The sequence below is a fragment of the Streptomyces sp. NPDC097981 genome, from assembly GCF_040302565.1.
In the GTDB taxonomy this organism is placed as follows: domain Bacteria; phylum Actinomycetota; class Actinomycetes; order Streptomycetales; family Streptomycetaceae; genus Streptomyces.
Genome location: NZ_JBEORW010000003.1, coordinates 272558 through 327317 on the forward strand (window position 1 = coordinate 272558; position 54760 = coordinate 327317).

Annotated in this window: 55 protein-coding genes and 1 pseudogene; 18 read left to right on the top strand and 38 right to left on the bottom strand. The window is 72.8% G+C overall.

Annotation, left to right across the window (positions count from 1 at the left end; translation table 11 throughout):
- The 3 genes and pseudogenes from ABTY04_RS04565 to ABTY04_RS04575 form a co-directional block, all read right to left on the bottom strand.
- A pseudogene (locus ABTY04_RS04565) lies at window positions 1–774 on the bottom strand (hypothetical protein); the annotation flags it as partial.
- Window positions 775–1072: 298 nt separating this feature from the next.
- Complete coding sequence (locus ABTY04_RS04570) at window positions 1073–1357, bottom strand: SHOCT domain-containing protein (protein ID WP_352211811.1); 285 nt, start codon at window positions 1355–1357, stop codon at window positions 1073–1075.
- The gene (locus ABTY04_RS04575; RefSeq protein ID WP_352211812.1) at window positions 1357–1767 is read right to left on the bottom strand and encodes a DUF6325 family protein; all 411 of its coding nucleotides are present in this window, start codon (window positions 1765–1767) and stop codon (window positions 1357–1359) included. The genes ABTY04_RS04570 and ABTY04_RS04575 overlap by 1 nt, the downstream gene beginning before the upstream one ends.
- A gap of 93 nt (window positions 1768–1860) precedes the next feature.
- Here ABTY04_RS04575 and ABTY04_RS04580 point away from each other — a divergent pair, with 93 nt between their 5' ends.
- From ABTY04_RS04580 to ABTY04_RS04590, 3 genes are read left to right on the top strand one after another with little or no spacing between them, the layout of a single operon-like run.
- Window positions 1861–3234, top strand: coding sequence for an FtsW/RodA/SpoVE family cell cycle protein (locus ABTY04_RS04580; RefSeq protein WP_352211813.1), 1374 nt, complete (start codon window positions 1861–1863; stop codon window positions 3232–3234).
- A complete protein-coding gene (locus ABTY04_RS04585) occupies window positions 3231–4712 on the top strand; it encodes a penicillin-binding transpeptidase domain-containing protein (protein ID WP_352211814.1) in 1482 nt (493 codons plus the stop codon). Before ABTY04_RS04580 ends, ABTY04_RS04585 begins: the two co-directional genes overlap by 4 nt.
- A 43-nt stretch (window positions 4713–4755) precedes the next feature.
- On the top strand, window positions 4756–5217 hold the full coding sequence (locus ABTY04_RS04590) for a DUF3291 domain-containing protein (protein WP_352211815.1): 462 nt from the start codon (window positions 4756–4758) through the stop codon (window positions 5215–5217).
- Window positions 5218–5226: 9 nt separating this feature from the next.
- On the opposite strand, the gene ABTY04_RS04595 is transcribed toward ABTY04_RS04590, so the two are convergent.
- On the bottom strand, window positions 5227–6408 hold the full coding sequence (locus ABTY04_RS04595) for a ferritin-like domain-containing protein (RefSeq protein ID WP_352211816.1): 1182 nt from the start codon (window positions 6406–6408) through the stop codon (window positions 5227–5229).
- A gap of 148 nt (window positions 6409–6556) precedes the next feature.
- Here ABTY04_RS04595 and ABTY04_RS04600 point away from each other — a divergent pair, with 148 nt between their 5' ends.
- A complete protein-coding gene (locus ABTY04_RS04600; protein WP_352211817.1) occupies window positions 6557–7513 on the top strand; it encodes an AurF N-oxygenase family protein in 957 nt (318 codons plus the stop codon).
- A gap of 72 nt (window positions 7514–7585) precedes the next feature.
- On the opposite strand, the gene ABTY04_RS04605 is transcribed toward ABTY04_RS04600, so the two are convergent.
- Entirely contained in the window at window positions 7586–8746 is a 1161-nt protein-coding gene (locus ABTY04_RS04605) for an RNA-guided endonuclease InsQ/TnpB family protein (RefSeq protein WP_352211818.1), read from the bottom strand.
- Window positions 8747–9069: 323 nt separating this feature from the next.
- On the opposite strand from ABTY04_RS04605, the gene ABTY04_RS04610 reads away from it, so the two are divergent.
- Both ABTY04_RS04610 and ABTY04_RS04615 read left to right on the top strand, forming a co-directional pair.
- On the top strand, window positions 9070–9786 hold the full coding sequence (locus tag ABTY04_RS04610; protein WP_352211819.1) for a TetR/AcrR family transcriptional regulator: 717 nt from the start codon (window positions 9070–9072) through the stop codon (window positions 9784–9786).
- 10 nt (window positions 9787–9796) lie between these two features.
- A complete protein-coding gene (locus ABTY04_RS04615) occupies window positions 9797–10072 on the top strand; it encodes a DUF8847 domain-containing protein (RefSeq protein ID WP_352211820.1) in 276 nt (91 codons plus the stop codon).
- Between the two features lie 16 nt (window positions 10073–10088).
- Here the strand turns inward: ABTY04_RS04615 and ABTY04_RS04620 are convergent, their stop codons facing one another.
- From ABTY04_RS04620 to ABTY04_RS04630, 3 genes are all read right to left on the bottom strand, one after another.
- Window positions 10089–11354 (bottom strand): histidine kinase dimerization/phospho-acceptor domain-containing protein, encoded by a 1266-nt coding sequence (locus ABTY04_RS04620; RefSeq protein WP_352211821.1) that lies wholly within the window; start codon window positions 11352–11354, stop codon window positions 10089–10091.
- Between the two features lie 10 nt (window positions 11355–11364).
- Window positions 11365–12123 carry a hypothetical protein gene (locus ABTY04_RS04625; protein WP_352211822.1) on the bottom strand — a complete coding sequence of 253 codons (759 nt, stop codon included), beginning with the start codon at window positions 12121–12123 and terminating at the stop codon, window positions 11365–11367.
- Window positions 12124–12219: 96 nt separating this feature from the next.
- Entirely contained in the window at window positions 12220–12849 is a 630-nt protein-coding gene (locus ABTY04_RS04630) for a hypothetical protein (protein ID WP_352211823.1), read from the bottom strand.
- Window positions 12850–13031: 182 nt separating this feature from the next.
- On the opposite strand from ABTY04_RS04630, the gene ABTY04_RS04635 reads away from it, so the two are divergent.
- Entirely contained in the window at window positions 13032–13883 is an 852-nt protein-coding gene (locus ABTY04_RS04635) for a nuclease-related domain-containing protein (RefSeq protein ID WP_352211824.1), read from the top strand.
- Window positions 13884–14193: 310 nt separating this feature from the next.
- Here ABTY04_RS04635 and ku read toward each other — a convergent pair whose 3' ends face one another.
- Window positions 14194–15249, bottom strand: a complete 1056-nt coding sequence (gene ku, locus ABTY04_RS04640; RefSeq protein WP_352211825.1) for a non-homologous end joining protein Ku — start codon at window positions 15247–15249, stop codon at window positions 14194–14196.
- A gap of 31 nt (window positions 15250–15280) precedes the next feature.
- Here ku and ligD point away from each other — a divergent pair, with 31 nt between their 5' ends.
- Window positions 15281–16180: a non-homologous end-joining DNA ligase gene (gene ligD, locus ABTY04_RS04645; protein ID WP_352211826.1), complete on the top strand. Its 900-nt coding sequence runs from the start codon at window positions 15281–15283 to the stop codon at window positions 16178–16180.
- Window positions 16180–17079 carry an ATP-dependent DNA ligase gene (locus ABTY04_RS04650; protein ID WP_352211883.1) on the top strand — a complete coding sequence of 300 codons (900 nt, stop codon included), beginning with the start codon at window positions 16180–16182 and terminating at the stop codon, window positions 17077–17079. Before ligD ends, ABTY04_RS04650 begins: the two co-directional genes overlap by 1 nt.
- Before the next feature lie 72 nt (window positions 17080–17151).
- Here the strand turns inward: ABTY04_RS04650 and ABTY04_RS04655 are convergent, their stop codons facing one another.
- The gene (locus ABTY04_RS04655) at window positions 17152–17553 is read right to left on the bottom strand and encodes a DUF6479 family protein (RefSeq protein WP_352211827.1); all 402 of its coding nucleotides are present in this window, start codon (window positions 17551–17553) and stop codon (window positions 17152–17154) included.
- 120 nt (window positions 17554–17673) lie between these two features.
- Between ABTY04_RS04655 and ABTY04_RS04660 the strand changes: the two genes are divergently transcribed.
- Window positions 17674–17997 carry a plasmid stabilization protein gene (locus ABTY04_RS04660; RefSeq protein ID WP_352211828.1) on the top strand — a complete coding sequence of 108 codons (324 nt, stop codon included), beginning with the start codon at window positions 17674–17676 and terminating at the stop codon, window positions 17995–17997.
- 73 nt (window positions 17998–18070) lie between these two features.
- On the opposite strand, the gene ABTY04_RS04665 is transcribed toward ABTY04_RS04660, so the two are convergent.
- The gene (locus tag ABTY04_RS04665; protein WP_352211829.1) at window positions 18071–19051 is read right to left on the bottom strand and encodes an XdhC family protein; all 981 of its coding nucleotides are present in this window, start codon (window positions 19049–19051) and stop codon (window positions 18071–18073) included.
- 224 nt (window positions 19052–19275) lie between these two features.
- Here ABTY04_RS04665 and ABTY04_RS04670 point away from each other — a divergent pair, with 224 nt between their 5' ends.
- Complete coding sequence (locus tag ABTY04_RS04670; protein ID WP_352211830.1) at window positions 19276–20556, top strand: alpha/beta family hydrolase; 1281 nt, start codon at window positions 19276–19278, stop codon at window positions 20554–20556.
- Window positions 20557–20637: 81 nt separating this feature from the next.
- On the opposite strand, the gene ABTY04_RS04675 is transcribed toward ABTY04_RS04670, so the two are convergent.
- The 23 genes from ABTY04_RS04675 to ABTY04_RS04785 all read right to left on the bottom strand — a co-directional run bounded on the left by ABTY04_RS04675 (window position 20638) and on the right by ABTY04_RS04785 (window position 42650).
- Window positions 20638–21420: a tetratricopeptide repeat protein gene (locus tag ABTY04_RS04675; protein WP_352211831.1), complete on the bottom strand. Its 783-nt coding sequence runs from the start codon at window positions 21418–21420 to the stop codon at window positions 20638–20640.
- A gap of 68 nt (window positions 21421–21488) precedes the next feature.
- The gene (locus ABTY04_RS04680) at window positions 21489–22097 is read right to left on the bottom strand and encodes a response regulator transcription factor (RefSeq protein WP_352211832.1); all 609 of its coding nucleotides are present in this window, start codon (window positions 22095–22097) and stop codon (window positions 21489–21491) included.
- A gap of 97 nt (window positions 22098–22194) precedes the next feature.
- Entirely contained in the window at window positions 22195–23337 is a 1143-nt protein-coding gene (locus tag ABTY04_RS04685) for a sensor histidine kinase (protein ID WP_352211833.1), read from the bottom strand.
- Window positions 23338–23514: 177 nt separating this feature from the next.
- Window positions 23515–25884, bottom strand: coding sequence for a TOMM precursor leader peptide-binding protein (locus tag ABTY04_RS04690; RefSeq protein WP_352211834.1), 2370 nt, complete (start codon window positions 25882–25884; stop codon window positions 23515–23517).
- Window positions 25881–26078: a hypothetical protein gene (locus tag ABTY04_RS04695; RefSeq protein ID WP_352211835.1), complete on the bottom strand. Its 198-nt coding sequence runs from the start codon at window positions 26076–26078 to the stop codon at window positions 25881–25883. Before ABTY04_RS04695 ends, ABTY04_RS04690 begins: the two co-directional genes overlap by 4 nt.
- A gap of 210 nt (window positions 26079–26288) precedes the next feature.
- Window positions 26289–27497 (bottom strand): cytochrome P450 family protein, encoded by a 1209-nt coding sequence (locus tag ABTY04_RS04700; protein ID WP_352211836.1) that lies wholly within the window; start codon window positions 27495–27497, stop codon window positions 26289–26291.
- A gap of 65 nt (window positions 27498–27562) precedes the next feature.
- Window positions 27563–28477 carry a carboxymuconolactone decarboxylase family protein gene (locus ABTY04_RS04705; RefSeq protein ID WP_352211837.1) on the bottom strand — a complete coding sequence of 305 codons (915 nt, stop codon included), beginning with the start codon at window positions 28475–28477 and terminating at the stop codon, window positions 27563–27565.
- 6 nt (window positions 28478–28483) lie between these two features.
- Entirely contained in the window at window positions 28484–29362 is an 879-nt protein-coding gene (locus tag ABTY04_RS04710; RefSeq protein WP_352211838.1) for a class I SAM-dependent methyltransferase, read from the bottom strand.
- Window positions 29356–30213: an alpha/beta fold hydrolase gene (locus ABTY04_RS04715; protein WP_352211839.1), complete on the bottom strand. Its 858-nt coding sequence runs from the start codon at window positions 30211–30213 to the stop codon at window positions 29356–29358. Before ABTY04_RS04715 ends, ABTY04_RS04710 begins: the two co-directional genes overlap by 7 nt.
- Window positions 30210–30866 carry a LysR substrate-binding domain-containing protein gene (locus tag ABTY04_RS04720; protein WP_352211840.1) on the bottom strand — a complete coding sequence of 219 codons (657 nt, stop codon included), beginning with the start codon at window positions 30864–30866 and terminating at the stop codon, window positions 30210–30212. The genes ABTY04_RS04715 and ABTY04_RS04720 overlap by 4 nt, the downstream gene beginning before the upstream one ends.
- Before the next feature lies 1 nt (window position 30867).
- The gene (locus tag ABTY04_RS04725) at window positions 30868–31656 is read right to left on the bottom strand and encodes a DUF6182 family protein (protein ID WP_352211841.1); all 789 of its coding nucleotides are present in this window, start codon (window positions 31654–31656) and stop codon (window positions 30868–30870) included.
- The gene (locus ABTY04_RS04730) at window positions 31653–32810 is read right to left on the bottom strand and encodes a hypothetical protein (protein WP_352211842.1); all 1158 of its coding nucleotides are present in this window, start codon (window positions 32808–32810) and stop codon (window positions 31653–31655) included. The genes ABTY04_RS04725 and ABTY04_RS04730 overlap by 4 nt, the downstream gene beginning before the upstream one ends.
- Window positions 32807–34282 (bottom strand): FAD-dependent oxidoreductase, encoded by a 1476-nt coding sequence (locus tag ABTY04_RS04735; protein WP_352211843.1) that lies wholly within the window; start codon window positions 34280–34282, stop codon window positions 32807–32809. The genes ABTY04_RS04730 and ABTY04_RS04735 overlap by 4 nt, the downstream gene beginning before the upstream one ends.
- A gap of 2 nt (window positions 34283–34284) precedes the next feature.
- Window positions 34285–35139, bottom strand: coding sequence for a class I SAM-dependent methyltransferase (locus tag ABTY04_RS04740; protein ID WP_352211844.1), 855 nt, complete (start codon window positions 35137–35139; stop codon window positions 34285–34287).
- 106 nt (window positions 35140–35245) lie between these two features.
- A complete protein-coding gene (locus tag ABTY04_RS04745) occupies window positions 35246–36928 on the bottom strand; it encodes a GH3 family acyl-acid amido synthetase (RefSeq protein WP_352211845.1) in 1683 nt (560 codons plus the stop codon).
- Complete coding sequence (locus ABTY04_RS04750) at window positions 36925–37554, bottom strand: hypothetical protein (RefSeq protein WP_352211846.1); 630 nt, start codon at window positions 37552–37554, stop codon at window positions 36925–36927. The genes ABTY04_RS04745 and ABTY04_RS04750 overlap by 4 nt, the downstream gene beginning before the upstream one ends.
- A complete protein-coding gene (locus tag ABTY04_RS04755; protein ID WP_352211847.1) occupies window positions 37551–38252 on the bottom strand; it encodes an HAD family hydrolase in 702 nt (233 codons plus the stop codon). The genes ABTY04_RS04750 and ABTY04_RS04755 overlap by 4 nt, the downstream gene beginning before the upstream one ends.
- A complete protein-coding gene (locus ABTY04_RS04760) occupies window positions 38249–39082 on the bottom strand; it encodes an AfsA-related hotdog domain-containing protein (protein ID WP_352211848.1) in 834 nt (277 codons plus the stop codon). Before ABTY04_RS04760 ends, ABTY04_RS04755 begins: the two co-directional genes overlap by 4 nt.
- A 43-nt stretch (window positions 39083–39125) precedes the next feature.
- The gene (locus ABTY04_RS04765) at window positions 39126–39344 is read right to left on the bottom strand and encodes a tautomerase family protein (protein WP_352211849.1); all 219 of its coding nucleotides are present in this window, start codon (window positions 39342–39344) and stop codon (window positions 39126–39128) included.
- Window positions 39345–39439: 95 nt separating this feature from the next.
- Entirely contained in the window at window positions 39440–40348 is a 909-nt protein-coding gene (locus tag ABTY04_RS04770; RefSeq protein ID WP_352211850.1) for a hypothetical protein, read from the bottom strand.
- A complete protein-coding gene (locus ABTY04_RS04775) occupies window positions 40341–40961 on the bottom strand; it encodes a hypothetical protein (RefSeq protein WP_352211851.1) in 621 nt (206 codons plus the stop codon). Before ABTY04_RS04775 ends, ABTY04_RS04770 begins: the two co-directional genes overlap by 8 nt.
- A gap of 158 nt (window positions 40962–41119) precedes the next feature.
- Window positions 41120–41362, bottom strand: a complete 243-nt coding sequence (locus ABTY04_RS04780; RefSeq protein WP_352211852.1) for a phosphopantetheine-binding protein — start codon at window positions 41360–41362, stop codon at window positions 41120–41122.
- Window positions 41363–41552: 190 nt separating this feature from the next.
- On the bottom strand, window positions 41553–42650 hold the full coding sequence (locus tag ABTY04_RS04785; protein WP_352211853.1) for a helix-turn-helix transcriptional regulator: 1098 nt from the start codon (window positions 42648–42650) through the stop codon (window positions 41553–41555).
- On the opposite strand from ABTY04_RS04785, the gene ABTY04_RS04790 reads away from it, so the two are divergent.
- The 4 genes from ABTY04_RS04790 to ABTY04_RS04805 all read left to right on the top strand — a co-directional run bounded on the left by ABTY04_RS04790 (window position 42546) and on the right by ABTY04_RS04805 (window position 46331).
- On the top strand, window positions 42546–43340 hold the full coding sequence (locus ABTY04_RS04790) for a thioesterase II family protein (protein ID WP_352211854.1): 795 nt from the start codon (window positions 42546–42548) through the stop codon (window positions 43338–43340). The genes ABTY04_RS04785 and ABTY04_RS04790 overlap by 105 nt on opposite strands.
- A gap of 125 nt (window positions 43341–43465) precedes the next feature.
- Complete coding sequence (locus ABTY04_RS04795) at window positions 43466–44293, top strand: helix-turn-helix transcriptional regulator (protein ID WP_352211855.1); 828 nt, start codon at window positions 43466–43468, stop codon at window positions 44291–44293.
- A 246-nt stretch (window positions 44294–44539) separates the two neighbouring features.
- On the top strand, window positions 44540–45550 hold the full coding sequence (locus ABTY04_RS04800) for a beta-ketoacyl-ACP synthase III (protein ID WP_352211856.1): 1011 nt from the start codon (window positions 44540–44542) through the stop codon (window positions 45548–45550).
- Window positions 45551–45674: 124 nt separating this feature from the next.
- A complete protein-coding gene (locus tag ABTY04_RS04805; RefSeq protein WP_352211857.1) occupies window positions 45675–46331 on the top strand; it encodes an NADPH-dependent F420 reductase in 657 nt (218 codons plus the stop codon).
- 97 nt (window positions 46332–46428) lie between these two features.
- Here ABTY04_RS04805 and ABTY04_RS04810 read toward each other — a convergent pair whose 3' ends face one another.
- Entirely contained in the window at window positions 46429–47727 is a 1299-nt protein-coding gene (locus ABTY04_RS04810) for an acyltransferase family protein (protein ID WP_352211858.1), read from the bottom strand.
- A gap of 481 nt (window positions 47728–48208) precedes the next feature.
- Here ABTY04_RS04810 and ABTY04_RS04815 point away from each other — a divergent pair, with 481 nt between their 5' ends.
- The 3 genes from ABTY04_RS04815 to ABTY04_RS04825 all read left to right on the top strand — a co-directional run bounded on the left by ABTY04_RS04815 (window position 48209) and on the right by ABTY04_RS04825 (window position 51101).
- Window positions 48209–49546 (top strand): MFS transporter, encoded by a 1338-nt coding sequence (locus tag ABTY04_RS04815; RefSeq protein WP_352211859.1) that lies wholly within the window; start codon window positions 48209–48211, stop codon window positions 49544–49546.
- Between the two features lie 151 nt (window positions 49547–49697).
- Window positions 49698–50318 carry an NADH oxidase gene (locus ABTY04_RS04820; RefSeq protein ID WP_352211860.1) on the top strand — a complete coding sequence of 207 codons (621 nt, stop codon included), beginning with the start codon at window positions 49698–49700 and terminating at the stop codon, window positions 50316–50318.
- A gap of 282 nt (window positions 50319–50600) precedes the next feature.
- Entirely contained in the window at window positions 50601–51101 is a 501-nt protein-coding gene (locus ABTY04_RS04825) for a flavin reductase family protein (protein WP_352211884.1), read from the top strand.
- 267 nt (window positions 51102–51368) lie between these two features.
- On the opposite strand, the gene ABTY04_RS04830 is transcribed toward ABTY04_RS04825, so the two are convergent.
- The 3 genes from ABTY04_RS04830 to ABTY04_RS04840 form a co-directional block, all read right to left on the bottom strand.
- Window positions 51369–52178 carry an AfsR/SARP family transcriptional regulator gene (locus ABTY04_RS04830; protein WP_352211861.1) on the bottom strand — a complete coding sequence of 270 codons (810 nt, stop codon included), beginning with the start codon at window positions 52176–52178 and terminating at the stop codon, window positions 51369–51371.
- Between the two features lie 165 nt (window positions 52179–52343).
- Window positions 52344–53330: an aldo/keto reductase gene (locus ABTY04_RS04835; protein WP_352211862.1), complete on the bottom strand. Its 987-nt coding sequence runs from the start codon at window positions 53328–53330 to the stop codon at window positions 52344–52346.
- A gap of 94 nt (window positions 53331–53424) precedes the next feature.
- Window positions 53425–54561, bottom strand: a complete 1137-nt coding sequence (locus ABTY04_RS04840; RefSeq protein ID WP_352211863.1) for an acyl-CoA dehydrogenase family protein — start codon at window positions 54559–54561, stop codon at window positions 53425–53427.
- Window positions 54562–54760 lie beyond the last annotated feature (199 nt).

Sequence of the window (54760 nt, forward strand, 5' to 3'; positions counted from 1 at the left end):
GCCGGGGGTCTGCCGGCTGGCGGTGCGCCCGGGGCCGGGTCCTTGCGGGATGGCCTCCGCCCCGGGTTCCCGCCGGGTGGCGGTGCCCTTCGGGCTGGGGGTCTGCCGGCCGGCGGCGGCTTTCGGGCCGGGGCTCTGCCGGGTGGCGGTGCCTCCGGGGTCGGGTCCTTGCGGGATGGCCTCCGCCCCGGGCCCCCGCCGGGTGGCGGTGCCCTTTGGACGGGGGGTCTGCCGGGTGGCGGTGCCCCCGGAGTCGGGTCCCTGCGGGACGGCCCCCGACCCGGGCCCCCGCCGGGTGGCGGTGCCCTTCGGGCTGGGGGTCTGCCGGGTGGCGGCGGCCTTCGGGCCGGGGGTCTGTCGGGTGGTGGTGTCCCCCGACCCAGGCCCCCGCCGGGTGGTGGTGTCCCCGAGGCCGGGCTCCCGCCGGGTGGCGGTGTCCCCGGAGCCGGGTCCTTGCGGGACGGTCCCCGCCCCGGGTTCCCGCCGGGTGGCGGTGCCCTTCGGGCCGGGGTTCTGCCGGGTGGCGGTGCCCTTCGGGCCGGGGCTCTGGCGGGCGGTGGTGTCTGCGGGTCCGGCGGCCCGGCCGGCGGTGGTGTTCCCGGCTCCGGCGGGCCGGCGGGCGGTGGCTCCTGCGGTGCCGCGGGGCTGCGGGGCGGAGGCTCGGGCCGAGCCCGACGGGGGGCCGGGCACGGGCCCGGCGTGGGTGGCGGGGAGCGGCCCGGCCGTGACGAACACGGCGGCGATGCAGGCGGCACGGAGCAGGCGGCGTGACATGTGATCACCTCCAGGGCAGCCGATGCTGCCACGCCCGGTATGACAAATCCCCTAGCCAGTACGGCCAGTTCCGGACGCTCACCTGTCCGGCCCAGCCCCCGAGCCCCGTCTGGCGGTGGCACCCGAACCCGGCCCCGCCGGTGTTCGATGCGCGCGGGTCCGAGGGCCGGCCCCCTGCAGCCGCGCCCACCGGGGCCCCGCAACGCGCGGCGCCCGCAGGGGTCCGGGCGGAGCCCGGGGAACGGTGGAAGGGCGGGGCGGGGAGTCGGCTCCGCGCAGCGGGACCCGTGCCGCCGGGTCAGGGGTGCAGGAGGCGGGCCTTGGCCTCCGTGAACTCCTCCGGAGTCAGGAGCCCCTCCCGGGCCAGCTTCGCCAGCTCCGCCAGCTCGGCGGCCAGCCCGCCCGGCGGGGCCCCCGGCCCGGTGGCGGGCTCCTCCGGAACAACCGTCCCCGCCGCAGCCGTCTCCGCGGTCGCGGGAGGGGCGGTGGCGCCCGCCGCTCGGGAGAGGAGGCCGCGGAGCAGCGGCCGCCCTTCGGGCCGATCGGCCGGTTCGACCCTCACTCCGACGGGGCGGATGAACATCACGCCACCCCCGCCCGGCCGGGTCCCGCCGGCACCCGCTCCGGCGGGATCCGGACCGACCCGACGATCCGTCCGCCCGCCGCCCGTACGGCGATCGCCGCGTCCTCGGCCCACACGTGCTCCACCAGCAGCAACAGCGCACAGCTGCCCCGGTCCAGCAGCTCCGCCGCCTCCCGGACGTCCTCCGCCCCGATCAGCCGCGCGGCCTCGCGGTGCCGGAGCAGGCCCAGGAGCTCCATGAACTCGTCGAACTCCGCAGCGAGCACCTCACCCGCCGCCGTCTTCGTGACCACGAGCCCGTCGATCAGCCGCACCACGCCCGCCTTGCGCAGTCCCATGACGGCCTCGACCGCCGGCACCCGCAGCTGTTCCTCAGGGAAGGCGAGGACGATGAATTCCACTGGTCCCATTTCCGCGCTCCCACTCGTGACCGTTTCTGACGACTCTTCGGCACTCTATGACATAAGCGGACATACCATCCGTCTGCTTGCTACGTTTCCGACATGACCGCTCTGACGGCAGAGGTGGCGGAGCCCGCCCCGCCCCCGCCCACCGGCGCCACCGCGTCCCGGCGCAGAGGTCTTGAGCTGACGCTCCTCGCCGGAGCCGTCCTCATCTCCGTCCTCGGCCACCTCTACGTCGGCCTCGCCACCACCGGCCAGACCCCCCGGCCCGCCGGCCACTACGCCGCCGGCCTCACCGGCGCCGCCCTCGTCGCGCACCTCGCCGTCCGCTTCCGGGCCCCATACGCCGATCCGCTCGTCCTCCCCATCGCGGTCCTCCTCAACGGCCTCGGCCTGGTCCTCATCCAGCGCCTCGACGCGACCACTCCCGCCCACCTCACCGCCGACGCCCAACTGCGCTGGTCCGCCCTGGGCGTGGCCCTCTTCGTCCTCGTCGTCGTCCTCCTGCGCGACCACCGTGTCCTCCAGAGGTACGCGTACCTCTCCGTGGCCGCCGCCCTCGCGCTGATGCTCGTCCCCGTGTTCTTCCCGGCCGTCAACGGCGCCCACATCTGGATCCGGTTCGCCGGACTTTCCTTCCAGCCAGGGGAGTTCGCCAAGATCCTGCTCGCCGTCTTCTTCGCCGCCTACCTCGCCGCGAACCGGACCGCGCTCGCCCTCACCGGCCGCAGGCTCTTCTGGAAGCTGCGCCTGCTGCCCGGCCGCGTCCTCGGCCCGATCCTCGCGATCTGGCTGCTGAGCGTCGGCGTGCTCGTCCTGGAACGGGACCTCGGGACCTCGCTGCTCTTCTTCGGGCTCTTCGTCGTCATGCTGTTCACCGCCACCGGCCGGATCGGCTGGATCGCGACCGGGCTGCTGCTCGCCGCCCTGGGCGCGTACGCCGTCGGCACCCTGGAGCCGCACGTGCACAGCCGCGTCGAGGACTGGCTGAATCCCTTCGCCTCCATCGACCGCGGCGAGGGGCCCGGCCAGCTCGCCCAGTCCCTGTTCGCCTTCGGGGCCGGAGGGCTCCTCGGATCCGGACTCGGCCACGGCCAGTCCTTCCTCGTCGGCTTCGCCGCCAAGTCGGACTTCATCCTCGCCACCGCCGGCGAGGAGCTCGGCCTCGCCGGCCTCACCGCGATCCTGCTCCTCTACGGGCTCCTCGTGGACCGCGGGTTCCGCGCCGGGCTCGCGCTGCGCGACTCCTTCGGGCGTCTCCTCGCCACCGGGCTCGCCTCGATCGTCGCGCTCCAGGTCTTCGTCATCGCCGGGGGAGTCACCGGACTGATCCCGCTGACCGGCATGGCCATGCCCTTCCTCGCGCAGGGCGGCTCCTCCGTCGTCACCAACTGGATCATCGTCGCGCTGCTCGTCCGGCTCGGCGACAGCGCCCGCAGCCCCCACCCGGCCGGAGCGGAGGCAGCGCCGTGATCCGCTACATCCGCTGGTGCGCGTACTTCTGTGCGCTGCTGCTCGTCGCCCTGCTCGTCAACGTGGCCCGGGTGCAGGTCTGGGAGGCAGCCGCTTACGGGGCGAACCCGGCCAACAAGCGACCCGCGATCCAGCGGTACGCCGAGCCCCGCGGGGACATCCTGGTCGACGGGCGGCCCGTCACCGGATCCCGGGACAGCGGCCAACTGCTGCGCTACGAGCGGACGTACGCGAACGGGCCGCTGTACGCGCCGGTCACCGGGTTCTCCTCGCAGACGTACGGGACCAGCCTCCTGGAGCGGGCCGAGGACGCGGTCCTCTCGGGCACCGATCCGCGGCTCTCGGCGTTCCCGCTCTGGTACGACCTGTCCCGCGGGCGCCCGGCCGGCGGGAACGCCGCGACCACCGTCCGGGCCAGCGTGCAGCGGGCCGCGTACACCGGGCTGGCGGGCAAACGCGGCGCGGTGGTCGCGCTGGAGCCCGCCACAGGGAGGATCCTCGCGCTGGTCAGCAGCCCCTCGTACGACCCGGCGCTGCTCTCCGGTACCGGCGCGGGCGTCAAGGCGGCCTGGGCCCGGCTGAACGCGGACCCCGCCAGACCGATGCTGAACCGGGCGCTGCGCGAGACGTACCCGCCCGGCTCCACCTTCAAGATCGTGACGGCGGCCGCTGCCCTGGACGCGGGGGTGGTCACCGATGTGGACGCCCCCACGCAGACCCCCGACCCCTACCCGCTGCCGGGCACCAGCACCCTGCTGCCGAACGCGGGCACCGGCTGCCGGGACGCCTCGATGGCGGAGGCGGTGCAGTGGTCCTGCAACACGGTGATGGCGAAGATCGGAGTCCGGGTCGGGCTGCGCGCAATGGCGGACGCGGCGCGCCGGTTCGGGTTCAACGACGGGGCGCTGCGGGTGCCGGCCTGGGTGTCGCGGTCGAACTTCGACACCGACATGAGCCCGGACCAGCTGGCGCTGTCCTCGATCGGGCAGTTCAACACGACGGCGACGCCCCTCCAGATGGCGATGGTGGCGGCGGCGGTCGCCAACGGCGGCGAGCTCGCGTACCCCTACCTCGTCGACCGGACCACCCAGGACGACGGGGACCAGGTCCGGCGCGGGCAGCAGCGCAGCCTGGGCCGGGCGATGAACCCGGCGACTGCGCTGAGGCTGCAGGAGCTCATGGTGAAGGTGGTGGAGAACGGCACCGGGCCGGGCGCCGTGATCCAGGGCGCGGTGGTGGGCGGCAAGACCGGCACCGCCCAGCACGGCGTGGGGAACGCGGGCACCCCGTACGCCTGGTTCATCGGCTGGGCCAGGGCCGAGGGCGCGCCGCTGCCGGGGGTCGCGGTCGCGGTGGTGGTCGAGGACGCGGAGGCACACCGCGGGGACATCAGCGGCAACGGCGCGGCGGCGCCGATCGCCCGCGCGGTCATGGAGGCCGCGCTGTACGGGGCGCCGGCCCCCCTGTCCACCCCGTGAAACACCCTGCCGGAGAGCAGCCGCGGCTGATAGCCGTACAGGCATGACCAACACGACCCACGAACTGGCCCAGGTGAACATAGCCCGGCTCAAGTACCCGCTGGACTCGGCGGAATTGAAGGACTTCGTCGACGGGCTCGACCCCGTCAACGCCGTGGCCGACGCGGCCGACGGATTCGTCTGGCGGCTCCAGGGGGAGGAGGGGAACGCGACGGACGAGCGGGCCTTCGGCGACGAGTGGATCCTGGTGAACATGTCGGTGTGGCGGGACACCAACGCCCTGACCGCCTTCATGTACCAGGGCCGCCACCGCGAGCTGATGGCGCGCCGGCGGGAGTTCTTCGAGCACGTCACGGAGGCCATGGCGGTCATGTGGTGGGTTCCGGCGGGGGAGCGGCCCACGGTGGCGGACGCCGAGAAGCGGCTGCTCCACCTGCGTGAGCACGGCCCGACCCCGCACGCGTTCACCCTGCGCACATCGTTCCCGCCGGAGCCGTCGGCGTAGCGCCGGGCCCTACGGGGTGCCGGAGCCCGCGGAACCGCCCGAGCCCGCCGAGCCCGCCCGGCCGTCCGGACCTCTCGGGCCGTCCGGAGCTTCGGCGCCTTCGGCGATCGCGGCCCGCACCTCCGCCACCCGGTCCGCCTCCTCGGCCGCGAACCGTTCGCGGTCGAGGGCCTCGGCGATCTCCTCGTCCTGGCTCATCAGCAGGTCCAGGTTGGAATCGCCCATCTCGAAGACGCCCATGTCCAGGTACGCCTCCTGGAGCCGCTCGCCCCACAGCCCGATGTCCTTCACACAGGGCACGATGCGGCTGAACAGCAGCTTGCGGAACAGCTGCAGGAACTCCGACTGCTCCGTGAACTGCTCGGCCTCCTTGCGCGGGATGCCGAAGTTCTCCAGCACCTCCACCCCGCGCAGCCGGTCCCGCATCAGGTGGCAGCCCTCGATCACGAACTCCTCGCGCTCACGCAGCTCGGCGTCCGTCAGCTGCTTGTAGTAGTCGCGCAGCGCCATCCGGCCGAACGCCACGTGCCGGGCCTCGTCCTGCATCACGTACGCCAGGATCTGCTTCGGCAGCGGTTTGTCGGTCGTGTCGCGGATCACCCCGAAGGCGGCCAGCGCCAGTCCCTCGATGAGCACCTGCATGCCCAGGTACGGCATGTCCCAGCGGGAGTCGCGCAGGGTGTCGCCGAGCAGCCCCTGCAGGCTGTCGTTGATCGGGTACAGCATCCCGACCTTCTCGTGCAGGAAGCGGCCGAAGATCTCGGCGTGCCGGGCCTCGTCCATCGTCTGCGTGGCGGAGTAGAACTTCGCGTCGAGGTCCGGCACCGACTCCACGATCCGTGCCGCGCACACCATCGCACCCTGCTCGCCGTGCAGGAACTGGCTGAAGTTCCAGGCGGTGTAGTGCCGGCGCAGTTCGCCCTTGTCCTTCTCGGTGAGCCCGGACCAGTACCGGGTGCCGAAGAGGGTCATCGCCTCGTCGGGGGTGCCGAGCGGGTTGTGCGGGTCCACCTCCAGGTCCCAGTCGATGCGCTTGGCGCCGTCCCACTGCTTGTCCTTGCCCTTCTGGTACAGCGCGAGGAGCCGCTCCCGGCCCTCTGCGTACTCCCAGCTGAAGCGGGCCGCGCCGGAGGCCGGAACCTGCCAGACGCCCTCGCCCGGGTCCTTGGTGTAGAGCTCGTGCGTCGACACTGACGCCCCCTCGGCTCGTGTGTTTCCGTACGGGACTGGACGGTTGGCAGCGTCACACGTTGGTAGACGCGGGGTCAACAAGTCGTGCGCAGGGGATTGACGACCTTGCTGACAGGCAGTCTCATAACTACTGACCGCCGGTAACCCGATGAGCGAGGTATCCGAAGCCATGACGACCGTGACCGATCGGGGCGCGCTGCAGGACGCGCTCGGCCTCCTCAAGGACCGCGAGCAGATCGCCGCACGGCTGCTCGAATCCTCGGCCAAGCACTCCTTCGACCCCGACAAGGAACTCGACTGGGACGCCCCGGCGGTCGACGGCAAGTACTACTGGCCGCCCGAGCTGCTCTCCCTCTACGACACCCCGCTGTGGAAGAAGATGGGCGAGGAGCAGCGCATCGACCTCTCCCGCCACGAGGCGGCCGCACTCGGCTCCCTGGGCATCTGGTTCGAGATCATCCTGATGCAGCTGCTCGTCCGGCACATCTACGACAAGCCCCTGACCAGCAATCACGTCCGCTATGCGCTCACCGAGATAGCCGACGAGTGCCGGCACTCGATGATGTTCGCCCGCATGATCCAGAAGGCCGGAGCCCCCGCCTACCCCGTCTCCCGGGCCAACCACAACCTCGCCCGCATCCTCAAGACGGTCTCCACGACCCCGGGTTCCTTCGCCTGCACCCTGCTCGGCGAGGAGATCCTCGACTGGATGCAGCGCCTCACCTTCCCGGACGAGCGCATCCAGCCGCTGGTGCGCGGGGTCACCCGCATCCACGTCGTCGAGGAGGCCCGGCACGTCCGGTACGCCCGCGAGGAGCTGCGCCGCCAGATGCTGACCGCCCCGCGCTGGGAGCAGGAGCTGACCCGTGTCAGCTGCGGCGAGGCCGCCCGCGTCTTCTCCCTCGCCTTCGTGAACCCCCAGGTCTACGAGAACATCGGGCTCGACCGGCGCGAGGCCGTCGCCCAGGTCAAGGCGAGCGGCCACCGGCGCGAGGTCATGCAGGCCGGCGCCAAGCGGCTCACCGACTTCCTCGACGACATCGGCGTACTGCGCGGGGTGGGCCGCCGGCTCTGGAAGAGCTCGGGACTCCTCGCGTCAACTTGAGCCGGCCCCGCAGGGTCGGGCTTGGAGGCAGGGTGCAGCCAGCTGCCGCGTGGCCTCCTCCGTCTGAGCCACCTACGGGGTGGCCGGGACGCGTGACTCACGCCCCGCAGTCCACACGGTTTTGCCCTTGCGGGCGAGGTTGTGGGACGCGTTGTCGTCCGCGTGCATGACGGTCCCGCAGGACCGGCAGGCGAACGTTGCCTGGTCGACTCGGTTCCTCCGGTCGATGTATCCGCACTGGGAACATTGCCGGCTGGTGTACGCAGGATCGACGTACACCAGCGGCACCCCGGCCCGCTTGGCCTTGTACTCGATGAAACGGCCGAGCTGGTGGAAGCTCCACGAGTGCAGAGAGGTCCGCTGGTCCTTGCGGAGCCGTACCCGGCTGCTGACGCCCGTGAGGTCTTCCAGGGAGATACCGGAGCCGGTGCGTTCAGCGGTGGCGACGATGGTCTTGGCGATGACGTGGTTGACGTCGGCGGCGTGCCGGGCTTCCTTGCGGGAGCGCTTCTTGAGCAGGCGCTTGGCGGACTTAGTGCCCTTGGCCTGCAACTTCTTCCGCAGGTCAAGCTGACGGTTGCGGTGCCTGTTCAGGCCGCGCCCGGCAGCCCGGTAGCCGGTGGATGTGGTGGCGATGTTGACAATGCCGAGGTCCACACCGACGAAGGCGGCCGGGTCCTCGTTCAGCGGGGCCTCGGGTACCTCGCACACCGCGACCAAATAGAACACGCCGTCGCGCATCACCAGGTCGGACTCGCCCTTGCGGTACTTGAGGAGCGTATTGAGCGCTTCCGGAGAGCAGGAGAACCGGACGTCTTTCAACCGCCCGGCGATGGTCCAGATGCTGACGGTCCGCTGGTCGTACTGCCACGACAGACACCGGTCATCGTAGGGCTGGGCCGCCTCGGGCCGGAAGGCGATCGGCTTGGACTCTGCCTTGATCCGGCGCTTCGATCCCGGCTTCCCGAGGTTCCCGGCCCGGAGGTTGGCCCTCAACGTCGTATAGGCGTCTCGGGTCTTCTTGATCACGTGCTGGGCCGGCTGTGCGCCCAGGCCCCGGGACTTCAGCTCGGCGTAGGTGTGCCTGCGCAGCTCGTACTCGCGGGGAACGCCTCGCTCGAACGCCACCCCCGAAACCCAGTTCGCAGCATCGTTGACCGTGCGCAAGGTCGCCAACAGTGCGGCGGTCTGGCCGACCTCCGGCATCAGCTTCACCTGTGTCGCGATCTTCATGCAGATCACCGTACTGCCGCGAATCCAGGTCATCACGAAGGGAACCAAACCCCGGAATTGGTCGGCGCCGCACGGTAACCTGCGCCCTCCACGCTTACCCGTTCTTCACGCTGAGGTACCGGCGAGAAACGTTCGCGGGGGCCTTTTTCGACCGCTGCAACGAGATCACGCGGGTAGTCTGCGCCGGCTTCGAGACCGAGCCGGCATGGGCACTCTTGGTCCGCTTCGCGCCTTCGGCACCAGGAAGCGATTCCTGGGCGTGAACGCCCGGGGTTCCTCGCTAGACCAGCCTGAACCGGCGGTTTCGGGGCTACCCTGCGGGCATGACGACCGTACGCGCGTACCGCAGGCTGAGCGTCGAGGAGCGGCGGGCCCAGCTCCTCGACGCCGCCTTGTCGCTGTTCGCGCACGGGGCCCCGGAAGAGGTCTCGCTCGACGACGTCGCCGAGGCGGCGGGCGTCTCGCGGCCCCTGGTCTACCGCTACTTCCCGGGCGGCAAGCAGCAGCTGTACGAGGCGGCCCTGCGCTCGGCGGCCGAGCTCCTGGAGCAGTGCTTCGCCGAACCGCAGGCCGGCCCGCTGACCCAGCGCCTCTCCCGGGCCCTGGACCGCTACCTGGCCTTCGTCGACGAGCACGACGCGGGCTTCTCGGCCCTCCTCCAGGGCGGCAGCGTCGTCGAGACTTCCCGCACGACGGCGACGGTGGACGGCATCCGCCGGGCGGCGGCCCAGCAGATCCTCTACCACCTGGCCGTCCCGTCCCCCGGCCCGCGGCTGCGGATGATGGTCCGCACCTGGATCACGGCGGTCGAGGCGGCCTCCCTGATCTGGATCGACGAGGGCAAGCAGCCGGACGTCTCGGCCCTGCGCGACTGGCTGGTCGACCAGTTCATAGCCCTCCTGACGGCGACGGCGGCCACCGACCCGGAGACCGCGGCCGCCGCGCGGGCCGCGCTCGCCCTGGAGCCGGCGGACGGCCCGGTCGGGGTCCTGGCCCGGCGCGTGATCCCGGTGGTCTCCGAGGCCGCGCACCTGCTGTGACACTGGTGGGGTGAGAAGCGAACCCACCCCCTTCGAGGGCGGCCCCATGGACGGCCGGGTCCTCCCGATCCTCGTCGGCCCGACCGGCCACCCGCCGAAGTGGTACGAGATCCCGGTCCCGTCGGCCGACGGCGGCCCCGCGACGGTCCTGCTGTACGAGCGGGTCCCGGCCGGCTATTCGAAGCGGCTGCACCTCCAGAAGGGCTGGAAGTACACGTACGCCCCGACGGGGCAGAAACCCAGGATCCGCTGGCCCTGGACCAGACCGGCCCCGCCTCCGGCCTGATCCGGGAGGCTGCCCCCTACGGCTCCGGAGGCGCCGGCGGGGGCTCCGGGAGTGTCAGGACGGCGAGCGCCCCGCCGCCCTCCGCGCCGCGGAACACCAGCCGCGCGCCGATGACCTCCGCCTGCCCCACCGCGATCGTCAGCCCCAGCCCGTGCCCCTTGCCCGTCCCCGCACCCCCGGTCCGGAACCGCTGCGGGCCGTGCGCCATCAGGTACTCGGGAAACCCGTCCCCGTGGTCCCGTACCGTCACCATCGGCCCGTCCACCGTCAGGACCACCGGCGGACGCCCGTGCTTGTGCGCATTGGCCACCAGGTTCCCCAGCACCCGCTCCAGCCTGCGCCGGTCCGTCTCCACGTGCGCGTCCCGGACGACCACCACCTCCGTCTCCGTCCCGGACGCCCGCACCACCCGCCGTGCCAGCCGTCCCAGCTGGTGCAGGTCCGTCTCCACCACCTCGCGGCCCGAGTCCAGCCGCGAGATCTCCAGCAGGTCCTCCGTCAGCCCCCGCATCGTCCGCACCCGCTCCTGCACCAGCTGCGTCGCGCGCCCCTCCGGCAGCAGCTCCGACGCCGCCTGCAGGCCCGTCAGCGGCGTCCGCAGCTCGTGCGCCACGTCCGCCGTGAACCGCCGCTCGCTCAGCAGCTTCGCCTGGAGGGTTCCGGCCATGGTGTCGAGTGCCCCCGCCACGATCGCCACCTCGTCCTGGTGCCGGGAGGGGTCCTTGGTCCGCGGATCGTCCACGCGCGCGTCCAGATCGCCCTGCGTGATCCGCCGGGCCACCGTCGCCGTCTGGTGCAGCCGCCGCGTCACCCGTCTCACCGCGAACGCGCCCACCAGCAGCGTCCCGCCGATCGCCAGTACCGACGACCCGATGATCGCGTTGTCCAGGCCGGAGATCGTCCGCGCGCTCTGCGCGTAGTCCACGGCCGCGGCCAGGGCCTTCCCGTCCGCCGGGGCCGCCGCCCACATCGTCGGCCGGCCCTGGTACTCGGCCACCATCGTCCCGCGGTGCCCGGACACCGCCAGCGCGCGCAGCGCGGGGGGCAGCCCCGCCGGGTCGATCCCCGCGTCGGGCGGGAGGGCCTCGCCGGCCTCGTACTCCCGGGCGACGTCCCGCAGCTTCTCAAGGGCCTTGTCCCGCGCCGTCGCGACGGTCTGCCGGGTCACCTCCACGTGCACCAGCGCACCCAGCACGGCCGCCAGCGAACAGCACATCACGACGATGAAGCAGCCCGACTTCCACGTCAGCGAGGCCGTCCACGCGGGCAGCCGCCCCTTCACGGCGTCTCCTTCACGGGGTCTCCTCCGTGAACGGCTGCAGCTGCTGCGGCGCCGCCGGCGTGGGCGTCTGCCCCGGCCCCGGCAGCCTGACGATCTGCTCGCGCGCCGGCAGCATCGTCCGCTGCCTCTCGTCCCAGGACCATGCGGTGATCAGCTCGTAGCCCGGATGTCCGCTCGGCACCCGCAGGATCACGTCCCGCCCCGCCAGCTCGACGCCGACGACGGTCTGCGTGGTCGCCATGATCCGGTTGAGGCGCCCGTCCGGGTCCGCCGTGTACGCCCGTACGGACATCATCCGGTCCGGCATCTCGATGCCGACGACGAGTTCGTCCACCCCGTTGCCCGTCAGGTCCCGGTAGTACGGGGTCAGCACCGGGCACTTCCCGGGCGGCTGCCCCTCCTGCCCGCACGCCTTGATCGCGGCAGCGGTCTCCGGGGGCATCCCGTCGGCGCCGACATCGGCATCCGGGTGGGCGCGCAGCTCCGCCTGGACGAGGGCCACCGGGTCGACCGCGTGCACGTTCTGGTCCCGGACGGGCGGCATTCCCGGCACGTACTCCGGCGGTGCGCCTCCCGGTTCGGCGGGCGGCACGGAGGCCCCCTTGCGGTCCGGCCACAGGTGTACGGGGCCGCTCGCGGTCGGGGTCGCACCGGCGCCCACCAGGCCGCCGGTGTCGCCGCAGCCCGCGAGGAGGGGCAGCAGCAGCGGCAGGGCGAGGAGGGCGGCCCGGACACGGGAGGCGGCAGTCGCGAAGGGAAACGCATTCACAGCGCGCCGGGCCTCCTCTCCGCGGTACGACGGCGTTCCATCCTGGATGGCAACCTTATGCGGAGATATGCCGGTTTTCTCGGGGGCCTTGGCGGATCAGCCCTCGGTACGCCCGCGGCGCAGCAGGGCGAAGCCGAGCCCCGCGGCGCCCACGGCCGCGATACCGCCACCCGCGGCGAGCAGCAGCACGCCGTCACCCGGCCCTTCGGCCAGCGTGTCCAGGGTCCCGGAGGCGACCGTGCGGGCGTGCGGGGCCGCGGCCCGGACGACCCGGCCGTCCCGGACCCCGGTCTTGTACCCGTCGCCGACCGGAGTACGGCCGGGGCCGCCGGCCGCCCCGGCCGTGCCCGTGGCGCCCGTGGCGCCTGTGTCGCTGACCCAGGAGGAGAGCCGGCCGTCGGGCCGCAGGGCCGCGTGGAGCGGGCCGGAGCCGCCGAAGCCGGCGACGCCGTCACGGCTGGTCAGGGTGGCCGCCTTGGCGCCGTCGGCGGCCAGGATGTCGGCCTGGTAGCCGCCGCCGGCGACGCGGTAGACGTTCGCCCGGGACACGCCGTCCGCGAGGGCGAGGCTCTTGACCAGGGTCCGGGACGCACCCGCGGACTGCGCGGCCGACGCGGCGGGCACCCCTTCGGCGAGGGCGGCCGCGGCGGGCAGCGCAAGGAGGGTTCCGGCGCAGACGGTCACTGCGGCGGCTCGTACGAGAGTGCGGCGGCTGACGGTGCTCACGGGAAATCCTTCGGTCCGGTCCAAGAAGGACAAACCTAGGAGCCCGCCGTTGCAGTACAGCGATGACCTTGTAACAGGAACCCGGCAGAGTCCCGTAGAAGCCGTTACACGACCGAGAACTCCACGGGGGGATTGCCGCGAGGCGCCAGGGCTGCTCCCATGTACGGCGGGGGGTGAGGTCCATGCGCGGACTCAAGGTGCTGCCGAGCGGACGCCCCGGCCGCGGCCGGCTCTACGTCAACCTGCCCGACGGCCGGGCGGTGGCCTGGTACGACCGGCAGACCAACCGGATCAGCCTGCTCGCCGACCGGCACCGGGACGCCGTCCTGGCGGCGTTACGCCCCTACCTGGCCGGCACGTACACGGTCGGCCCGCCGCCGGTGCCCACGTCCGCGGAGCTGCGCAGACTCGCCATGCCACCGGACGAGGACCTGGCGCCGAACCGCCCCGGCGAAGCCCTGCTGGGCGAACTGGAACACGGCTCGGCGGGCACCCGGGCCCGCCACCGCCTCCGCCAGGACCTGACCGCCCAGCAGCGCATGGGCGACCTCCTCGACTCCCTGGAGCCGGACGGCTGGCGCGTGCTGCACTGCGTCCCGCTCCCGGGCCTGGGCAGCATCGACCACCTGCTCGTGGGGCCGGCGGGGATCTTCTGCGTCCGCACGCTCCCGGGACGACGGCAGCGCGCCGCCGTAGGCGACCTGCTGCTGACGGTGGGCCGCGCCGAGCCGCGCCCGGACCCGCGCTGGATCCGCCGGGCTGCCGCCGCGGCCACCCGGGCCCTGTCCGCCCCGGTCCTGCCGGCCCTGGCCCTGGTCGACGCCTCCCGCGTCGAGGTGGCCCCGACGGTCCGCGACATCCGGATCCTCGAACCGGCGACGACCCCGGCGCACCTCGTGTCGGCCCCGGCCACCCTCAAACCCCCGGACGTCGAAACCCTGTTCGCCCAGGCCCGCGACGCCCGCACCTGGCTCCCCCCGCACCCCCACCGCCCCTACCGGCCCCGCCCACGGGCCCGCGGAACCGGCACGTAGGCCGGCACTCGGCCCGGGGCCGGGCGAGCGGCCGGCGGAGCCCGGCCCGGACCCGCCCCGTGAGGCCGGAGCCGGCATCGACGCTGCCGGGACCGCGCCGCCGCACCTGTCCCGGCCCGCCGGGACGGGTGGCGACTTCGGCAGCACTGCGGACCGCCCCGCCGCACCCGCCTCGGCCCGTCGGGCCGTGGTCGGTTTCAGCCGTGCCGCGGGCCGTGCTGCCGCACGGGGCACGGCCCGTCGGGCTGTGCTCTGCTTCTGTGGGTGCCGCGGGTTGTGCTGCCGTGCCCGGCCGTCCCCGGCCGTGCCCTCAGGCCGAAGTCCGCTTCCGCGGTGTCGTCTTCTTGGCCGGCGTGCCGGCTGCAGTCGTCTTCTTCGCCGAAGCCGTCTTCGAAGTGGACTTGGACGCCGCCGACTTGTCGGACGCCCTCTTCTTCGTGCCCGCGGCCGGTGCGGCCTTCTTTGCAGCCGTCGCCGCGGTCGACTTCTTCCCGCCCACCGTCTTCGGCGCAGCCGTCGCCGACGCCGTCTTCCGGCCGCCGCCGCCCCGCCGGATCGGCGTGACCTCCGCCTCGTGCGTCTCCCCGTGGGAGGCCTTCGCCGCGCGCACGCTGTTCTCCAGCGCCGCCATCAGGTCGATCACCCTGCCCCCGCCCGGCTCGGCCCCCACCTCCGCCGGAGGCTCGAACGCGCCCTCCGACTTCGCCGTGATCATCGCTTCCACGGCCTCCCGGTACTCGTCCGTCAGCGAGGACATCTCCACTTCCCCCAGCGTCGCCATCAGCGCGTCCGCCAGGTCCAGTTCGGCCTCGCGCACCGACACCTTCCCCTCCGGAGCCACCCCCTCCGGCATCCGGATCTCGTCCGGCCACAACAGCCCGTGCATCGCGATCACATCGTCGACGACCCGCAGCATGCCCAGCCGCTCCCGCCCCCGCAGCGCGTACTTGGCGATCGCGACCCGCCGGCTCCGCTTCAGCGCCTCCCGCAGCAGCGTGTACGGCTTCGCCGCCGTCGCCCCGTTCGCCGCGAGGTAGTACGCCGCGTCCATCTGCAGCGGATCGATCTCGTCGGCCGGCACGAAGGAGACGATCTCGATCGTTTTCGCGGTGGCGATCGGCAGCTGCGCCAAGTCCTCGTCCGTGATCGGGATGATCGACCCGTCCGCCTCCTCGTACCCCTTGCCGATCTCGGCGGCCGGCACCTCCTCGCCGTCCAGCTCGCACACCTTGCGGTAGCGGATCCGTCCGCCGTCGTCCAGGTGGATCTGGCGAAAGGAGATCGAGTGGCTCTCGGTGGCGTTCACGAGCTTGATCGGAATGCTGACCAACCCGAAGGAGATCGCCCCGTTCCAGATGGATCGCACGGTTCCTCCCGTTTCATGGCAGTCTCATCGTATGACGCCGATCACCATGGTGGAGGGGCGTCGCATCCCGCTCAGCAATCTCCACAAGGTCCTGTACCCCGAGACCGGCTTCACCAAGGGCGAGGTGCTGCACTACTACGCCACCGTCGCGGGACCGCTGCTGGCCCACATCCACAACCGGCCGGTGTCGTTCCTGCGCTATCCCGACGGCCCGGACGGCCAGCTCTTCTTCACGAAGAATCCGCCGCCCGGCACACCCGCCTGGGTGAAAACCACCCCGGTGCCCCGCTCGGAGGACCTCTCCGCCGAGCAGGTCGTCGTCGCGGACCTGGCCTCCCTCATGTGGGCCGCCAACCTCGTCGTCGAGTTCCACACCCCCCAGTGGCCGGCGGGCAGCCCGGCCGTCGCCGACCGGCTGATCCTCGACCTCGACCCCGGCCCGCCCGCCACCGCCGTCGAATGCTGCGCCGTCGCACTGTGGCTGCGCGAGCGCCTCGCCGCCGACGGCCTCGACGCGTACGCCAAGACCTCCGGCTCCAAGGGCATGCACCTGGCCGTACCCCTGGAACCGACCCCGTCCGACCGGGTGTCCGCGTACGCCAAGGGCCTCGCCCAGCAGGCCGAGCGCGAGCTCCCCGACCTCGTCCTGCACCGCATGGCCAAGGCCCTGCGCCCCGGCAAGGTCTTCGTCGACCACAGCCAGAACGCCGCCGCCAAGACCACCGCAGCCCCCTACACGCTGCGGGCGCGGGCCCGGCCGACGGCCTCCGCCCCCGTGTCGTGGGAGGAGGTGGCGGCCTGCCGCACCCCCTCCGACCTGGTCTTCCTCGCCGACGACATCCCGCCCCGGCTGGCCCGCGACGGGGACCTCTTCGGCCCGCTGACCGACCCGGACCGCGCGCACCGGCTGCCGGGGAAGGCCCGGCCGTGATCCGCGTCGCCCTCGCCGCCGCCGTACGCACCCTCCCGCGCGGTGCGGGACTCGCGTACGAGCCGAAGTTCGACGGGCACCGCCTCGTCGTCGTGCGCACCGCCGAGGACGTTGCGCTGCAGGCGCGCTCCGGTCGCATCGTGACCGGCGCGTTCCCCGATCTGGCGGCCGCGGCCCGGCAGTTGCCCGCCGACACCGTCCTCGACGGCGAGGTGGTGGTCTGGCACGCCGGCCGCACCGACTTCGCCCTCGTCCAGCGGCGGGCGGCGGCCACCACCGCGCGGGCCGCCGTGCTCGCCCAGAGCCTGCCGGCCTCGTACGCGGCGTTCGACGTGCTGGAACTGGCCGGGCTGGACCTGCGCGGCCTCCCGTACGAGCGGCGCCGGGCGCTCCTGGTCGACCTGCTGCTGCCGCTGGGCCCGCCGTTGCAGCCGGTCCCGATGACGACCGACCCGGAACTGGCCGCCACCTGGTACGAGACCCTGCCCGCCAGCGGGATCGAGGGCCTCGTCGTCAAGCGGCTGGACCAGACCTATCCGGCGGGCCGGCGCGGCTGGCAGAAACTGCGGCACACGGAGGTGCGGGACGCGGCGGTGGTCGGCTACACCGGTACCCCCCGCCGCCCCCTCGCGCTGGTCCTGGTGCTGCCCGTCGGGGACGAGACCCCGCTGGTGTCGAGCCCCCTGACGGCCGCACTGCGGGCGGACGTGACGGCGGCGGTGGCCTCGCGCGAGGGCCCGGCCCGGGCCCCGGCGGGCGGGGGCGGGGCCACGGTCACGGCGATCGGGGTCGGCGAGGTCCCGTTCCGCCCGCTTGACCCGCCGCTGACGGCGGAGGTCCGGCACGCCTCGGCCCGGCACCCGCCGCCGGAGGTGCTCAGGCTGCGGACGGACCTCTGACCTGCGCCGTGGGGTGGGGCAGGTCAGGGGGGCCGGACAGGTCGGGCGGACCGGGCGCTGCGGGTGCCGGGGTCACGCGTGCCCGGTGGGTTTGTCCCGCGGCGGCTGGCCGTGGGGAGGCTGCTGCGGTCCAGGGTAGTGCGGCGGGTTCCGGTAGCCGGAATCCCGCTCGGACCGGACGTCGTCCGGGTGGCTGGAGGTGGTGGAGCCGAAGTTTCCGTAGCCCTGCATATCGTGCGGACGCAGCCCGCCCTCGGGGATCTCCACCGGGTCGCGTTCCTCCCGGACCTCGTAGACCGCGCCGCCGTTCGGCAGGTGGGGCTGGCTCTCGGCGGTCGGCGGCGGGGGTTCCTTCGCCCGGACCCGCTGGCCCAGCTTGAAGCCGGCGAGCAGGAAGCCGACCACAACAATCCCGACGACCAGGAACCACGCGATGTTGCTCGCCGTCTGGTCCAGACTCAGGGTCATGTCCATACGCGCCATTTTCCCGCATTAGTGACTGTTTCACCCGAAAGTGAGGAAGATCCCCTTATCCGACTACTGTCTCGAATCCGGGGCAGGTGTACGGACGACCGCCCCGAAGGGAGCCCGAAAATGCCCGGCGGATCTTCACCCGAACGAGAACGCCAGTACGAGCACATCAAGGAGAGCGCCCAGTTGCACGGTGTGTCCGAGCAGCGGGCGAAGGAGACCGAGGCCCGGACCGTCGACAAGGAACGGGCCCGGGCCGGCGAGCCCGAGACCGGGGGCGGGCAGCTGCTCGACGGCATCTCCTCCGCCCGGCGCGCCGACCTGCACTCCCGCCCGGGCGCGCAGGGGCCGACGTACGAACAGCTCTACGCGGAGGCCAGGCGCCGCAACATCCGCGGGCGCTCCGACATGAACAAGACGCAGCTCAAGCGCGCACTGGGAGCCTGAGAGCCGGGTCGTCTCCCTGCGGACCGACAGGTCCGCCGGGCCCGGCCGGTCCGGTTACGAAGGGACGGCCGTCCTAGCGCAGCGGCCCGTCGGAATCCCGCAGCGCCCGGACCTCGTGGCCGCCGAGCACGGCCAGGATCTCCGCACAGATGGCCAGGGCCGTCTCCGCAGGCGTACGGGCCCCCAGGTCCAGCCCGATCGGCCCGTGCACCCGCGCCAGCTCCGCCTCGCCCACCCCGGCGGCGATCAGCCCCTCGCGCCGCCGCGCGGTGGTCTTGCGGGAGCCGAGGGTGCCGACGTACGGGATCCCGAGCGCGAGCGCCGTGCGCACGGTCGGCACGTCGAACTCCGGATCGTGGCTCAGCATCACCAGGCACGCAGCGTCCCGGCGCGCGGCCAGCAGCTTCTCGGCCTCGGCGCCGGAGCCGACGAGCCCGGCCCCCCACCCCAGCAGCAGGGCCTGCGCCTCGATGATCCCGGCGAGCTCGCCGCCCCCGCCGATGACGACGTACGGCGCGGACGGGTACGCCTCCACGAACACCAGCCCGTGCTCCCCGTACAGCGCGTCCCGCCCGGCCCGGCGGGTGGCCAGCAGCTCCCCGGCCCGCCGCTCGGCATCGTTGGCGGGCACGTCCACGGCCCGGACCACCTCGCTCACCGCGTGCCCCGCCTGCTCGTCGAGCCGGGTCACGAGCGCCACTCCCACGCCCTCCGCGAGCAGGTCCCACCACTCGGCGGGCACGGCCGACAGCGGCTGGAGCAGGATCTCGGCCCGCCCGCCGCAGGTCAGCTTCGCCTCGGCGGCCTCGGCGGCCCCCACCGAGACCTCGCACACCCGCGCGGTGGCCCCGGCGGCCATGGCGCCGGCCTCCGCCACCAGCTCGGCGTCGAACACTCCCCGGTACAGGGCCCCGGCACACTCCCCGCGGGCATCGACCAGCAGGGCCCCGGCGGGATCCCGCGGCCCGAACCCCTGCTCGGCCACCGGCCGGGCCAGGAACCCCGCCCGCCCCTCGGCCACCCACTGCCGCGCCGTCTCCACCAGCTCACGCATCGCGCTGCCCCATCCTCGTCGTCAGAGCCCGCCCCCAAGCGCCAGGTCAGCGGCGCATCGCGGCCTCACCGCCAACCTATGCACGCGCTCCACCCCTACCCACCCCCCAAAACCCACAGACCCCGACCCACCTCCCTCGTACAGACCACCGGACCCCGACTTGCGCATGGGCGCCGGGAGGCGTTGTTTCGAAGTAGGGCGGCAAACGTTGGGGATGACCCGCAATGCTCTTCACAGACCGCGACGACGCGGGACGACGACTCGGCACGGCGCTCCGGAAATATGCGGCGGACGGCCCCGTCGTACTGGGCCTGCCCCGGGGCGGGGTCCCGGTGGCCTTCCACGTCGCACACGCCCTCGGTGCGCCGCTGGACGTGATCGTCGTCCGCAAGCTCGGGGTCCCGTACCAGCCCGAGTTGGCGTTCGGCGCCATCGGCGAGGGCGGCGTACGCGTGATCAGCGACGACATCGTCCGCCGCGGCCGGCTCTCCCCGCAGGACGTCGCCGGCGTCGAGCAGCGGGAGCAGTCGGAACTGACCCGCCGGGCCGCCCGCTACCGCGCGGGCCGACCGCAGCAGGACCTCCACGGCCGGACGGTGATCGTGGTGGACGACGGCATCGCGACCGGCGCCACCGCGGCGGCCGCCTGCCAGGTCGTACGGGCTCAGGGCGCGGCCCGGGTCGTCATGGCGGCCCCGGTCGCTCCGCCGGACGCGGTCGCCAGGGTGGGTGCGGTGGCCGACGAGGTGGTCTGCCTCTCCACGCCGGCGGCCTTCTCCGCGGTCGGGCAGTGGTACCGGGACTTCTCCCAGACCCCCGACGAGGAGGTCGTCGCCCTGCTCGCCCAGACCGTCCGGCAGCCGCCCACCACCACGGAGGAAGTCGCCGTAACGGCCGCGGGCCTCCGCCTGGCCGGGGACCTCACCCTCCCGCCGGCCGCCAGGAGCGTGGTCGTGTTCGCGCACGGCTCGGGCAGCAGCCGCCACAGCCCCCGCAACCGCCAGGTGGCCACGGCCCTGAACCGCGCCGGCCTGGGCACCCTGCTGTTCGACCTGCTCACCCCGGCCGAGGAGGCTGACCGGGCCAACGTCTTCGACATCGGGACCCTGACCGCCCGGCTCTCCGAGGCCACCACCTGGCTCGGAACCCGCACCGCGGCCCCGGTCGCCTACTTCGGCGCGAGCACGGGCGCCGCAGCCGCCCTCGCCGCGGCAGCGGCCCCGGAGTCACCGGTCTACGCGGTGGTCTCCCGCGGCGGACGTCCGGACCTGGCGGGCGCCCACCTGGCCTCGGTCCGCGCCCCCACCCTCCTCGTGGTCGGGTCGCAGGACTCCCTCGTCCTCGACCTCAACCGTGAGGCCCAGAGCCGGCTTCGCTGCGAGAACCGTCTGGAAATCATCGAGGGCGCCACCCACCTCTTCGAGGAACCCGGAGCCCTTCAGCAGGTGTCGGCCCTCGCCGAACACTGGTTCACCGCCCACCAGCCGGAATCTCCCGTGCGCTGAGGTATCGCAGGCGGCCGTGCGGAATTCACCGGAGGGCGGACACGGTGCCCCGCTCGGGTATCCGGGCTGTGGCGGCCGACGTCATCTGGTGCTCCCTGGCGGGGTCGTTGCCGGTGAAGGGCCGGCGAAGTCCCGGAACCGCTCCGGTACTTGGGAGGCGAGAGAGGGATCGGCCGCGACGGCGCTGCGGAACTCGGCCCCGGCCTCGTCGGCCCGGCCCTTGTCCGACAGGATCAGTCCGAGCCGCAGATGGGCCGTGGCGGCCTTCGGGTCGGCGGCGATGGCACGCTTCAGGAGTCCGACGGCCCGGTCGGGCTCGGCCGGCTCCACCAGGATCGCCTCGTTGAAGAGGGCCGGCGTGTACGAAGGATCGATCTTCAGCGCGTTGTCATAGGACGCAAGGGCCTCGGCCTGCTTGCCGTCCTGCTGCGCGATGACCCCCAGGTTGTACCAGGCGAGCTTGTTCTGCGGATCCAATTCCACCACGCGCCTGAATGTACGGGTCGCCCCTTCGGGGTCCTGCTGTTTCTCCTGGGCAAGGGCGCCCTGTAGCAATGCATTTGCCTCCTGGGACTTCAGAACGGCCGATGAGCCCTTGGTCACGGGGGCGCTTTCCGTACGGGACTGATTCGCCCAGACGGCCACCACGGTGGAAGCCGCTGCCATGCCGGCGATACCTGCCCACAATCGCCTACGTTTCACTCTGTCACATCTCGTGGAATCGTGAGGGGCGGAGATGTGGGTAACGGCCGCGGCGGCGCCGGAGGCCGAACCTCCATCATTTCCGCCGACGTTACGAGGTGGCCCGGGTGACGCCGCCGAATGGCAGGCAATGGGGGCGCAATACCACTCGAATGTACGCATCAAAGAGAGCGCTCAGGGAAAGCGGTACGGCGAATTTCGTTCAGGCGAAGGGGGGTTGTGACCGAGTCCTAGACCAGCCAGCCCGCGTCACGGGCAATGCGGATGGCGTCGACCCGGTTGCGCGCCTTCAGCTTCATCACGACGGTCGTCAGGTAGTTCCGCACGGTCCCCGTGGACAGGTGGAGCTCACCGGCGATCTCGGAGGCCTCCGACCCCTGGGCGGCCAGGCGCAGCACCTCGGTCTCCCGGTCGGTCAGGGGGCTCTCCAGGCCGTTCCACGCGGCCACGGCCAGTTTGGAGTCGATGACCCGCTGGCCGGCCACCACCCGGCGGATGGCGCTGGCCAGTTCCTTGGGGGAGTCGTCCTTGAGGAGGTAGCCGGAGACCTGGGCCGCCAGGGCCCTGCGCAGGGTGCCGGGACGGCCGAGGCTCGTGAGCATCAGCGTCCGGCACTCGGGAAGGTGCTCGTGGATCTGCACGGCGGCGCTCAGTCCGTCGAGCCCGGGGAGGTCTATGTCGATGACCGCGATGTCCGGCCGGACGTCGAGGGCGGCGGCCAGGATCTGGTCGCCGCGCTCCAGCTCGCTGACGACCTCCAGGTCGTCCTCCAGGTCGAGCAGGGCGACGAGCGCACCACGGACCATGTTCATGTCTTCGGCCAACAGGATCCTGATCACCGTGGCGAGCCCCCCGTCCGCGCGGTCGATCTTGGTGTTCCGATGATATCAACCTGCCCGGATCCGGCGGCCGGACGGCGTGGCGCGCCCACCGGAGTCAGGCGACGAGCCACGTTCGCTCACCCTCCGCCGATTCGTCGAGACCGGGGTCGACGTCCCCGTGGGCCGGAACCCGCGCGACCAGGCGGAACACATTGCCGGGACCCCTGTCGACCTCCAACTCCCCACCGACCGCCCGCACGCGCAGCCCCAGGTTTCCCAGGCCGCTGCCACTGTGCGGCGAGCTGTCGCGGTACCCCTCGGTGACGCCGTCGTTGGTGACCGACAGGGTCATCAGGCCGTCCTCCTCGACGGCGGTGATCTCGCAGTGCGCGGCCCGGCTGTGGCGGAGCACGTTGGTGACGGCCTCCCTCAGCACGGTGGCCAGCACCGTGTCCACCGGAGAACTGACCTCGCCCATGCGGATGTCGGTCACCGCCTCGACCTCGGCGGCGCCCAGGACCGACCGGGCCGAGGCGATCTCCTCCTCCAGCGACATGTCCCGGTATCCGCTCGCCACCCGCCGTACGTCGGCCAGCGACTGGCGGGAGATGGCCAGCACGTCTTCGATCTCGCCCATGGCCCTGGCCGGATGGGCCGGGATCAGGCGGTGGATGAGTTCGCCCTTCAGCTGGATCGCGGACAGGCTGTACCCCAGCAGGTCGTGCAAGTCGCGGGCGAAGCGGAGGCGTTCGCGGGTGACCGCGGCGCGGGTGAGTTCGCCGCGGCTCTCGTGCAGGACCCGGACCAGTTCCGACAGCCGTGTCAGCCCGAAGGTGACCAGCCCGGTCAGCAGGGTGGTCTGGACGAGGTAGATGCTGTCGAGCACGGGCCGCCCCTCCAGCAACGGGGGCACCAGCATGCTGATGCCCACGAAGCCGTACAGGATCCAGCCCAGGCGCGGGGGCAGGAGCAGCAGCAGGGAGCCGGCCAGGAAGCCCGCCATGGCGCCCCACTGCGATTTCAGCGCGACGAGCGGCAGGTAGGTGAACGCGGCCTGGGCCCCCAGGGTCAGCGCCCGGCGGCCGGCCGGGACGTGCTGCGTGCTCGTCCGGGAGTGCAGGAGCTGGAGGGCGAAGACGGCGCCCAGGCAGCCGAGGGCGGCCGCCAGGGCGGGGCCTTCGACCCCGGCGCTGAGGACGTTGAGGGCGGTGATGCCGACATAGCAGAGGAGCGCGGCGATCAGGATGACCTGGGCCATGCGGGGCGCGGGTAAGTCCCGGCTACGTCGCAGAATCCCCTCGACCAGGACCGCCTCCGACGGTCCATCCGAGGACTTGAGGCGGCCAGGCATGTCAATCCCCCTTTGGTGTTTCTGTGTTACATGCCAGGTGTGAGCATAGGCGAGGGGTGTGGGCGCAGGGCGTGATTCGATCGGTCACACGAACAGCGGAATGGGGTTGAGCTGGCCGTACGGCGTGGGTTCGGCCAGCCGTCCAAGACTCACGGGGACGTCGAAGAGCCGGCCGGGCCCGAACCTCGCCCAGAAGTGCCGCAGTCCCGGTACGACCACTTTCGTCACGGGAAGCTTGAGGTCAGGTCGGCTCTGGTCCAGGACCAGCAGGTCCATCCCCTTGGACCGGACCAACTCCGTGATCACGTGGACGTCGTCGAGCAGATCCGCGTTGCGGACCGCCGGCCAGTGGGAAGGGGTCCGGGGCGCCACTGCCGGATCGGCCGCCAGATATGGCTGGTTGGCGACGGTCGCCCCCTGCCACCAGGACAGGGGCTCCGGGTCGGTGATCCGATATCCCGTGCCGTCCGGCCGTACGTCGCCGACCGCGGGCAGCAGCTGACCCATCTCCGACAGCGCCCGGCACAGCGCCACCCGGGGGTCGAAGTGCGCGCCGAAGCCGAAGAGCACGTCCTCGGCGGGCTTGTCGGTGCGCCGGGACAGCGCCGCGAAGACCGGGATCCCCAGGTCCGAGGTGAGGTCGAGCGCCCACACCTGCCGGTTCATCCGCCGCAGTCCGTGGCGGACCCGCTCGGTCCAGGCGTCTTCGAAGGCCGCCAGGTCCACCCCGGGCTGACGGGTGCGGTTGTACCACCACAGGGCCACCGCGTCCCGCTCCACCAGCTCCAGGAAGCCCTGTACGACCGCGTCCTCGGGACTGCTGCCCGCCGCGTTGCCGTTGGAGTCGGCCCACGGGTCGTCCCACGCGGAACCCGCCGGAGCCCCGGGAGCTCCCGGAGCCGGCGCGCGGACTCCGGGCTGGGCGAAGTACAGCATCGAGGTGGGAAGCAGCCGCTGGACGCCCTCGGTGAGCGACCACACCGGGGTCCAGTCGGTGGGGCGGGTCTCGTCGAACGGCGCGCAGACGTGGTGGAACCGCGAGTGCCGGGCGTTCCAGTGCTCCCGCTCCGCATACTGGCGGAGGCTGTAGAGCTGGCAGTCGTTGGGGTGCACGGCGGCCTTGCCCAGCCCGCGCAGGGAGTCGCGGACCACCGGCTCGTCGCCGTGCCGCGTACCGCTGTAGCGCTCGACCGCCTCGCACAGCGCGCTGGTGCGCGCCTCCTCGTCGGTGCGGCCCTTTCCGCCGCTGAGGGCGCGCAGGCCGGAGCGGAGGCCGGCGAAGGACGCCGGCTCCATGGCCAGGTTGTGCCCGGAGGTGTAGGCGTGGACGAAGTCCGGGGCGCCGGACGCCTGCCGGATCTCCTTGACCACCCCGGTCACCGGATCCACCAGGTGCCCGTACGCCGACAGCATCTGCGCCGCGGTCAGGGCGCGGTCCCCGCCCCCGGTCGCCGCGGTCTTGGGCCGCGACACGGGGACGAAGGGGGCCCCGACCCGGCGGGCCACCAGACCGGGGTCCCCGCAGCCCGCGCACTGCGGGAGGCGGCTCACCGGGTGGCTGGCGGTGCGCAGCCGCAGCGTGTCGAAGGTGTGGATGTGCCCCTGTTCCGGACGGCGCAGCCCGGCCAGCCACTTCGCGGCCTCCAGGACGGCGAGGTTGACCGCGAGCGCCGTCCCGGCCGCCAGCCCGGCGGGCGGCCGCGGTACGGGGCCGTCCAGGCCGAGTGCCTGCCGCACCGGCACCTCGGAGTGGCGGTGTCCGCGCAGCCGCACGGCCAGGCAGTGCCAGCAGGGTCCGGAGCCGGGCTGGAAGAACGGGCCCACCCAGGGGTCCGTCCCGCACAGTTTGACCGGCAGCCACGGCCTGTCGGCGGCGCGGTGGGCGGTGTCCGCGGCGGCCAGTGCCGGGGAGAGGTAGTCGTCGCACAGGACGAGGACCAGGTCGGCCGCGGCGGGGTCCCCGGTGACCGGGACACCGGACGCCCGGCAGGCTTCGGCCACCGGCGCCGGGTCCAGGCCGGGGAGCGCCTCGATCGCGACGGAGGCCCGGGCCAGGGCGGCGGCGGCCCGGCCGCCGTCCAGCCCGGCCAGGTCCCAGTACGCCTCGGCCTCGGCGCCGTGGGGCGCCGGCGCCCCGTCGGCCGCGGGCCCGGCCGCCGGGGCGGCGGAGCGGATCAGCCCGGCGGCGGCCAGGGAGAGGAGCGCCGCGTCGGCGTCCTCGGCGCCCAGGACCCGCGCGGCCTCCTGCCGGACCGCCCCGGCGGTACGGGTCCCGTCGAGCAGCGGTACGAGGACCTCCGCCTCGCTTCCGCTCAGGGCGGTCACCCCCCGCCGGGACACCAGGTAGGCGGCGTCGCCGGGTACGACCGTCGGCCGCAGATGGGACTTGAAACGCACCAGTGCGTCCCCGGCCGCCGGCGGAGCCGACGGCCGGTCGTGCCGCGCAGCGCTCACGCTCCCGTCCGCCCGGCGACCGGCGTCGCCGGGCCGGTGACCTGCGTCAGGCTGCAGACGGTGAACAGGGCGTACGGGGTGTCGGGCAGGGCGTCGAGGTTCTCGATCACCAGGCCCGGCCGCGAGGGGCGGGCGGGCACCGGGGCGGATCCGGCGGCGGAGCTGATGCGGGTGGTGGCCGAATTTCTGGTCATGGCGGTGGGATTCCCTCTGCGTCGTCGTGGCGCGGGTTCGTTCCGTTCACTGACGATTCTGCGAGGATCCGGTGATCACAGGACAGTGCCCCTGTCACCACCGCGAGGTGAAGATTTCACATCGCGTGGTGCCGCGGGCACCGCCGGGGTCGGGCGTGCAGCCCGCTTCGCGAGGTCCGTGCCGGAAGGTTCGGACCTGGCCCGGAACCCTCAGGTCCGGGGAAGCCAGCGGACGGGGAGCTCCCGGGGGCCCCGGATGAGGAGGCCCGAGCGCCAGGCGAGAGCGGCGGGGCCGGCGTTCAGGGACAGTGCGGGACAGCGGTCCAGCAGCGCGGTGACGGCCGTACGGGCCTGGAGGCGGGCCAGAGGGGCGCCCAGGCAGTGGTGGATGCCGTGGCCGAACGCGATGTGGCCGCCCGCCGCGCGGCGGATGTCGAAGCGGTCCGGATCGGGGAAGCGCGCGGGGTCCCGGTCGGCGTCGGCGAGCGCGACCAGCACCAGCTCGCCGCCCCCGGGCACGGGCACACCGGCGATCTCGGCGGGTTCGGTGGTGAAGCGGTAGGTGGTGGTCTCGACGGGCCCCTCGTAGCGCAGCATCTCCTCCACGGCGTTGTCGATGAGCGAGGGGTCGGCGCGCAGTGCGGCGAGCTGGTCGGGGTGCCGCAGCAGCGCGAGGACTCCCCCGGCGATGAGATGGACGGTGGTTTCGAAGCCGGTGACGAGCAGCAGCCAGGCCATGCCGATGAGTTCGTCGGGGGAGAGCCGGCCGCCGTCCTCGTCGGTGGTGCGGATGAGGGCGCTCATCAGGTCGTCGCGGGGCCGGCTGCGCATGTCGTCCACCAGGCCGGCGAGGTAGTGCGTCATCGCGGCCGTGGCGGCGGTCCGGGTGTCACGGTCCGCGCTGCTCAGCGCCTGTTCGGCCCAGTCGCGGAAGGCGGCGCGGTCGAGGGAGGGCACGCCGAGGAGCTCACAGATGACGCCCATGGCCAGGGGGAACGCGAGGGCCTCGACGAGGTCGGCCTCCCCGGCGGGCCGGGCGAGCATGGCGTCGAGGAGTTCCCCGGTCAGGGCCCGTACGCGCGGGGCGAGCGCCTCGACGCGGCGCGCCGTGAACTCCCTGGCCACGAGCCCCCGCAGCCGCGTGTGGTCCGGCGGGTTCGAGCTCAGCAGGTTCTCGCCCGCGGAGAGCCTGGCCAGTGGCAGCGCAGGTGAGGCGTCCTTCCAGGACTTGGACAGGGTGGGGTCGGTGAGGGCGGCCCGGCAGGCGTCGTGGCCGACCACGAGCCAGGCCTCCGCGCCCTCGGGCACCCGGACCCGGTGCACCGGGCCCCGGGCGCGGAGTGCGGCGTAGACCGGGTACGGGTTCCTGGTGAACTCCTCGCCGAGCGCCCCGAGGTCTGCCGTGACGTACGGTCCCATGGTGACCGGATTCCTTTCGGTGGCGGGGTGGTGCACGCACGGACGCCGGGGCGGCGGGGTCCGTCCTACAGAACCGGCGTGTGCCGCGCCTCGAACACGTTCCGGGCCACCGCGACGGCATTGAGCACCCGCGGGAATCCGGCGTACGGCACCACGTGGATCAGCGTCTCCACGACCTGCGCCGGGGTCAGGCCGACGTTCAGCGCGGCGCCGATGTGGACCCGCAGCTGGGGAGCGGTGTCGCCGAAGGCGGTCAGCGCGGCGACGGTGACGAGCTGGCGCCGCCTCGGCGTCAGCCACGGGCGGTGGTAGACGTCGCCGAAGGTGAACTCGACGATGAACCGGCCGAGGTCCGGGGCGATGTCCTTGAGCGACTCGATGACCTCCAGGCCGTGGTGGCCGTCGATCTCCACGAGCCTCTCGGTCCCGCGTATGTAGCGGTCGCGCTGATCGTTCATGACGGGCGGTTCGAAGGTGACGCCCCGGTCGGCGAAGACGGTCCGGGCGACACCGACCGCGTTGAGCGCCCGGGGGAATCCCGTGAACGGGACGATGTGGATCAGGGCCTCGATGACCTCTTCGGGGCGCACTCCGACGTGCAGTGCCGCGTCGATGTGGAAGTTCAGCTGCGGTGCGGTGTCCCCCTGGGCGGCCAGCGCCGCGACCGTCGACAGTTCCCGCTCGCGCAGATCGAGCCCCGGCCGGGAGTAGACGTCGCCGTAGGCGAACTCGACGACGAAGCGGCCGAGGTCCGGGGCGATGTCCTTCAGCGAATCGACCACGGCCGCGCCGCGATCGCCCGAGGTCTCGTGCAGGACGGCCAGTCCCCGTTCGTAGCGGGCGTTCTCGCCGGCCGCAGCCGGAGCGGCCGCCACCGGTGTCGAGGCCAGCAACCCCTCGGCGAGGCCGATGCCGACGAGGGCGCCCCCGGTCAGCGTGGCGCGGCGGGTCATCTCGGCTGTCGTGCGTGATGTGTTCACGGTGTCTCAATCCATCGATTCGGAAGTAGGGGGGCAGGGGCCCGCGGGCACCGTGCCGATCGCGATGACGTTGCCCTCGCTGATGTATCCGTCCGGGTCGCGCAATGGGTTGGCCGGATCGTCGGGGTCGAGGAAGGGGGCCCAGTTCCCCGGGACGCCCTCGGCCACCGCCTGCCGGGCGAACCGCGCGCACGCGTGCGCGTAGAACCGCAGGGCGGGCGGGGGCAGGGGGGCGTGGTGCTCCATGAGGACCGTGCGCCGGCGTACCGCCGTCAGCCCCGCCGCACGCAGCAGGCGGTACAGGTCACGGCCCCTGAGCAGTTGGCGGGCGTAGCCGGGGGATTTGGCGCACTCGCGGAAGAAGTCGGTGATCAGGAAGGGGTCCGCCGGGCTGACGGTGCTCAGCGAACCGTCCACGTCCTTGACTGCGACGAGCCCGCCGGGCCTGGTGACCCGGCGCAGTTCCGCCAGGGCGCGTGCCAGTTCCCCGTCGTCGAGGTACTGCGTCGTGTTCGCGCACCAGACCGCGTCGAACGTGCCGTCCGCGTACGGCAGGTCGAGAATGCTGCCCCGGCGCACCTCCAGCCGCGCGCGTACGGGGTGGCCGTGCATCCGCTCCGCCGCGCGCTGCGCGTTCTCCCCGGCCAGGTCGAGGGCCGAGATCCGGCCCTCGGGGCCGACGAGTTCCGCGATCCGGGGCAGGAACGCACCGCTGCCGCAGCCCGCGTCCAGCACGTGCCACCCGGGCCGGATGCCGACGCCGTCCAAGGCGTCCAGGTAGTAAGCGGCGCAGGCCTCGAAGTGCGGATCCACGATCTCCTCGTGGGTGAAGGCCAGTCCGGTGGACGTCGTGTACCCCCACGCCGCGTGGTCCGCCGTCAGCATGCCGCCGTCCCGGCGGTCTGCGCGTGGGCGAGCAGGTCCGCGAGGATCTCCAGGGTCGCCTCCGGAGCCTCCAGCGGAGCGAGGTGGCCGACACCGGGAAGGGCGACGAGCCGGCCGCGCGGCAGCGCCGCGGCCGTCCGGCAGGCCTCGTCGAGGGAGACGAGCTCGTCCTCGACACCGATGACGACCACGGCGGGCACGTCGGCCGCACGCAGGACGGCCGTGGAGTCCGTACGCGCCGCGATGGCCCGCTGGGCCCAGGCGACGGACTGCGGCCGGGCCGCCAGCGCCAGGCCGCTCACCCGTTCCAGCAGGCGCGGCTGCCGGGCGCGGGCGGTTGCCCCCAGCAGGGACGGCGTGGTCGCCGCCACGATCCGGGCGCGCGCGGACTCGTCGAGGACGGCGTCCGCGAACCGCCTGCGCTGCCCGGCCGTCTCCGCGGTGTCGGCCGTGCCCCTGGCCGCCAGCAGGGCCAGCGCGCGGACGCGGTGCGGATGGCGGCGCAGGAACGCCATCGCCACGTAGCCGCCCATGGAGCAGCCTGCGAGCGCGACGGAGTCGATGCCCTGCCGGTCGAGTTCCCGGGCCAGGTCGTCGGCCACGAGATCGAGCGAGGGAGAGCGGTCCGCCGGCGGTGCGGCGGCCCCGAAACCCCTCTGGTCGGGGGTGAGGACGCGGTGGCCCAGGGCGCGCAGCCCCCGGGCCGTCCCGTCCCACATGGACGAGTCGAGGGGCAGGGCGTGGAGGAGGACGACGGGGAGGCGGTCCCCGCCCGGGTCCGCCCCGGGCTCCGCCCGCCCCGGCTCCGCGGGCCCCGGCCCGGCCGCCGCGTCGTGCCGTACGGCGCTCACCGCTGCGCCGCCCGTTCCGCGTCGGAGACCAACTGCCGTACGTGCGCGGGCGGTTCGGTGCCGCGCAGCCAGGCGAAGGCCACGGGCGACGGCGGTAGGTCGTGCACCGGTACGACCTTGATGTCCGGTGGAACCACCGCGTCCAGGGACTGGAAGGACAGGTGCATCGCGGAGGTGCTCCCGAGCAGGTCCGCCATCGCGGTGAGCGTCGTCATGGCGTGGACTCGGCGAATGGCACGGCCCCGGGGGGTCCGCGGGGGCACCACCAAGTCCCAGACCCGGGCCGGGAAGTCACCGGGGCACCGGAAGCCCTCGTACTCCGCGACCTCCTCGACCGACACCGTGGCGCGGCCGGCCAGGGGGTGGTGGGCTCCCACGAGCACGGCCCGCCCGTCGAAGCCGACGGGGCGGCTCACGGCGATGTCCGGCTCCAGCGGGTCGTACTTGACGACCATGATGTCCATGCGGCCGGCGCGCAGCGGCCCGAACGGCTCGGTGACCTCGTAGGGGACGTACTCCACCGACGCATGCGGGTGCCCGGCCGCGGCCACCAGGCAGGACGCCAGATGCGTGGAGCCGTGGACGCCCAGGCGGACGGGGCGCAGCGCGGTGCCCGCGGCGCCGCGGCTCGTACGGGTGTGGGGCGATGGCATTTCAGACCTCCGTGGTCAGTCCGGCGTATGCCTGGAGTTCGTCCGGGCGGTGGACATCGGTGTCGACGCGCAGCATGGCGAGCTGCGCGCCCAGGCCCGTCAGGCGCGGCACGAACCGCAGCGTCAAGCGGTCTCCGGGGCCGATCAGCCCGTCCAGGACGGCCTCGGCGAGAAGGTGGTTGACGTGTACGAGCGCGTCGGTGACGGTCACCTTGGCGGTGGCGATGTACAGGTCGCGGCGGACCGGGGGCCGGGCTCCCGCACGGCCGGGCACCGTCACGCAGGCCGGCGGCCGGGCGGTCAGCTCGTGCGAGGCCTCGAAGGCCTTGAGCAGCCGGCGCAGCGTGGCCGTCGCAGCGCCGGGCGCGGGCCCGGCCCAGGCGACCGAGTTGTCGCCGGCGACGTGGTCGAAGGCGAACCTCTCGCGGAGGTTGGCCGGGTTCCCGGCCAGGTAGACGGTACGGGTGAAGGCGCGCCGCCATGTGTCCCGCGCCCCGGGTGCCAGGGCGAGGGCGAAGGCGCACGTCTCGCGCACCCACCGGGGCAGGTCGAGCCGCCCGATGACGACCACGGCCAGCACCTCGTCGCCGTCGGCGTCGCGGAGACCGTGGAACCCGTCCCGGACGGCCCGCAGGGCCTGCGTGCTGGACAGGTCGAGACGTCCCGCCAGTTCCGGGCGGGCCGACCGCAGCCGGTCCGCAGCCGATTTGAGCAGGACCGCCGAGGACAGCGGGGAGGGCGCCGGCGGCGCGAGGGCCGCGGCCGGCACGGGGTGGAGGGAACCGGTCACAGGAACACCGCCTTCAGGAGTCCGGGATCAGGGGCGGGCCGGCCCTTGCCCAGGAGAGAGCAGGCCAGCCGGTAGGGATCGACGTACGCATGGCCCCGCCGGTGCCGGTCGAGCGCGTCGGCCAGATCGCCCGCACCGGTGGCCGTGCCGGTCGCGGCGGCGGCCCCGGAGCGGCTCAGGAGCCGGGCGGCCACCGTCAGGCAGTGCCGCAGCAGGTCATGGCGGAACGACTGCTGCTGCCCCGGGCCGAGGGTGGCGATGAAGTACAGGCGCATGCCGAGCCGGAGCGCCCCGGTGGCGTCGCCGTCGCCGTCGCACGCCTCGGCCGCGGCCCGTAGCAGCGCGCCGGCCGTGTGGCCGCGCCAGCCGCCGTGCCGGGCCGAGGTGATCTTGCCGTCGATGGGCACCCGGCCGATCGGCACCCGGCGCACGGTCGGCCCCAGCCTGGTCAGCACCCGGTTCAGCAGCTGGTAGTCCGCGTCGAGTTCGCGGTCGTACAGCAGGACGACCTCGTCGTACCAGGGTGCGAGCGGCAGCAGTTCACGCAGGGCGCAGGCGAGGTAGTTGGGACGGCCGTCCGCCGTGACGATCCGGCGCAGCGGCATTCCGTACCGGGTGAGGTCCAGGTAGACGGGGCCTCCGCAGTGCCGCTGGTCGAGCACCAGGCCGGACGCGGCGAGCCGGTCGAGCATCTCCTCCAGCCCGAGGCCCGGCGGCTGGTGTTCCCGCAGGCCCGGGTCGTGCATGCCCAGCCGCTCGTAGTGCCCGGCCCACAGCCGCAGCATCCGCTCGCTCGCGGGATGGACCCAGCCGCTGTGCTCGACGGCGTCCCGGTAGGGCCGCAGGACGTCGGCGCCCCGGGGCCGTTCCTCGGCCCGGTGGCGGACGTAGAGCTCTCCGATGTCCTCCTCGGAGAGCTGTGTGTAGTCGGTCTCGCCGTGGGTGCGGTCGAGGTACTCCCAGAAGCCGACCGTCTGCTCGGTGACGTGATAGGTGGTGTGGCTGTAGCGGTAGGTCACCGCGGCGAGCGGCGCGGTGGCCCGGAACATCACGTCGGTCCACAGCAGACCCTTGAGGTGGCTGGGGGTCAGCGGTTTGGTGGGGGTGACCGTGACCGGCGCCAGCAGGACGTTCTTGCGGGGCGGCACCTTCATCCCTCCTTCCGGGCGGCGATGGCGTGCCGGAGTTCGGCGGGGGTCGGCGGCCGGGGGCCGGACTGCCCGGGCTGCCCGGAGGCGACGGGCGCGGACCGTACGCGGGCCAGGAACCCCGCGTCGGCGAAGACCTCCGCAGGAGTGCTCAGGCTCGTCTGGATGCGGGTGATCCCCCGCCATACGGTGCGGTCGGTGGCCGCCGCGGCCAGCGCGGCCGCGCAGACGCTCCCGGGCACGGCCGGTTCGGGCGTGCCGCCGGGCCGGGGGGCCGGGGGCGCCCCCGTCTCGGCCCGCCACCGTTCGGCACGCGACCAGGAGTCGTGCACCCCCTGCTCGTACCAGGGGCGCAGCACGCGGTCGGCGAGGTCCGCGGCCGCCGGCCCCAACCGGTCGTCCGCCGCCGGGTGTTCCTCGATCAGGTCTGCGAGCAGGAAGGCGTGCGCGAGAGCCAGGGACATGCCGCGGCCGAACATCGGATCGGTGACGCAGGCGGCGTCCCCGGCCCGGAGGAGTCCGGCGACCGGGCGCCGCAGGTCCGTCGCGGCGCCGCCGCGCAGGATGTTCGGCGGCATGGCGACGGTCCGTACCGGGCCGAGCGGCTGCGCCGCGTCCTCGTCGACCCAGGCGCCCAGGAACGGCGAGACGCGGCAGGCGGCGGTGAACGCCCCGGACGTGCGCAGGGCCGCCGTCGTGCGGTCGCCGGGCAGCGCGCCGAGGGTGATGGCGAAGACGTCGTTGTCCGCAGGGTGCAGCACGGCCGAGTAGTGGCCCCAGATGCCCCCGGCCGCGTTGCCCCGGTTGAGCGGGCCCGGCGGCGGGCCGTCGGGGTCGCGCAGCCGGTAGAAGCGGCCGAAGGCGTGCAGCCGGCTCGGGCCGGTCAGGTCGTCCGGCACCGGAAGGCGTGCCGAGGCGAGCCAGGCCCGGGACGCGGACCTGCGGCCGGACGCGTCGACCACCACGTCGGCGGGAATCTTCTCGCCGCCGTCCGTGACGACTCCCGCCACCCGGTGTCCCGTCGGCCCGGACGGGGCCCGCAGCAGGCCCGCGACCGTCGTGCGGTGGCTGATGGTCACGCCCGGCAGGGCCAGCGCGGCCCGGTACAGCACGAGGTCCAGTACGGGACGGCGCACGAGCAGCGTGACGAGGTCGTCGTCGCCCGGATCCCGGGCGGCATCGGCGGCACGGGGTGCCGCGGCGGTGAGGTCGACGAGCCGGGCCCCTTCCGCCAGCACCGCGTCGAGGACGGCCGGAGCGCGGCGGCGCAGCATCCGTACGCCGAGTGCGTTCAGGATGTGGTCGTGGAGGGCCTGGGGAACCCCGGGCCGCTGCCACAGCTCCGCACAGGTGACGACCGGCCCGTCCGGCGGGGGCGCGCTCCTTTCCAGCACCCGCACCCGGTGGCCGCGCCCGCCGAGCGCCAGGGCCATGGCGAGGCCGGCGATGCCGCCCCCCGCGATCACGGTGCTCGTCATGGTCAGCGACGCCTGCCGTGGACGAAGAACACCCGCCGTACGTCCTTCACCCCGCGCGGCGGCACCGGGTCGGGCCACCGCCCGTAGTCGGCGTCGGGCTCGCCCGGCTGGACGGCGCGTACGTCGAACCCGTACCGCTCGAACAGGGCCTCCGGCTCGTCGGTGCCGAACACCCAGGGGCACCCCCAGCCCGCGAAGACGTCGAGCAGGCCCCGCATGTGCGGAAGGTCCAGGGCGGCCCGGTTGACGATGTCGGCGGCGATCCGGCTGCCGGGCGCGGAGAGGGCGGCGACCCGCTCCAGCATCCGGTGCGCGTCGGCCTCGGGTATGTAGTAGAGCAGCCCCTCCAGCAGCCACACCGAGGGGACGGCGGGGTCGTAGCCGGACGCGACGAGGCGGTCCTCCCAGTCGTCGGCGGTGAGGTCGACGGCGACGGTGCGGTGGTCGACCCGGGGGCGGGCGCCCCGCAGCCGCTCGGCCTTGAAGTCGAGCACGGCCGGCCGGTCGACCTCGAAGCAGCGGATGTGCCCGGGCCACCGGAGCCGGTAGGCGCGCGAGTCCATGCCCGCCGGGGCCAGCACGAGCTGGCTCGTCCCCGGATCCTGGGCCGCCTCCTGCAGCAGGTCGTCGAAGAACCGGGTGCGGATGGCGTTGTAGTCCGGAGTGCTGGGCAGGGTCCGCGGCCGGTCCGGCGGGAACGTGGCGGCCCGGATCTCGGCCAGCAGCTCCGGACCCGTCTCTGCGACCAGTCCGGCGGCGTACGGGTCCTCGTACAGCCGGTCCTCGCGGCGGGTCTCGGCGGCCCGCAGGGCCGCGGTGAGCAGGGCGGTCCGTTCGACGGGGTTGAGCACGGGCATGCAGGGCTCCTTGTCGCGGGGGGACGGGTGCGGGTGTCGGACGTCGGACGGCAGACGTGTGCCGGCGGGGCGGTCAGCGGCCCCGTGTCGCGGTCGGGCGCTGCGGTCAGGCGCGCTGCGGCGCGGTCAGGCGGTCCCAGAGAGCGGCGTCCTGCCGGAAGAGGCGGTCCTTGACCTGGGTCGGGCGGATGCCCGTGCCGACCGCCTCGTTCCAGTCCCGGGCGAACGCCTCCGCGTCCAGCAGGCGCACGGCCGGGCCCCCCAGCAGGCCGGCCGCCCGGGCCTTCGCGTACCCGGCGGACTCCGCCGCCAGGGAACAGTCCAGGGCGGCGGTGAAACGGGCGGTCTCCCGCTCGTGCCAGGAGGAGCGGGGAGCGATCGCGAAGACGTAGTGCGCGGTGTCGTCCGCCGCCGGCTCCACCCGGCACGCCACGTTGTGCAGCCCGAGTCCGCCGGCGCCCAGGGCCGTGTGCAGGGCCCTGACCACCTCCGCGTCACGCAGCCGCTCGCCCACCGCGTCGGAGCGGCCGCCGCGGCCCGCGTACTCCACCCGGGGCACCCCGCCGGCCGTGTCCACGACCCGGACCACGTCGCCGACCGCGTACCGGTACAGCCCGCCGACGTGGCTGAAGATCACGTGGTAGTCGTGGCCGGCTTCGAGCTCGTGCGGCAGCAGGGTGGCGCTGTCGGGGGCGAGATCCTGATCGGCGGGCACGAACTCGTACACCGAGGCCGAGGCGACGAGGCTGCCCGCCGAGGCGTGCCGGTCCAGCGCCACGCCGACCGGGCCCTCGGAGGCGGCCACCGGCGCCGGCAGCACGGTGACGCCGGAGCCGAACTCCTCCCGCAGCGCGGGCAGGTACAGCGACGCCACTCCGGTCGTCCAGCAGAACAGCGCCCGCATGCGGGGCCACACGTGCGCCGGGCGCACGGTGCCGAAGTACTCCGCGAGCTGTTCCAGTTCGGCGGCGCGCCCGGGGTCCGGGTCGCGGTGGGGCAGGCCGCCGAGGGTGCCGTCGCGCACCTCCTTCACGATCCGCGGCCACCACAGGTTCAGCTGGTACGGCACGGCGGCGATCATCGCCGGATTGATGCCGATCAGGCAGCGCACGTCGCTCTGCACGGCCAGCCGCAGCCGCAGGTACGCCCGTTCCAGGTGGTCACCCGGATCGGTGGGCACCGCGAGCGCGGCCCAGGGCGCACCCGTGCCGGGCTCCGCGGAGAGGGGTTCGCCGAACCGGGCGCCGAAGTCCACCTGGCTGGCGCCCACGTGCGGGCGGCCGTCGGCGGTGGTGGGCGGGGCGCCCAGCGGATCGTGCTTGAGGTTGAGGACGGCGTCGGGCCGGTCCAGCACGTCCGGGAAGTGCTCGATCAGGGGGGCCCACGCCGCGAAGTAGAACGGCATGAACGTCGTCTTCATGAAGCGCGGGGTGACGGGCACCTTCTTGTGCGCTCCCGTGCTGCCGCTGCTGGTGAAGTAGACGGCGGGGGCGTCGGCCGACAGCAGGTTCCGCTCCCCGGCGGCCGTCCGCTCGATGAGGGGGGCGTGGTCGGAGTAGTCGCGCACCGGGACGGCCGACCGGAAGTCGTCCATCGTGAGCGTGCGGCCGAAATCGTGCTTCCTGCCGAAAGTGGTCGAGGCGTTGAATCCCACCAGATCGGTCAGGACGCGCTGCTGCGCGTCGCGCAGGTCGGCGTGCTCGCCGGCCAGCCGCTCGCGTGCCGCGAACACGCGCCCGCGGTAGCGGCCGGTGTGGCCCGGGGTGTGCCAGACGGAAGAGGCGTTCACGCGGACAGCACCCCCCGTACGGCCTCGGCCGCCCGGTCGGCGTCGGCCTGCTCGCGCAGCATCGTCACCGGCAACTCCCGCACCTCCTCCAGCAGCAGCTTCCGCAGGTTCCTCTGGTAGCGCTCGAAGTCCGCCCGGTCGCCGGCGTCCCCGTCGTACTCCAGGGCGTTGAGCCGCGCCCCGTCGCCCCTGCGGCGCCAGGCGGCCACGGGCGAGACGTCGAGGTAGACCACCCCGCTGGGCTGCGGGAAGGAACGCCACCAGGAGTACATCCGGCTGTCCTGGACGCCGGCCATCCGGCACTTCGCCAGGATTTTGTAGTAGTAGGAGTCCACGAGCACCGGAACCCGCGGGTCCGCCTCGCGCACCTGGTCCCTGAGGTGGACCACGGCCGTCTGCAGCACGCTGGCCAGGAAGTCCACGGAGTACGCGGTGCCGAGGCCCGGCAGCAGATGGTCGTGCACGTCCTGCCGCAGCCGGGGGATCAGCGCGTGCTCGGGTGCGGTGAACGCGCTGTCCGCCGACACCATCCGCCACTCGGGCAGCCGCTGCACGAGCCGGCGCATGACCGAGGACTTCCCAGCGCCGTCGGGCCCCAGCAGTACGTGGAACCTGGGCCCGCTCATCGGGCGGACACCGACTCGGAGTGCCGCGCCAGGGCTGTGCGCAGCTCGTCGTCGTCGCCGACGACCACGGGGTGCCCCACGAGTTCCAGCATCGGCAGGTCGGACACGTGGTCTCCGTACGCGTGGCAGTCCCGCGGGTCGACATCGGGCCGGGAGGCGAGGTGGCCGAGCACCGCGGCGCGCTTGCCCTCGCCGATGACCGGGATGTCCACCGCGCCGGTGTACCGGCCGTTCGCGATCAGCGGGCGCGTGCAGAGCACCGTTTCGGCCCCCACCTCACGGGCCAGCGGCTCCAGGAGGGGCGGGAACGAGCCGGAGACCAGGACGAGGGAGGCGCCGGCCGCCCGGTGCCCGCGCAGGGCCCGACGGGTGGATTCGATCCAGAAGCCCCGCGTGGACGCGGTGTGTTCGGTGAACCAGTCGTCCGCCAGACGCGCGATCGTCTCCACCGGCTCGCCGGCGTAGTGGCCGTAGTAGAAGCGGTTGACGTCCTCGCGGGGCGCCCCGTCGGCGACGCGCCGGCGGATCACCGCCTTGATCCGCTCGTACTCCTCCTCGCCGGCCACGCCGTGGCGGCGCACCAGCTGGTAGTGGAGGAAGTCGAACATGCTCTTGACCGCGATCAGCGTCTCGTCGACATCACTGAAGACGATGGTGGGCCGGGCCGGCCGGTCCCCGCCCGACAGGTACTCGGTCATGACGTGCGGACCTCCGCCCGCGCCGGGTTCGCCGCCTCCGCGGCGGCCGCCGCCGTCGCCAGCGCCACACCGTCCTGCAGGGAACGCTGCGCCGCCTTCGTCTCCTTGGCGTGGGAGACCTGGGTGTCGAAGGCCGTGAACCGGACGTCCATGCCGGCGGTCTCCGACCCGTTCTGGCTCACGGAGAGCTCACAGTGGAACGTGGTGCGGGTGCGGTGCGGGGAGCGGTGGGCGAGCACGCGGCACCGCACCACCGCGGGGAGCGGGAAGAGGAAGTTGCGGTACCGGGTCGCGAAGGAGTCGATGACGAAGTAGCTGCTGCCGACCGCTTCGGGCGCCAGGTAGTACTGCTCGGCCACCGCGATGAACATCTGCCGCCCGGCCTCCGTGGCCAGCATGCCCTGCATGTGCTGGCCGGTGAGGTGGTCGGACATCACCTCGTTGTCGCCGTCCACCAGCAGGTCCGCTTCGTACCAGTCGTCGCCGACCGGACGCGGCTGGGAGATCAGCACGTTCTCCGGACGGTGTTTGTGCGCGATCTCCCGCCCGGCGCGGGTGTGCAGCGCCTGGTCGTCGATGACGACCAGGTCCGCGAGCCCGCGCCGGGCCAGGGTGTCGCGTACGAACTGGACGTCGAACAGGGAGACGCCCTGCCCCACGCTCACGCGGGCCTCGGCGCCGCCGTCCGGGAACGTGCCGTTCTTGATCAGACGGGCCAGCTGGGAGACGGTGAACACGCCTTCGTTGTGGGCGAACTCGGCGAACACATCGCCCACGAGGAACAGTGTGCCCGGCTTGGCATCGGCGGCCCGGGACGTTTCATGGGGCATGACTCTCGACCTTTCCTGTTCGGGTGGTGGTGTGGGTGTCACGTCATTCGGTCAGGCGCCGGCTCAGTTGCGGGAACTTCGGGTCGTCGCCCAGGGCTCCCCCCTCCGCCCAGCGGTTGCGCGGCACCTCCTGGATGTAGACCGTGATCTTGTCGAGGGGCGCTCCGGTGACGCGCCTGACGGTCCGGGTCAGCTCCTCCATGAGTTCCTGGCACTGGGCGTCGTCCTGGCCGTCCCAGGTGGTGACGGAGATGATGGGCATGGGACCTCTCCGGGTCTGTCTGGTCTTGCGTGTCTGGTCTTCCGGGGCGGCCCGGCGGCCCGCCCCGGTGGTTGCCGCGGGTGCGGCGGCCACCGTCAGGGCCGTGGGGCCCCGGCCCCGGTGGTCCGCAGGTCCTGGAAGGACGGGCCGCGCAGCTTGAGATGGGCGTGGATGTCACCGCCGAGGCCGAACTCCCCGATGGCGCCGCCGTAGCTGCGCTGGTAGCTCATCCACAGCACGACGACGTTGATGATCCGGTTGGCACCCGGAAGATCCGGGTCCGGGAACGGGTCCGGCATCGTGGCGTGGTAGCGGCCGGAGCCGTCCGCATCCGTGACGAACACGTTCGGCACACCGAGCGGGCCCGGCCGGGTCGGGCCCGCCGGATCCAGGTCACGGGCCCGCAGCGACATCACCGTGTAGACGCTGTCGGGCACGAGACGGGAGAACTCGAAGTCGAAGGTCCCGGACCGGCCGTCCGGGGTGACCCCGACCTCCAGGGTCCCGCTCGCCTGCATCCACCGGCCGAACGTCACCGGCTCGACGATCTTGGGCCCGTCCTCCGCGCGCAGGTCCGGGATGGGGACCTGGTGAAAGGCGTGACTCGGCCGCTGCACCCGGCCGGCGTCGGGCAGCTGCTCCGGCGCGAACACCATCGGGTAGTTGTTGCACGGCAGGGGCAGCGGCAGGGTGTGGAGAACGAGGTCCCGGTCCGCCCCGCCGGGGTCGGTGTCCAGTTCGCGCAGCACCGTGTACGGGGCGAGGCGGCCGAACTCGGGCACCGGGCTGTCCGGCGAGACCACGGCCGCGCCCCACTCGGGCGCGGCCGCTCCGGCCGGGGCGGGCCGGTTGATCACGCCCACCACCACGAAGTTGCCGTCGCCGTCCATGACCTCGCTCGGGGGGTAGAGCGGGCCCTGGGTCGTGAGGGCGAGTTCGTGGGTCTCTCTGGCGTTCGGGGTCGCGAGCCCGGCCGGGCGGGCCGCAGTGGCGTTCTCAGACATCGGCACGCTGGTAGATGCGCGTGTACAGGCCGCTCTCGCCGCCGACGATGTAGCGGTCGCCCGCCTGCTGGACGATGTCCTGGTACTCCGGCGAGGTGAACACGGCCTGGTACTCCGCCGGCTCGCACTCGAACCCGGACACGAACATCACGCCCGGCTCCGAGCTGAGCAGCGAGTGGTACGCGAGGAACGCCGTGACCTGGTCCGCGCGCCGGACGACGTCGAAGATGGTGTTCTCCCGCCACTCGCGGTACGCCGCGTACTCCCGGGGCTTCACCTCGATGTGGCGCAGCTGCACGTACGGGGTCCGGGGCACCGCGTCGGCCACGTCCTTGGGCGCCTCGACGAAGTCCAGGAGATGGCGGCGGAAGTCCGTGGCGAGGTCCTGCGAGACGCTCTCCCAGAGCTGCTTCCAGCCCGCGTTCAGCCCGGCCAGCTCGGAGAGGTCCTTGATCGGCGTGATCTCCAGGATGTTGCCGTCGTCCACGCTGCGGTACAGCGCGCGGCCGGCCACCGGCTCCTTCTGGTTCAGCCTGCTCCACTCGGCCAGGACGTGGTCCTCGCGGCCGGGGGCCACGGCGACTTCATTGAGGACGAGCAGGGTGGAGGACATGTGGGTATTCCTTTCGACGGAAACGTGGCGGACCGCACGATCGGCGGGATGCCGGCCGCGTGGTTCCGACAAGTGGGGATGAATGAAGCGGGGATGAATGAAGTGGGGGTGGGGGAGTGGCAGGGGTCCGGGGTCCGGGATCCGTGATCCGGAATGCGTCAGGCGACGACGACGTCCTTGGCCGCGATCACCGCGGCGGCCTCCGTGACGGTCTGCTCGGGGACGAGTTCACCCATCTCGATCTCGACGCCGAAGGTCTTCTGCAGCCGCAGCGCCAGTTCCTCCAGCAGCAGAGAGTCGATCTCCATCGCCTCGAACGTGGTGTCCGGCGTGACGTCCGCCGTTTCCACTTCCAGTTCGCCCAGGACCGTGATCACCCGGCTGACGACCGAAATATCCATGAGATTCCTCCGTGAATCGCTGAGAACGCCGACTTTCGCGTTGCGGGATCGGAGCTGGTGAATTCAGCGGATCACATTCCTCCGCGTCCCACGGATTCATCATGGGATCGGGGAACGGGCAGAGGAAGTGTCTCCTGATCGTGGTGGTGCGAACACCACCGGCACGGAGAACCGGATAACCAGGGTAAGGCTAGGCGGCCTCGGCGTGAGCGGCTATCAGTTCACGCGGCCGCTCGGCCGATTCCTTGGTGGGCCGGGCGACGTACAGGGTCAGCAGCGATTCGGGAGACTCCGGCACGCTCATCACCACACGGTCGAAGACCCGCACCCCGGCCTGCGGGAGCGCGATCTTGCGCCTGCTCTGATTCGGGCCGACGACCTCGTGACAATCCCACAGCGCGGCGAATCGCGGGCTGCGCTCGGAAAGCCGCTCCGCCATCCGGCCGAATTCCGGATCCTCCGGGAAACGGGCCGACTGCGCCCGGAACTGGGCGACCAGCCCGCGCCCCACCTCGTCGGCCTCCGGATACTTCTCGCGCGTGGACGGTTCGGTGAAGAACTTCAGTACGCAGTTGTCACCGCGGGCGTCGATGCGGAACAGGGAGCGGGCCGAACGGCTGGCCAGTTCGATACGCCCGTACCGGTCGGTGATGTAAGCGGGATTGCGCGACCACCCTTCGACGAGCGCATGCATCCGCGCGTACGCGCTGTCCCACCGGTGGCCCTCCACGGGCTGCGGTGGATTGTGGCCGGCCAGCCGGTAGAAATACGTGCGCTCGGACTCCCCGAGCCGCAGGGCGTTGCTGACGGCGTTCACGATCCCTTCGGAGACGTTGATGTCCCGCCCCTGCTCCAGCCAGGTGTACCAGGACACCCCGACCCCGGCGAGAGCCGCGACCTCCTCGCGACGCAGCCCGGGAGTGCGCCGTCTCTCCACGTTCACCAGCCCGACTTCCTCCGGTGTGATCTGCTCCCTGCGGGCCCGCAGGAAATGCCGCAGCCTCGTCCGCCGCAAGAGTCCGGATACCGGGGGGGATGCAGTCGTCTGCATGCATCGACCTCTTTCCTTCTGAAGATTGCTTCGGTGACCGGTGCGCCCGACGGGCAGGCCCACCGGAGGTGGTGGCACCACCCGGTTCGACAGACACTCCCTCCCGCCGGAATCCGGCGTCAGACTGACGGCATGTTCCACACAACGGCGAACATCCCGGCAGCCACGGCTGCGGGTACGGCGGAGAGCATCCCGGCCACGAACGAGGCCACCCGGCTGCGCCTGTTCTGCTTCCATCACGCGGGCGGCAGCGCCTGGTCCTTCTCGGGCTGGGGGCAGTGGCTCGGTCGCGGCGTGGAGGTCGTACCGGTGTCCATGCCCCCCAGGTCGGCGCCCGCAGCCGGCGTCCCCGGTGCCGTCAGCACGATGGACGACCTGGTGCGAGAGGTGACAAGGCAGCTGACCCCCTTCCTCGACGAGCCTTACGCCTTCTACGGCCACAGCATGGGAGCGCTGGTCGCGTACGGCGTGGCACAGCGGCACATCGCCGCGGGGCGGCGCCCGCCCGCCTGTTTCGTGGCCGGGGCCCACCGCGCGCCGCATGTCCAGGCTGCGCCCGACCTGACCGTAGGGCTATCGGATAGAGCGTCCCTAGAGCTGCTGTTGGGTCTGGGTGGAGCCGGACGCCTGCTGCGGGAGAACCCGGTCCGGATGAAGGCCGCCGTGCAGCGGCTCCGCGAGGACCTGCGCGTGTGCGCCACGTACCGGCATCCGGCAGCGGGCCACCGTCCGCTGCCCTGCCCGGTCCACGCCCTGCTGGGCCAAGGTGATCCGCTGGTCCGCGAGGCGGACGCGGCGGCGTGGCGGATGCATACCAGCGCCGGCTTCTCGTTCCGCTCCCTCCCGGGCGGCCACTTCTTCAACCGGGAGCACAAGGACCTGTTCTTCGCCGAGTTGGGCCGCGCACTCGGGATGGTCGAGCACTGAACGGGTGCGGGTGCGGGTACGGGCACTCCCGGTACCCCGTGTATCAGCCATCCGGGTCCCAAACCGTTCGCCGTGTGATCCCTGCCGCTGACACCCGGTGTTGCCGTGACCTACCTTCGGGCGGTATGGACGCCATGCCCTTAGGGACCGACGGTAAGAAGAAGAAGCGCAGCCAGCTGGCGCACTTCCTGCGGAGCCGCCGAGCAGGGCTCTCCCCCGAGGACGTCGGACTGGTGACGGCCGCCAGGCGCGCCCGGGTCGGGCTCCGCCGGGAAGAGGTCGCGGTCCTCGCCGGAGTGAGCGCCTCGTGGTACGCGTGGCTGGAACAGGGCCGCCCCATCAAGGTCTCGGACGGGATACTCGACGCGATCAGCCGGGCCCTGCGCCTCAGCGAACTCGAACGGGTGCACCTGTACCGGCTGGCGGACGCCAACCCCCCGCTGCCGCTGTCGGATCCCGATCTCCCGGACTCCGGACTGTTCCAACGGATGGTCGACACACAGCTGTCGGGGCCGGCGTGCGTGATCGACCGCCACTGGGAGGTCCTCGCGGTCAACGAACCGGCGGCCGAGGTGCTGCGGCTGGGCCGCGACGGCAACGACAACTTCCTGACCAGCCTGTTCACCGGCTCCCACGGTGAACGGTACGCGGACCGGCCGCTCGTGGCACGTCAGATGACCGCCCGGTTCCGGCTCCAGAGCTCGTACGGCGCCGATGACGCGCGCTACGAGCGGATCGCGGACCGACTCTCGCAGGCGGACCCTCTGTTCGCCGAGCTGTGGGCCCGCCACGAGGTCGAGGAGCCCGTGCCGACGTCCGTCGAAGTGGACCACCCCGAGGACGGGCGTCTGTCCTACGTGCTGTTCACCATGGACCTGGACGCCGCCGCCCGCACCCGGCTCCTGGTGTACCTGCCGCCGGGCATCGCCGGGCCCGTGTCGGCCTGGCAGTAGGACGGGCGGGAGGGTGGTGGTGCTGCCACCACCACCGGTACCCATAGCGCCGGCACGCACTGGAAGGGCTCCGTACACCGCCGCAGAATCATCGGGCGGCCTGCCCCGAGCGGAGTGCGGCCCTTTCCACCGTGCCCGGTAGCGGCGTCCCGCACCGGCGACTATGGAGGCCCCCTTGACCTATGTGTTGTCCCACGGACGTTTACCCTCCGCGCAGCGCGCCGGGCGAGCCGGCGAGGCGGTGGCATGAGCCGGGCAGCGGTCCTCACCGGCCTCGGGACGTTCGTCCCGCCCCGCGTCGTGACCAATGAGGAGCTGTCCCGGACCCTCGACACCTCGGACGAGTGGATCCGCACCAGGACCGGCATCACCCAGCGGCACTGGGCCGACCCCGGGACCGCCACGGGCGACCTCGCCGTGGCGGCGGGCGAGCGGGCGCTCAAGTCGGCCGGCTCCGGCGACGTCGACCTGGTGGTCCTCGCCACGACCACTCCGGACCACCCGTGCCCGGCGACGGCTCCCGACGTCGCCTCCCGGCTGGGCCTTCGGAACGTGGCGGCCTACGACATCGCGGCCGTGTGCAGCGGATTCGTCTACGGGCTGGCGTCCGCCGCGGGTGCCATCGCCGCCGGTATCGCCGAACGCGTGCTGGTGATCGGCGCGGAGACGTACTCCACCATCCTCAACCCGGAGGACCGCACCACGTCGGTCATCTTCGGTGACGGCGCCGGCGCCGTGGTGCTGAGGGCCGGCGACCCCGCCGAACCGGGCGCGCTGCTGGGGCACGACCTCGGCAGCGACGGCTCGTTGAAGGACCTCATCATCGTTCCCGGCGGGGGCTCGCGGGAGCGCTCCGCCGCGCCCGGCGGGCCCGGACCGCTCCCTGCCGACGCGTACTTCAGCATGCAGGGCAAGCCGGTGTTCCGGCACGCGGTCACCCGTATGGCGGCCTCCTCCCAGGCGATGCTCGACCGGGCCGGATGGGCCCCCGAGACGGTGGACCGGTTCGTGGGCCACCAGGCGAACGTACGGATCCTGCACGCCGTTGCCGACCAGCTCGGGATGGACAGGGAGCGCGTCGTCGTCAACCTCGACCGCGTCGGCAACACCTCCGCCGCCTCCATCCCGCTGGCGCTCTCCGACGCCGTCGCCGGCGGACAGGTCACACCGGGCGACCGCGTCCTGATGAGCGCCTTCGGAGGTGGCGTGACCTGGGGGTCGACCGCCCTGGTCTGGCCCGACGTCGTCGCGCACTGAGACCCACCCGCTGTTCTGTCGGCCGCCGGTCAACGTGACCGGCGGCCCACGGCCATGCCCGGACGTCCGCCCCCGGACCCGGCCCGGCCGACGACAACCCACCGAAGAATGCGAGGAGTTCCTGATGACCGGATATGCGATGTCCGCGATCCCCCTGACCATCGGCATCCTGGGTGCGGGAAACATCGGCCGCCCGCTCGGCCGGCACTGGCTGGCGGCCGGGCACCGCGTGACGTTCGGCTCACGGGACCCGGGCCGGCTCGCCTCCTTCGTCGAGCCGCTGGGCGACCGGGCGCGGGCCGCCACGTACGCCGACGCGGTCGAGGCGAGCGACGTCGTACTGCTGTCCGTCCCGCACCCGGCCCTCGACGGCCTGCTGGACCGGCTGGAGGGACGGCTGGCCGGAAAGACCGTCATCGACGCCACCAGCCCGATCGGAGTCTCGGAGAACGGCCTCTTCGTCTCGCTGCTCGGACCGGACACCACCCAGGGGAGCTGGGCCGCCGAGCGGCTGCCCGACAGCTCCGTCGCCCGCGCCTTCACCCACTTCCCGGACGAACTGCTCTGGTCGCGCGGCACGCAGCAGCCGCACTTCTGGGGCATGGGCATCGCGTCCGACGGCCAGGACGCCCGGCAGGTGACGGAGGCCCTGGTGCACGACGCCGGCTTCGTACCCGTCCATCTGGGCGGGCTCGCGGAATCGGCAGCCCTGGATCCCGGCGGCGCGCTCTTCGGCTACGTCTCCACGGCCGCGGGCCTGCGCGCCGCAGCCGGCCTCTGACGGAAGCGGAACGCGAAGCGAACGAAGGGGGTCCGCCTGCCCCACCCGGCCGGAGCCGGACGGGGCAGGCGGTCCCCCTTCGTTCGCGTGCGCGGGGTCATGCAGTGGGGGAGGAGCCGACGGGGGAAGGGCCGACGGGGGAGGCGACCCTGTCGCCCGGGTCCTGGGCGGCGACGGGCCGGGACCCGGCGGCCGCGGGCCGCTCGGCCGCCGGCTTCTTCCTCGGATTCGACCAGCGCCTGGTGATCGGCCTCTCGATCAGTGCGTACAGCGCCCACGAGGCCAGGATCGCGACGCCCATGCACAGCACCATCAGGCCGACGGCTCCCGGAACCGAGTACGACGTGCTGCCGAGCAGCTTCCACACGGCGACCATCACGGTGTAGTGCACCAGGTAGAAGGCGAACGAGACGTCGCCGAGCCAGACCATCACACGGTTGCGGAAGAGCGTGAACCTGCCCTCGTCGTCCGCGATGGCGCCGGCGGCGATGAGCAGGGCGGCGGGGATGACGCACACCGCCCGCGTCGAGTAGATGGGCGGCGTGAAGTAGCCCACCACGTAGCTGACGGCGAGCAGTACGCCGGACCAGACCATGCCGATGTTGCGCCAGCGCCCCGCCATGACCGAGCGGGCCACGAGGATGCCGAGGGCGAAGTCCAGCACCCGGGGCAGGGGCAGGATGTACGAGAAGAAGTACTGGTTGATCGACGTGTCGGGTTCCGTGGGCATCATCGCCCCGGCCGGGACCAGCAGCGTCGACAGCAGGGGTGTCGCGAAGATCCCGGCGACGACGCCCACGACCCAGAGGTTCAGCCGGTGCGCCGGGATCTTCTTGGTCCAGTGGAGCAGGACCGGGAAGAGGAGGTAGAAGACCGCCTCGACACCCAGGGACCAGCCGGCGGGGTTCACCCCGAAGTTGACCGCGAAGTCTGGGTACCAGACCTGGACCATGAACAGGTTGAGCAGTCCGGTCGTCGTGTCCGTCAGCGGGGCGGCGAAGACCAGCATGGCCAGCGCCCAGACCAGGACGTAGTTGGGGACGATCTTGACGAAGCGGCGCCGCCAGAAGCGCGGTGCGGTGTCGGTGTCCCGGGCCGACCAGGTCAGTACGAACCCGCTGAGCACGAAGAAGAACGTGACGCCGAGCGCGCCGGCGTGGGCGACGGCGTCGTAGTAGGTGGTGACGGCCGAGCTGCTGCTCAGCCAGGGGACGCCCAGGAAGGCCAGGAGCGACGCGTGGTACAGGAACACCACGAAGGCCGCGGGGAAGCGCAACCCGGTCAGCGTGTCGAGGCGGGTCGCCCGGGAACGCCCCGGCACCGCCGAGCCGGCGGCAGGCGGCGGCACGGTGCCCACTGATTCGTGCTCCGTCACACGCATTCTGTCCGTCGACACGTTTCTGCTCCTTAGGAAAGAGGGATGTGCGCTGCGAATCGTGCTGCGAGTTGCGCTGCTGCTTGCGCTGCCACTTGCGCCGCAAACCGAACGCACCGAGAAAGTGAATGATGGCCGCGAGGGCGTCGGATGATGAAAAGCTACCCGAGGCGAGACGGAATTGCCGGGGCCAGATCATCCGGTTGCCGCCAACACCACCACGGGGACAACCAGCCGGGCAGGCACGTGCGTTCCGGCAGCGTAGGGGCGTGCACCGGCCGGTGGCTGGTGGTCCCACCACCATGACCCGGAGGCACTTCCTCCGCGGGGTGCGGGCGCGCGATAATTCAGTGCCGGACCATTCCGGCGTACTGCGGACCTTTTAGGCCTTCGAATTACGTGCGGCAGGTTCCGCTATTTCGCGCATGTTCTCCGTGTCGCCGGGCTGCCCGCGAACAGAACGCCGCCGATTCCCCGCCGGACCATCAACCCGGGAGCAACGATGTCCCCCAGCGTGACCCGTCAGAGCAGCAAGCGGCCCGGAGGCGACGATCCCGCCACCGGGCCGACCGCCACGCCGACACCGTCGAGGGCGCCGTCGAGGGCGCCCGACGCGATTCCCGCGGCCGCCGCACCCGACGGCACGTCCGAGTCCGCCCCACCGGGCTCCTCGCTGCGCGCCTGGCTGGCCGTGGTCGGACTGGCCCTCGGGGTCTTCTCCTTCGTCACCACGGAGACCCTGCCCATCGGGCTGCTCCCGTCCATCGCGGAGGGCACCTCGGTGTCCCTGGGCACGGCGGGCTTCCTGGTCACGGGCTTCGCGGCACTTGCGGCGGTGACCGCGGCGCCCCTGACCGCACTGACCGGACGCCTGGACCGCAAGTGGCTGCTCGTCGCCCTGATGGTCCTCTACATCGCCGGCAACCTCATGGCCGCCGTCGTCTCCGGCTATGCGCTGCTCCTGACCGCGCGCCTCATCGTGGCCCTGGCGCACGGGGTGTTCTGGTCCATCGCCGTCTCCATCGCCGTACGGCTGGTCCCCGAGCGGCACGCCGTCCGCGCCACCTCGGTGGTCCTCGGCGGCATCTCCCTGGCCTCCGTGGCGGGCACCCCGCTGGGCACCGCCGTCGGCCAGTCCGCGGGCTGGCACGCGGCCTTCGTGTGCGTCGGGTTCCTCGGCTTCCTCGTACTGGGCGCGAGCCTGCTGTTCATGCCCGCCCTGCCCGCCCGGGGCGCCGGCAGCCTGGCCGCGCTCGTGCACGTGCTGCGGCACCGTGCGCTGCGCGTCGCGGTCGGCGTCACCGCACTGATCATGAGCGGCCACTTCCTCGCCTTCACGTACGTGGCCCCGTTCCTGCAGGAGGTCACCGGCGTCCGGCCCTCCCTCGTCGGCGCGTTGCTGCTGGTCTTCGGCGCGGCCGGGCTGGCGGGGAACTTCGCGGCGGGCGCCGTGGTCGGCCGGGCCCTGCGCACGAGCCTGATCACCAGCACCGGACTCCTGGCCGTCGTCATGGTGGTGATGTACGCGGGCGGCCCCAGCGGCCCGCTGACCATCACGATGCTGGTGTGCTGGGGCGTGCTCTACGCCGCCCTGCCGGTCGCGCTGCAGACCTGGGTCATGCGACTCGTCCCCGAGGAGAGCGAGGCCGCCTCGTCCCTGTACGTGGCCGCCTTCAACGGGGCCATCGGCGTCGGCTCGTTCATCGGCGGCCTGATCATCGACGCCTCGGGGCCGCGCCTGGCGATGGCCGTGGCCGCCGCGTTCGCGCTCGCCGCCATGCTGATGACGGCCGTCCTCGGCAAGAGCGGGGGAGGGGCGGCACGTCCCGCCCGTTCCTGATCGCGCGTCCACGGGATCGCGGACCACGCCCGCCTGACGGGCCCTTAGGGGCGACGTGAGGAATTGGTGGCCGTATGGCCCACTGCCTGTCGTGAGGCTCGGACCCGGCTTCATACTGGCGAATCCCTCCGCCCGGCAAGAGAGGTGCAATATGCGGCGTACGACCGGGGGTGTCCAGACCTTCCATCTCTGGTCGCTGTCCGAGGACGTGATCGTCGATCAGGGGGCCGGAGGAGACACGCTGCTGCTCACCAGCCGCTGGGGCCAGGACCGGCTCGACCGGCCCAGCCCGGCGGTGCGCGAGGTGCTGCGGAGGATGGAGCTCGGGCCGGTCCTTCTGGCCAACGCCCTGAGCGGGCCCGAGGACCTGTGCCCCTTCACGCTGCCGGCGCTCAGCAAACTGTCACACCTCGTGGTGCGCACACTCGGCGTGGACGACCTGAAGGGACCACTGCTCTCCGTGGTCCCGTTGTCCTCGGCGGCGTCCTTCGTCCTGATCCGCCCGTCCGGGGAGCGCCGCGTGTGCCTTCCCCGGCACGTGGCCCTCACCGTGCCGGAGTCCGGCACCGGATGCGTGCTGGAGTCCGACCGCGCGCCGCACCGCGTGGTCCTGCACCGGCAGGAGGCGGCGTGGGTCGCGATGACGCTCGCGTGGCCGACAACACTCACTGCGGTTTCGGCCGCATTGCCGCTGCCGCCGAAGGTGACCGAGGACATCATCGGCTATCTGACCGCCGCCGGCCTGGTCACTCCCGTCGACGACCCCGCGTAGGGGCGCGCGCCCCGCAGGGCTCCCGCACCCCGGCCGCCGGGCCGCCGGGAGCACGGCTGCGGGGGGCTTGACCAGGACGGATGCGCCCGGCGGGGGCCGGGCGCGCCCTGCCTCCGCCGCCGGCGAAGGGGGCCGCCCGGGGTGCGGCCGTACGGCGTGCTCCGGCTCAAGAGCGGCTGGCCCGCCGATCGAGCTGCCTTCCAGGCACTTTCTAGCCACTGCCCCGATAGTGCCGCCCATGCAGCGGGAAAGTCCCGTAACTGACTCGACGGAGTGGACACCATGCTGGATGCGGATACCTTCCGTAAGGTTTTCGGTTCCTTTCCAACCCCTGTCGCGATCGTCACCGCAATCGGTGCGGGCGGAGATCCGAGCGGATTCACGTGTAACGCCTTCTCCGCCGTGTCCGCGGCGCCGCCCCTGCTCCTCCTTTGCGTGGGCAAGGGCTCCAGGACCTTGCCCGCGATGCTCTCCGCGGGGGTGTTCGCGATGAACTTCGTGGCCCATCGGGGCCAGGACGCGGCCCGGCTCTTCGCCGGGAAGGCGGAGCGGAAGTTCGACGGCGTGGCCTGGCGCGGCGGGCTGGCCGGGGTCCCGGTGCTCACCGAGGCCGCGGTGGCGTACGCCGGCTGCACGGTCGTGAAGACCGTGGACGCGGGAGACCACGTGCTGGTGATCGGGAGGGTCGACGAGAGCGAGATCTTCCCGGGCACGGCCGCCCTCTACCAGCAGGGCGAGTTCGGCATGTGGGAACGGGACTCCCGGCTGGCCGTGCAGCACTGAGCCGGGCGGCGGGAACGTCCCGGGTCCCAGATCCGACCCGGGCCCCGCGGGGCGCCGTACGGCCCCGCGGGGCGCCGCAGGGCCCGCGCGGGGCCCGGTCCGCGTCTCGGGCCGGGGGCGTCGGCGCCGGCGGCGGGCGGGGCAACGCACGAAGCTCCCGGCGGACGGGGATCCGGATCCGATCCCGTCTGCCAGGAGCTTCGTGTGTGTGGGGGGCTTTGATGCGCCCGCGCCGGCATGGCGGCCCGGGAAGGGGGCGGGCGACGGCTAGGCGGAGAGTGCATGCAGCATGGAGGAGGGAGCCTGCAGGCCGGTGTCGTTGGCCAGGATGGCCTGGTGCAGACGCTGCAGCCGCGGGGACGGCTCGACCCCCAGTTCCTTGATGAGGGCGTGGCGCAGCGACTGGAACGCTTCGAGCGCGCGCCAGGGGTGCCCGGCCCGGTACAGGGCGGTCATCAGCTGGGCGGACAGGGTCTCGTGCAGGGGCTGCCGGCTCACGAGCATGCGCAGCTCACCGATGATCTCGGCGTGCCGGCCGAGGGTGAGGTCGGCGTCGAGGCGCATCTCCAGCGCCCATTCGCGTTCCTCCTCCATGCCGATGACCTCCGTGGCGAGGACCTCCCCGACGGGGACGTCCGTGAGGGCGGGGCCGCGCCACAGGGCCAGGGCGCGGCCGAGCTGCTCCGACGCCGCCCGGGGGTCGTTCTCGGCCAGCGTCCGGCCGCCCTGGCGCACCAGCTGCTGGAACCTCACGAGGTCGAGGGAGAAGTCCTCCGGGGCGAGCCGGTAGCCGCCGTAACAGGTCGCCAGAACGTCCTTGACGTTCCGCCCGTTCTGCTGCTGCACACCGGCCTGTGTCAGTTTCCGGCGCAATTGCAGGATGTAGGTCTGGAGTGTGGTGGCTGCGCTCCGGGGAATCTCATTGCCCCACAACTCGGCCATCAGAGTTTCGACTTGTACGACGCGGCCCGCGCGGATGGCGAGCAGCGCGAGGATCTGTCGGGGTTTTCCAGCGGTCGGCACAATGGACATGTCGTACATGCGCGCTTCGAGCGGTCCGAGAACTCCGAATTCCATGAGCCCAGCATCCCAGCCGCCTCCGCCGGCCGACCAGTGATGCGGGCACGAGCGGGCATGAAGATCTCATATGCCGTTCCTCCGGCCGCGCACCAGTGGTACGCGCCCGCCCGCCCACTCGTGAGCGGGCGGGCGGGCGGTGCGGGCGGTGCGGGCAGCCCGGGCTCAGCCGTTGACGAAGGTCAGTCCGGTCGCGTCGTAGCGGGTGCCCGCGAACTGCTCGGGCGGGGCGACGGCCTCGATGGCCGCGAGGTCTTCGGGAGTCAGCTCGACGGCCAGGGCCGCGAGGTTCTCCTCCAGGTAGCGCTGCCGCCGGGTGCCGGGGATCGGCACCACGTCGTCGCCCCGGTGCTGCACCCAGGCCAGGGCGAGCTGGCCGGCGGTGACCCCCTTGGCCGCGGCGAGCTCGTTCAGCCGCGTGACGATCGCCAGGTTCCGCTCGCGGTTGCCGTCGGCGAACCGCGGGTGGCCGCGCCGTACGTCGGTGTCCGCCAGCCCGTCGACCGAGCTGTACTGCCCGGTCAGGAAGCCGCGCCCGAGCGGGGCGTACGGGACGAGGCCGACGCCGAGTTCGCGGCACACCGGGACGATCTCCGCCTCCAGGTCGCGGGACCACAGCGACCACTCGCTCTGCAGCGCGGCGATCGGGTGCACCGCGTGCGCCCGCCGGATGGTCTGCGCACCGGCCTCGGACAGGCCGAGGTGGCGGACCTTGCCGGCCCGCACCAGCTCGGCCATGGCGCCGACGGTCTCCTCGATCGGCACCTGCGGGTCGACCCGGTGCTGGTAGTAGAGGTCGATGTGGTCGACCCCGAGCCGGCGCAGCGAGTCCTCGCAGGCCTGCCGTACGTAGGCGGCGTCTCCGCGGACCAGCGTGGGGTCGCCCAGGCGGTTGGCGAAGCCGAACTTCGTGGCCAGCACGACCTCGTCGCGGCGCCCGGCGACGGCCCGTCCGATCAGTTCCTCGTTGTGTCCGCTGCCGTAGAAGTCGGAGGTGTCCAGGAAGGTCACTCCGAGGTCGAGGGCGTGGCGCAGCGTGGCGATCGACTGGGCGTCGTCCGTGGCGCCGTAGCCGTGGCTCATGCCCATGCATCCCAGGCCCTGCGCGGAGACCGCCAGTTCGCCTAAGTACCGGGTGGGGACGTTGGTCATGCTGATGCCTCCTGGGCGCTCGGAACCGTCTGCCCACGACGCTAGGTGTTGGAGTGCGCTCCAGGGCAAACGGGAGTGTGCTGTCGGGTTCGGGTCAGGGGGTGAAGGCGTGGGACGCGAAGAGTGCCGCCGCCGGGTCGAACGTCAAGGCGATGTGCGTGGCGATGGAGTTGACGTCGCGCCAGGTCCGCTCCAGCGGGCTCTCGGTGGTGTGTCCGGAGGTGCCGGCGGTGGCGAACATCCGGTTGACGGCGTTCACCACGAGTCCGGTCGCCAGCGCGTGGTCGCGTACGTTGCGGGCCGTCTCCTCGGCGGTGACCCGCGCGCCCCGGTCCGCGACGTACGCGGACCGCTGCAGCAGCAGCGTCGCGGCGTCGATCTCGCCGGCGCTGCGGGTCAGGACCGCCTCGTAGGTGCCCCGGGAGGGGCCGGGCACCCCCGGGCGGCCGGCGCCGCGCGCCAGCCGCTGCGCCGTGTCGCCGGTCCACAGCCCGAGCGCGCTGCGCGCGGCACCGAGGGCGGCGGGCGCGCACGACAGCCCGTTGACGGCCTGGATCGGCACGGTGTGGCAGCCGGCCGACGAGTCCACCGGCCGCCCGTCGAAGAGCCGCTGCCGGTCGACGCTGCGCGACTCGGGGACGAACACGTCGTCGGCGATCAGCGTGTTGCTGCCGGTGGCGCGCATGCCGGAGCCGGTCCAGGTGCCCTTGATCGCGTAGTCGGCCCGCGGAAGCGCGAACAGCCGCGCGCCCCCGTCACCGGGAAGGGTGGCGCACACGACGGCCCAGTCGGAGTAGTCGACGCCGCTGATGTACGCCCAGGAGCCGGACACGCGCCAGCCACCAGCCACCGGTGTGGCCTTCCCCAGCGGCGAAAGAGACCCGACGACGAAGGCGTCGGGCCCGTCGGCCCACACCTCGGCCCGCCCCTCCCGAGGCAGGTGGGCGGCCACCCGGGCCAGACTCGACGCGACCGACGCACACCACGCGGTGGCCGCGCAGCCCTCGGCCACGGTGGCGACGGCCTCGGTGAACTCCCCGAACGTGCCCTCCACGCCACCCTGCGCGGCAGGCACGAAGTGCCGCGCGAATCCCGCCCGGAGCATCTGCGTCACCACATCGGGAGTCAGCCGACGCTGGTCCTCCGCATCCCGCGCCCGGCGCCGGGCCGACTCGGCCAGCTCTGCCGACCGCTCGACGAGCCCGGTCCCCCGGAAAGCCTGTGCGTACATCCTGCCTCCTCCTAGACGCCGATGAGCGGAGCGGACCATGACACACCCCGGTCGACCCCGACTCGTCCGCCCCTTGAGCGGCGGCATCCCCATCACCCCGGCATTCGGCCGCACCTGTGCGAAGACCCCGCCGTCGGCGAGCTCGCCGATCACCCTGGAGCCGGAGGGGCTGGCGCACTGGCGGCAGATGCGGAAGAAG

Bases quoted from the DNA above. Each gene is read 5' to 3' on its own strand.
- ABTY04_RS04685 (WP_352211833.1), bottom strand. From the start codon at position 23,337: ATGGCCCAGGTCATCCTGATCGCCGCGCTCCTCTGCTATGTCGGCATC.
- ABTY04_RS04820 (WP_352211860.1), top strand. From the start codon at position 49,698: ATGCGGCGTACGACCGGGGGTGTCCAGACCTTCCATCTCTGGTCGCTG.
- ABTY04_RS04770 (WP_352211850.1), bottom strand. From the start codon at position 40,348: ATGTCTGAGAACGCCACTGCGGCCCGCCCGGCCGGGCTCGCGACCCCG.
- ABTY04_RS04795 (WP_352211855.1), top strand. From the start codon at position 43,466: ATGGACGCCATGCCCTTAGGGACCGACGGTAAGAAGAAGAAGCGCAGC.
- ABTY04_RS04675 (WP_352211831.1), bottom strand. From the start codon at position 21,420: ATGCGTACATTCGAGTGGTATTGCGCCCCCATTGCCTGCCATTCGGCG.
- ABTY04_RS04660 (WP_352211828.1), top strand. From the start codon at position 17,674: ATGCCCGGCGGATCTTCACCCGAACGAGAACGCCAGTACGAGCACATC.
- ABTY04_RS04600 (WP_352211817.1), top strand. From the start codon at position 6,557: ATGAGCGAGGTATCCGAAGCCATGACGACCGTGACCGATCGGGGCGCG.
- ABTY04_RS04700 (WP_352211836.1), bottom strand. From the start codon at position 27,497: ATGGGACCGTACGTCACGGCAGACCTCGGGGCGCTCGGCGAGGAGTTC.
- ABTY04_RS04720 (WP_352211840.1), bottom strand. From the start codon at position 30,866: ATGCCATCGCCCCACACCCGTACGAGCCGCGGCGCCGCGGGCACCGCG.
- ABTY04_RS04575 (WP_352211812.1), bottom strand. From the start codon at position 1,767: ATGGGACCAGTGGAATTCATCGTCCTCGCCTTCCCTGAGGAACAGCTG.
- ABTY04_RS04765 (WP_352211849.1), bottom strand. From the start codon at position 39,344: ATGCCCATCATCTCCGTCACCACCTGGGACGGCCAGGACGACGCCCAG.
- ABTY04_RS04785 (WP_352211853.1), bottom strand. From the start codon at position 42,650: ATGGAAGCAGAACAGGCGCAGCCGGGTGGCCTCGTTCGTGGCCGGGAT.
- ABTY04_RS04815 (WP_352211859.1), top strand. From the start codon at position 48,209: ATGTCCCCCAGCGTGACCCGTCAGAGCAGCAAGCGGCCCGGAGGCGAC.
- ABTY04_RS04605 (WP_352211818.1), bottom strand. From the start codon at position 8,746: ATGAAGATCGCGACACAGGTGAAGCTGATGCCGGAGGTCGGCCAGACC.
- ABTY04_RS04775 (WP_352211851.1), bottom strand. From the start codon at position 40,961: ATGTCCTCCACCCTGCTCGTCCTCAATGAAGTCGCCGTGGCCCCCGGC.
- ABTY04_RS04755 (WP_352211847.1), bottom strand. From the start codon at position 38,252: ATGACCGAGTACCTGTCGGGCGGGGACCGGCCGGCCCGGCCCACCATC.
- ABTY04_RS04805 (WP_352211857.1), top strand. From the start codon at position 45,675: ATGACCGGATATGCGATGTCCGCGATCCCCCTGACCATCGGCATCCTG.
- ABTY04_RS04825 (WP_352211884.1), top strand. From the start codon at position 50,601: ATGCTGGATGCGGATACCTTCCGTAAGGTTTTCGGTTCCTTTCCAACC.
- ABTY04_RS04670 (WP_352211830.1), top strand. From the start codon at position 19,276: ATGCTCTTCACAGACCGCGACGACGCGGGACGACGACTCGGCACGGCG.
- ABTY04_RS04780 (WP_352211852.1), bottom strand. From the start codon at position 41,362: ATGGATATTTCGGTCGTCAGCCGGGTGATCACGGTCCTGGGCGAACTG.
- ABTY04_RS04655 (WP_352211827.1), bottom strand. From the start codon at position 17,553: ATGGACATGACCCTGAGTCTGGACCAGACGGCGAGCAACATCGCGTGG.
- ABTY04_RS04610 (WP_352211819.1), top strand. From the start codon at position 9,070: ATGACGACCGTACGCGCGTACCGCAGGCTGAGCGTCGAGGAGCGGCGG.
- ABTY04_RS04800 (WP_352211856.1), top strand. From the start codon at position 44,540: ATGAGCCGGGCAGCGGTCCTCACCGGCCTCGGGACGTTCGTCCCGCCC.
- ABTY04_RS04735 (WP_352211843.1), bottom strand. From the start codon at position 34,282: ATGACGAGCACCGTGATCGCGGGGGGCGGCATCGCCGGCCTCGCCATG.
- ABTY04_RS04730 (WP_352211842.1), bottom strand. From the start codon at position 32,810: ATGAAGGTGCCGCCCCGCAAGAACGTCCTGCTGGCGCCGGTCACGGTC.
- ligD (WP_352211826.1), top strand. From the start codon at position 15,281: ATGACGCCGATCACCATGGTGGAGGGGCGTCGCATCCCGCTCAGCAAT.
- ABTY04_RS04790 (WP_352211854.1), top strand. From the start codon at position 42,546: ATGTTCCACACAACGGCGAACATCCCGGCAGCCACGGCTGCGGGTACG.
- ABTY04_RS04590 (WP_352211815.1), top strand. From the start codon at position 4,756: ATGACCAACACGACCCACGAACTGGCCCAGGTGAACATAGCCCGGCTC.
- ABTY04_RS04740 (WP_352211844.1), bottom strand. From the start codon at position 35,139: ATGCCCGTGCTCAACCCCGTCGAACGGACCGCCCTGCTCACCGCGGCC.
- ABTY04_RS04635 (WP_352211824.1), top strand. From the start codon at position 13,032: ATGCGCGGACTCAAGGTGCTGCCGAGCGGACGCCCCGGCCGCGGCCGG.
- ABTY04_RS04835 (WP_352211862.1), bottom strand. From the start codon at position 53,330: ATGACCAACGTCCCCACCCGGTACTTAGGCGAACTGGCGGTCTCCGCG.
- ABTY04_RS04830 (WP_352211861.1), bottom strand. From the start codon at position 52,178: ATGGAATTCGGAGTTCTCGGACCGCTCGAAGCGCGCATGTACGACATG.
- ABTY04_RS04840 (WP_352211863.1), bottom strand. From the start codon at position 54,561: ATGTACGCACAGGCTTTCCGGGGGACCGGGCTCGTCGAGCGGTCGGCA.
- ABTY04_RS04760 (WP_352211848.1), bottom strand. From the start codon at position 39,082: ATGCCCCATGAAACGTCCCGGGCCGCCGATGCCAAGCCGGGCACACTG.
- ABTY04_RS04750 (WP_352211846.1), bottom strand. From the start codon at position 37,554: ATGAGCGGGCCCAGGTTCCACGTACTGCTGGGGCCCGACGGCGCTGGG.
- ABTY04_RS04580 (WP_352211813.1), top strand. From the start codon at position 1,861: ATGACCGCTCTGACGGCAGAGGTGGCGGAGCCCGCCCCGCCCCCGCCC.
- ABTY04_RS04710 (WP_352211838.1), bottom strand. From the start codon at position 29,362: ATGCTGACGGCGGACCACGCGGCGTGGGGGTACACGACGTCCACCGGA.
- ABTY04_RS04695 (WP_352211835.1), bottom strand. From the start codon at position 26,078: ATGACCAGAAATTCGGCCACCACCCGCATCAGCTCCGCCGCCGGATCC.
- ABTY04_RS04570 (WP_352211811.1), bottom strand. From the start codon at position 1,357: ATGTTCATCCGCCCCGTCGGAGTGAGGGTCGAACCGGCCGATCGGCCC.
- ABTY04_RS04665 (WP_352211829.1), bottom strand. From the start codon at position 19,051: ATGCGTGAGCTGGTGGAGACGGCGCGGCAGTGGGTGGCCGAGGGGCGG.